Source organism: Tropicibacter alexandrii, assembly GCF_003667315.2.
GTDB classification, from domain to species: domain Bacteria; phylum Pseudomonadota; class Alphaproteobacteria; order Rhodobacterales; family Rhodobacteraceae; genus Tropicibacter; species Tropicibacter alexandrii.
Genome location: NZ_RCTZ02000001.1, coordinates 334,631 through 390,701 on the forward strand (window position 1 = coordinate 334,631; position 56,071 = coordinate 390,701).

The 56,071-nt window shown below is 65.4% G+C and carries 53 protein-coding genes (2 of these 53 cut by a window edge); 24 read left to right on the plus strand and 29 right to left on the minus strand.

Annotated elements, in window-relative coordinates:
* Positions 1 to 1,915: the 5' portion of a YhdP family protein gene (locus D8Z78_RS01695; RefSeq protein WP_240671963.1), read on the minus strand. The gene continues 1,337 nt to the left of window position 1, outside the view; 1,915 of the gene's 3,252 nt are visible here — the first part of the coding sequence; its start codon is at positions 1,913 to 1,915; the stop codon falls past the left edge of the window.
* Between the two features lie 111 nt (positions 1,916 to 2,026).
* On the opposite strand from D8Z78_RS01695, the gene D8Z78_RS01700 reads away from it, so the two are divergent.
* The 4 genes from D8Z78_RS01700 to D8Z78_RS01715 all read left to right on the plus strand — a co-directional run bounded on the left by D8Z78_RS01700 (position 2,027) and on the right by D8Z78_RS01715 (position 5,417).
* On the plus strand, positions 2,027 to 2,476 hold the full coding sequence (locus D8Z78_RS01700; RefSeq protein WP_121631465.1) for a peroxiredoxin: 450 nt from the start codon (positions 2,027 to 2,029) through the stop codon (positions 2,474 to 2,476).
* 147 nt (positions 2,477 to 2,623) lie between these two features.
* The gene (locus D8Z78_RS01705) at positions 2,624 to 3,448 is read left to right on the plus strand and encodes a ferritin-like domain-containing protein (protein WP_121631464.1); all 825 of its coding nucleotides are present in this window, start codon (positions 2,624 to 2,626) and stop codon (positions 3,446 to 3,448) included.
* A gap of 156 nt (positions 3,449 to 3,604) precedes the next feature.
* On the plus strand, positions 3,605 to 4,915 hold the full coding sequence (locus D8Z78_RS01710; protein ID WP_121631463.1) for a M23 family metallopeptidase: 1,311 nt from the start codon (positions 3,605 to 3,607) through the stop codon (positions 4,913 to 4,915).
* Entirely contained in the window at positions 4,905 to 5,417 is a 513-nt protein-coding gene (locus D8Z78_RS01715) for a bactofilin family protein (RefSeq protein WP_121631462.1), read from the plus strand. Before D8Z78_RS01710 ends, D8Z78_RS01715 begins: the two co-directional genes overlap by 11 nt.
* Positions 5,418 to 5,505: 88 nt before the next feature.
* Here the strand turns inward: D8Z78_RS01715 and D8Z78_RS01720 are convergent, their stop codons facing one another.
* Complete coding sequence (locus D8Z78_RS01720; protein WP_121631461.1) at positions 5,506 to 6,399, minus strand: LysR family transcriptional regulator; 894 nt, start codon at positions 6,397 to 6,399, stop codon at positions 5,506 to 5,508.
* Positions 6,400 to 6,498: 99 nt separating this feature from the next.
* Between D8Z78_RS01720 and D8Z78_RS01725 the strand changes: the two genes are divergently transcribed.
* Positions 6,499 to 8,058, plus strand: a complete 1,560-nt coding sequence (locus D8Z78_RS01725) for a proton-conducting transporter transmembrane domain-containing protein (protein WP_121631460.1) — start codon at positions 6,499 to 6,501, stop codon at positions 8,056 to 8,058.
* Positions 8,055 to 10,421, plus strand: a complete 2,367-nt coding sequence (locus D8Z78_RS01730; RefSeq protein ID WP_121631459.1) for a YbcC family protein — start codon at positions 8,055 to 8,057, stop codon at positions 10,419 to 10,421. The genes D8Z78_RS01725 and D8Z78_RS01730 overlap by 4 nt, the downstream gene beginning before the upstream one ends.
* Before the next feature lie 78 nt (positions 10,422 to 10,499).
* Here D8Z78_RS01730 and D8Z78_RS01735 read toward each other — a convergent pair whose 3' ends face one another.
* From D8Z78_RS01735 to D8Z78_RS01745, 3 genes are all read right to left on the minus strand, one after another.
* Positions 10,500 to 11,084, minus strand: coding sequence for an HNH endonuclease (locus D8Z78_RS01735; protein WP_121631458.1), 585 nt, complete (start codon positions 11,082 to 11,084; stop codon positions 10,500 to 10,502).
* A 238-nt stretch (positions 11,085 to 11,322) separates the two neighbouring features.
* Positions 11,323 to 11,988: an alpha/beta hydrolase gene (locus D8Z78_RS01740; RefSeq protein ID WP_121631457.1), complete on the minus strand. Its 666-nt coding sequence runs from the start codon at positions 11,986 to 11,988 to the stop codon at positions 11,323 to 11,325.
* Positions 11,985 to 12,614: a DNA-3-methyladenine glycosylase family protein gene (locus D8Z78_RS01745; RefSeq protein ID WP_121631456.1), complete on the minus strand. Its 630-nt coding sequence runs from the start codon at positions 12,612 to 12,614 to the stop codon at positions 11,985 to 11,987. The genes D8Z78_RS01740 and D8Z78_RS01745 overlap by 4 nt, the downstream gene beginning before the upstream one ends.
* 184 nt (positions 12,615 to 12,798) lie before the next feature.
* On the opposite strand from D8Z78_RS01745, the gene D8Z78_RS01750 reads away from it, so the two are divergent.
* Positions 12,799 to 14,031 (plus strand): MFS transporter, encoded by a 1,233-nt coding sequence (locus tag D8Z78_RS01750; protein ID WP_121631455.1) that lies wholly within the window; start codon positions 12,799 to 12,801, stop codon positions 14,029 to 14,031.
* 9 nt (positions 14,032 to 14,040) lie between these two features.
* Here D8Z78_RS01750 and D8Z78_RS01755 read toward each other — a convergent pair whose 3' ends face one another.
* The 3 genes from D8Z78_RS01755 to cysS form a co-directional block, all read right to left on the minus strand.
* Positions 14,041 to 14,814, minus strand: a complete 774-nt coding sequence (locus tag D8Z78_RS01755) for a squalene/phytoene synthase family protein (protein ID WP_121631454.1) — start codon at positions 14,812 to 14,814, stop codon at positions 14,041 to 14,043.
* Positions 14,811 to 16,424 (minus strand): citramalate synthase, encoded by a 1,614-nt coding sequence (gene cimA, locus D8Z78_RS01760; RefSeq protein ID WP_121631453.1) that lies wholly within the window; start codon positions 16,422 to 16,424, stop codon positions 14,811 to 14,813. The genes D8Z78_RS01755 and cimA overlap by 4 nt, the downstream gene beginning before the upstream one ends.
* A gap of 94 nt (positions 16,425 to 16,518) precedes the next feature.
* Entirely contained in the window at positions 16,519 to 17,901 is a 1,383-nt protein-coding gene (cysS, locus tag D8Z78_RS01765) for a cysteine--tRNA ligase (RefSeq protein WP_121631452.1), read from the minus strand.
* 196 nt (positions 17,902 to 18,097) lie between these two features.
* Between cysS and D8Z78_RS01770 the strand changes: the two genes are divergently transcribed.
* Complete coding sequence (locus D8Z78_RS01770; protein ID WP_121631451.1) at positions 18,098 to 18,439, plus strand: MmcQ/YjbR family DNA-binding protein; 342 nt, start codon at positions 18,098 to 18,100, stop codon at positions 18,437 to 18,439.
* A complete protein-coding gene (locus D8Z78_RS01775) occupies positions 18,436 to 19,161 on the plus strand; it encodes an alpha/beta fold hydrolase (RefSeq protein WP_121631450.1) in 726 nt (241 codons plus the stop codon). Before D8Z78_RS01770 ends, D8Z78_RS01775 begins: the two co-directional genes overlap by 4 nt.
* Positions 19,162 to 19,243: 82 nt before the next feature.
* Here D8Z78_RS01775 and mltG read toward each other — a convergent pair whose 3' ends face one another.
* The 3 genes from mltG to D8Z78_RS01790 all read right to left on the minus strand — a co-directional run bounded on the left by mltG (position 19,244) and on the right by D8Z78_RS01790 (position 22,698).
* A complete protein-coding gene (gene mltG, locus D8Z78_RS01780) occupies positions 19,244 to 20,398 on the minus strand; it encodes an endolytic transglycosylase MltG (RefSeq protein WP_121631449.1) in 1,155 nt (384 codons plus the stop codon).
* A gap of 61 nt (positions 20,399 to 20,459) precedes the next feature.
* Positions 20,460 to 21,722 carry a beta-ketoacyl-ACP synthase II gene (gene fabF, locus D8Z78_RS01785; RefSeq protein WP_121631448.1) on the minus strand — a complete coding sequence of 421 codons (1,263 nt, stop codon included), beginning with the start codon at positions 21,720 to 21,722 and terminating at the stop codon, positions 20,460 to 20,462.
* 178 nt (positions 21,723 to 21,900) lie between these two features.
* Positions 21,901 to 22,698 (minus strand): glycosyl transferase, encoded by a 798-nt coding sequence (locus D8Z78_RS01790; protein WP_121631447.1) that lies wholly within the window; start codon positions 22,696 to 22,698, stop codon positions 21,901 to 21,903.
* A gap of 227 nt (positions 22,699 to 22,925) precedes the next feature.
* On the opposite strand from D8Z78_RS01790, the gene rsgA reads away from it, so the two are divergent.
* Entirely contained in the window at positions 22,926 to 23,960 is a 1,035-nt protein-coding gene (gene rsgA / locus D8Z78_RS01795) for a ribosome small subunit-dependent GTPase A (protein ID WP_121631446.1), read from the plus strand.
* Between the two features lie 45 nt (positions 23,961 to 24,005).
* Here rsgA and D8Z78_RS01800 read toward each other — a convergent pair whose 3' ends face one another.
* The 4 genes from D8Z78_RS01800 to D8Z78_RS01815 form a co-directional block, all read right to left on the minus strand.
* The gene (locus tag D8Z78_RS01800; RefSeq protein ID WP_121631445.1) at positions 24,006 to 25,172 is read right to left on the minus strand and encodes a M20 aminoacylase family protein; all 1,167 of its coding nucleotides are present in this window, start codon (positions 25,170 to 25,172) and stop codon (positions 24,006 to 24,008) included.
* Positions 25,173 to 25,302: 130 nt separating this feature from the next.
* Positions 25,303 to 26,646: an NAD(P)/FAD-dependent oxidoreductase gene (locus D8Z78_RS01805; protein WP_121631444.1), complete on the minus strand. Its 1,344-nt coding sequence runs from the start codon at positions 26,644 to 26,646 to the stop codon at positions 25,303 to 25,305.
* A gap of 31 nt (positions 26,647 to 26,677) precedes the next feature.
* Positions 26,678 to 27,850 carry an acetylornithine deacetylase gene (argE, locus tag D8Z78_RS01810; RefSeq protein ID WP_121631443.1) on the minus strand — a complete coding sequence of 391 codons (1,173 nt, stop codon included), beginning with the start codon at positions 27,848 to 27,850 and terminating at the stop codon, positions 26,678 to 26,680.
* 86 nt (positions 27,851 to 27,936) lie between these two features.
* Positions 27,937 to 29,769, minus strand: a complete 1,833-nt coding sequence (locus D8Z78_RS01815) for an ABC transporter ATP-binding protein (protein WP_121631442.1) — start codon at positions 29,767 to 29,769, stop codon at positions 27,937 to 27,939.
* Between the two features lie 259 nt (positions 29,770 to 30,028).
* On the opposite strand from D8Z78_RS01815, the gene D8Z78_RS01820 reads away from it, so the two are divergent.
* The 4 genes from D8Z78_RS01820 to D8Z78_RS01835 all read left to right on the plus strand — a co-directional run bounded on the left by D8Z78_RS01820 (position 30,029) and on the right by D8Z78_RS01835 (position 35,115).
* Positions 30,029 to 31,732, plus strand: a complete 1,704-nt coding sequence (locus D8Z78_RS01820; RefSeq protein ID WP_121631441.1) for a peptide ABC transporter substrate-binding protein — start codon at positions 30,029 to 30,031, stop codon at positions 31,730 to 31,732.
* A gap of 112 nt (positions 31,733 to 31,844) precedes the next feature.
* Positions 31,845 to 32,852, plus strand: coding sequence for an ABC transporter permease (locus tag D8Z78_RS01825; protein WP_128910550.1), 1,008 nt, complete (start codon positions 31,845 to 31,847; stop codon positions 32,850 to 32,852).
* Positions 32,845 to 33,828, plus strand: a complete 984-nt coding sequence (locus D8Z78_RS01830) for an ABC transporter permease (protein ID WP_128910551.1) — start codon at positions 32,845 to 32,847, stop codon at positions 33,826 to 33,828. The genes D8Z78_RS01825 and D8Z78_RS01830 overlap by 8 nt, the downstream gene beginning before the upstream one ends.
* Before the next feature lie 249 nt (positions 33,829 to 34,077).
* Positions 34,078 to 35,115, plus strand: coding sequence for a YeeE/YedE family protein (locus D8Z78_RS01835; RefSeq protein ID WP_128910552.1), 1,038 nt, complete (start codon positions 34,078 to 34,080; stop codon positions 35,113 to 35,115).
* 102 nt (positions 35,116 to 35,217) lie between these two features.
* On the opposite strand, the gene D8Z78_RS01840 is transcribed toward D8Z78_RS01835, so the two are convergent.
* Together D8Z78_RS01840 and D8Z78_RS01845 are read right to left on the minus strand one after the other, a co-directional pair.
* Positions 35,218 to 36,510 (minus strand): DUF3422 family protein, encoded by a 1,293-nt coding sequence (locus tag D8Z78_RS01840; protein ID WP_128910553.1) that lies wholly within the window; start codon positions 36,508 to 36,510, stop codon positions 35,218 to 35,220.
* Between the two features lie 117 nt (positions 36,511 to 36,627).
* Complete coding sequence (locus D8Z78_RS01845) at positions 36,628 to 37,020, minus strand: DUF6314 family protein (protein WP_128910554.1); 393 nt, start codon at positions 37,018 to 37,020, stop codon at positions 36,628 to 36,630.
* 107 nt (positions 37,021 to 37,127) lie between these two features.
* Here D8Z78_RS01845 and purB point away from each other — a divergent pair, with 107 nt between their 5' ends.
* From purB to D8Z78_RS01865, 4 genes are all read left to right on the plus strand, one after another.
* Positions 37,128 to 38,435: an adenylosuccinate lyase gene (gene purB / locus D8Z78_RS01850; protein WP_128910555.1), complete on the plus strand. Its 1,308-nt coding sequence runs from the start codon at positions 37,128 to 37,130 to the stop codon at positions 38,433 to 38,435.
* Positions 38,436 to 38,671: 236 nt separating this feature from the next.
* Entirely contained in the window at positions 38,672 to 38,827 is a 156-nt protein-coding gene (locus D8Z78_RS01855) for a chitin-binding domain-containing protein (RefSeq protein WP_128910556.1), read from the plus strand.
* A 166-nt stretch (positions 38,828 to 38,993) separates the two neighbouring features.
* Complete coding sequence (locus tag D8Z78_RS01860) at positions 38,994 to 40,049, plus strand: flagellar motor switch protein FliG (protein ID WP_128910557.1); 1,056 nt, start codon at positions 38,994 to 38,996, stop codon at positions 40,047 to 40,049.
* 59 nt (positions 40,050 to 40,108) lie between these two features.
* Positions 40,109 to 41,047, plus strand: a complete 939-nt coding sequence (locus tag D8Z78_RS01865; protein ID WP_128910558.1) for a lysophospholipid acyltransferase family protein — start codon at positions 40,109 to 40,111, stop codon at positions 41,045 to 41,047.
* On the opposite strand, the gene D8Z78_RS01870 is transcribed toward D8Z78_RS01865, so the two are convergent.
* Positions 41,011 to 41,706, minus strand: coding sequence for a DUF1223 domain-containing protein (locus D8Z78_RS01870; protein ID WP_128910559.1), 696 nt, complete (start codon positions 41,704 to 41,706; stop codon positions 41,011 to 41,013). The genes D8Z78_RS01865 and D8Z78_RS01870 overlap by 37 nt on opposite strands.
* A gap of 237 nt (positions 41,707 to 41,943) precedes the next feature.
* Here D8Z78_RS01870 and acnA point away from each other — a divergent pair, with 237 nt between their 5' ends.
* The 4 genes from acnA (at position 41,944) to D8Z78_RS24480 (ending at position 46,014) form a co-directional block, all read left to right on the plus strand.
* Complete coding sequence (gene acnA, locus D8Z78_RS01875) at positions 41,944 to 44,715, plus strand: aconitate hydratase AcnA (protein WP_128910560.1); 2,772 nt, start codon at positions 41,944 to 41,946, stop codon at positions 44,713 to 44,715.
* Positions 44,716 to 44,834: 119 nt separating this feature from the next.
* Positions 44,835 to 44,993, plus strand: a complete 159-nt coding sequence (locus tag D8Z78_RS24475; protein ID WP_164932860.1) for a hypothetical protein — start codon at positions 44,835 to 44,837, stop codon at positions 44,991 to 44,993.
* 9 nt (positions 44,994 to 45,002) lie between these two features.
* Positions 45,003 to 45,623: a YdeI/OmpD-associated family protein gene (locus tag D8Z78_RS01880; RefSeq protein WP_128910561.1), complete on the plus strand. Its 621-nt coding sequence runs from the start codon at positions 45,003 to 45,005 to the stop codon at positions 45,621 to 45,623.
* A 250-nt stretch (positions 45,624 to 45,873) separates the two neighbouring features.
* Positions 45,874 to 46,014 carry a hypothetical protein gene (locus D8Z78_RS24480; RefSeq protein ID WP_164932861.1) on the plus strand — a complete coding sequence of 47 codons (141 nt, stop codon included), beginning with the start codon at positions 45,874 to 45,876 and terminating at the stop codon, positions 46,012 to 46,014.
* A 16-nt stretch (positions 46,015 to 46,030) separates the two neighbouring features.
* On the opposite strand, the gene D8Z78_RS01885 is transcribed toward D8Z78_RS24480, so the two are convergent.
* The 10 genes from D8Z78_RS01885 to yajC all read right to left on the minus strand — a co-directional run bounded on the left by D8Z78_RS01885 (position 46,031) and on the right by yajC (position 52,874).
* The gene (locus D8Z78_RS01885) at positions 46,031 to 46,573 is read right to left on the minus strand and encodes a DsbE family thiol:disulfide interchange protein (RefSeq protein ID WP_128910562.1); all 543 of its coding nucleotides are present in this window, start codon (positions 46,571 to 46,573) and stop codon (positions 46,031 to 46,033) included.
* Positions 46,560 to 46,721 (minus strand): heme exporter protein CcmD, encoded by a 162-nt coding sequence (gene ccmD, locus D8Z78_RS01890; RefSeq protein ID WP_128910563.1) that lies wholly within the window; start codon positions 46,719 to 46,721, stop codon positions 46,560 to 46,562. The genes D8Z78_RS01885 and ccmD overlap by 14 nt, the downstream gene beginning before the upstream one ends.
* Positions 46,718 to 47,446 (minus strand): heme ABC transporter permease, encoded by a 729-nt coding sequence (locus D8Z78_RS01895; protein ID WP_128910564.1) that lies wholly within the window; start codon positions 47,444 to 47,446, stop codon positions 46,718 to 46,720. The genes ccmD and D8Z78_RS01895 overlap by 4 nt, the downstream gene beginning before the upstream one ends.
* A gap of 128 nt (positions 47,447 to 47,574) precedes the next feature.
* Complete coding sequence (gene ccmB, locus D8Z78_RS01900; protein WP_128910565.1) at positions 47,575 to 48,231, minus strand: heme exporter protein CcmB; 657 nt, start codon at positions 48,229 to 48,231, stop codon at positions 47,575 to 47,577.
* Complete coding sequence (gene ccmA, locus D8Z78_RS01905; RefSeq protein ID WP_240671964.1) at positions 48,228 to 48,839, minus strand: heme ABC exporter ATP-binding protein CcmA; 612 nt, start codon at positions 48,837 to 48,839, stop codon at positions 48,228 to 48,230. The genes ccmB and ccmA overlap by 4 nt, the downstream gene beginning before the upstream one ends.
* A gap of 1 nt (position 48,840) precedes the next feature.
* Positions 48,841 to 49,194 (minus strand): Mth938-like domain-containing protein, encoded by a 354-nt coding sequence (locus D8Z78_RS01910; RefSeq protein WP_128910566.1) that lies wholly within the window; start codon positions 49,192 to 49,194, stop codon positions 48,841 to 48,843.
* 9 nt (positions 49,195 to 49,203) lie between these two features.
* Positions 49,204 to 49,956, minus strand: a complete 753-nt coding sequence (locus tag D8Z78_RS01915) for a sulfite exporter TauE/SafE family protein (protein ID WP_128910567.1) — start codon at positions 49,954 to 49,956, stop codon at positions 49,204 to 49,206.
* A complete protein-coding gene (secF, locus tag D8Z78_RS01920; RefSeq protein ID WP_128910568.1) occupies positions 49,949 to 50,917 on the minus strand; it encodes a protein translocase subunit SecF in 969 nt (322 codons plus the stop codon). The genes D8Z78_RS01915 and secF overlap by 8 nt, the downstream gene beginning before the upstream one ends.
* A 1-nt stretch (position 50,918) precedes the next feature.
* Positions 50,919 to 52,580: a protein translocase subunit SecD gene (secD, locus tag D8Z78_RS01925; protein WP_128910569.1), complete on the minus strand. Its 1,662-nt coding sequence runs from the start codon at positions 52,578 to 52,580 to the stop codon at positions 50,919 to 50,921.
* A 6-nt stretch (positions 52,581 to 52,586) separates the two neighbouring features.
* On the minus strand, positions 52,587 to 52,874 hold the full coding sequence (gene yajC / locus D8Z78_RS01930) for a preprotein translocase subunit YajC (protein WP_128910570.1): 288 nt from the start codon (positions 52,872 to 52,874) through the stop codon (positions 52,587 to 52,589).
* Between the two features lie 424 nt (positions 52,875 to 53,298).
* On the opposite strand from yajC, the gene D8Z78_RS01935 reads away from it, so the two are divergent.
* Complete coding sequence (locus D8Z78_RS01935; protein ID WP_128910571.1) at positions 53,299 to 53,922, plus strand: trypsin-like serine peptidase; 624 nt, start codon at positions 53,299 to 53,301, stop codon at positions 53,920 to 53,922.
* Here D8Z78_RS01935 and D8Z78_RS01940 read toward each other — a convergent pair.
* Positions 53,903 to 54,676 (minus strand): calcium-binding protein, encoded by a 774-nt coding sequence (locus tag D8Z78_RS01940; RefSeq protein WP_128910572.1) that lies wholly within the window; start codon positions 54,674 to 54,676, stop codon positions 53,903 to 53,905. The genes D8Z78_RS01935 and D8Z78_RS01940 overlap by 20 nt on opposite strands.
* A 180-nt stretch (positions 54,677 to 54,856) precedes the next feature.
* On the opposite strand from D8Z78_RS01940, the gene serS reads away from it, so the two are divergent.
* Positions 54,857 to 56,071 carry the 5' portion of a serine--tRNA ligase gene (gene serS, locus D8Z78_RS01945; protein WP_128910573.1) on the plus strand. It continues 75 nt past the right edge of the window, so 1,215 of the gene's 1,290 nt are visible here — the first part of the coding sequence; the start codon lies at positions 54,857 to 54,859; the stop codon falls past the right edge of the window.

The window sequence follows — 56,071 nt, forward strand, 5'->3', positions numbered from 1 at the left end:
ACAGGGACAGGCGATCCGCCGCAAGGCGGCGTCCGGGCACCAGCGTGTCGCTGGCCACGTCGCGCAGATCCCCCGTCAGGTCGATGAAGATATCGTCCAGCGTCAGACCCTCGCGCAGGTCCATCGCCAACCGCCCCGTGACCTCGGCCTGCCCGGTGGCCAGATCAGGGCCGCGCCCGGCGCGCTCCAGCACGCGCCACGCCTCGTTGTCGATATAGGACAGCGCGGCGGTGGCCGAGCCACGCGCCTTCAGGCGGACCTCGCCCGGTGCAGGGCGGGTCATCAGGTCGGGGATGACGAATTCGCTGCCGGAGATGTCGATGCCGCCGCCCTGCCCCGGTTCGATCATGCCGGCATCGACACGCACGCCCAGCCGCCCGTCATACATGGTCAGCCGTCCGGCCCCCTCGCGGATGTCGGGCAGGTTGCGGTTGTAGGTCACGCGCCCACCGTCGAATCCGAGATCGAGATAGGTTTCCGGGCGCGTCCCGGGGGCAAGGCGCAAGGCAAAGACGATGTCATGCAGACGGCCTTCGAGGATGTTCTCGGTGACCCAGTTGCGGGTCTGCGCGCGAAAGCCATGCGGCCAGTAGGACATGACCTGCGCCACATCCGTGGCTTCGGCGGTGGCGTCCAACGCAAGATGCCAGCCGTCCCGCGCCGCGCGCAGCGCCCCGCTGGCGCGCAACGGGAATTTCGGATCGGTCACGCGCAGCCGCCCGACCTGAAGGGTGAAGGGCGCCAGCGACAGTTTGAATTCCACCCGCGCGCCGGACACTTCGAGGTCGCGGTCCAGCATCACCCCTTCGGCAAGGCGGAGACCGGACAGGGCGAACTGGCCGGTCAAGCCCTCGGGCCAGCCGGTCTCCAGCCCTTGCAACTGCGCCTGCCCGCTGGCGGTCACCTCGGCCTGCGCCGAGCGCACGCGGATTTCGTCGAAGGTCAGCAGGGCCTCGGCGGGATCGTAGCTGAAATAGGTCCGCGCCCCGTCAAAGGGCAGTGCCTTGGTGGCGCTGTTGGGTTGCAGCACGCCCGCGCCGATCTGGAGCGTGGCACTGAGCTTGTGCAGCAGGCCCTCATTGTTCAGCCCGGACCGCAACGCGCCGGAAATCGGCGCGTCCAACCCGTCGAGCCATGCCAGCGCCGGGCTTTGCGTGGCAATGTCGGCGGCGGGCAGGTCCTTGAGCACCAGCCCGAATTCCATCGCAGTCTCGCCCAGACGGCTTTGCGCGTTGACCTCGACGGTCGAGACATCGGCGCCCCCGGACAGCAGCGCCACGTCGCCCGAAAGCCGCAGGCTTTCACCCTCGCGCTCCAGCCGCAGGCGGCCGCCATCCGCCGTCCAGCCGCGATGCGCGCGCTGGTCCTCGTAGCGCACGGTCAGCGCATCGGCCTCGAAAAGGGTAAACCGCGCCAGCCGGGGATCGGCAAAGGCACGGTCGACCTGAGCGATGATGGCGTTGAGATCGGGCGCCCGCGTGCCCTCGGAAAATGCGTCGCCCAAGGCCAGCCCGAAGCGCCCGTCCTTGTCCCGCTGCAAGGTGACGAAGGCACCCGAGACCTCGGCCTCGCGCAGTTCGAGCCGACCGCGCAGCAGGGCGCCGGGTGACAGGCCCGCTTCGATGTCCGACAGTTCGGCCACCATCTCGCCGCGCGCATTGGCGATGCTGACATCCCACAGAATGAAGCGCGCCAGCCCGGTGCGCTGGATCAGCAGGCTCATCCGGCCAAAGCGCACGTCGAGACCCGGGACCGCCTGCGCAATGCGGCTCTCGATGCGGTCGCGCAGCCAGTCCGGCGCGTCGACCGGCCGCCCGACCATGACAAGCGCGGCGATCGCCGCCGCGGCGATCACCGTGACCAGCGTGACAAGCGCCGCAACGCCGCCTTTGCGGCGGCGTCGGGAACTTTTCACGACCGTATCCTGTTCTTCGCGCCCGCTCACTGGAAGCCACGCCCTGCCGGTTTATTCTTGGGTTGCATCTGGCTCATGAAGGCCACAGTAACCCAAGTAAAGGAGATACGCATGTCCGAGAAGGCCCCCGATATCACGTTGCCCGGCACCTCCGGCGATGTTTCGCTGAGCGCGCTGAAGGGCGCGCCGTTCGTCCTGTTCTTCTACCCGCGCGACGACACGTCGGGCTGCACCAAGGAAAACGAGGCGTTCACGGCGCTGCAGCCGGAGTTCGAGGCGCTCGGCGTGAAGGTCTATGGTGTCTCGAAGGACAGCATTGCCAGCCATGAGAAATTCATGGCGAAGAAATCGCTGACCGTGCCGCTGTTGTCGGACGAGGCCACGGACCTGTGCGAACAGATGGGCGTGTGGAAGGAAAAGAGCATGTACGGCAAGACGTTCATGGGCATCGAGCGCTCGACCTTCCTGTTCGACGCGGAGGGCACGGTCGTGAAGGCATGGCGCAAAGTCAAGGTCCCCGGACATGCCGAAGAGGTTCTGGAAGCCGCGAAAGGGCTGTGAGGGGGCAAGGCGCTTCGAAGCGCCTTGATCAAGCGCCTTGCAAGGCGCTTTAGCCGCAAATTCGAATTTGCGGAGGAAGGCTTTTGGAAAAGCCTTGCAAGGTCCTTCGAAGGACCTTGCCACCGCAGGTGGAAAGGACGCGGAGCAATGATGAGCCTGAGCGAAATGGCGGTGGACGTGCTGACCACCTCCGATGGCCGCGAGAAGACGGAGAAGTCGAGGAACCATGCGCGCGCATGGTTCGCGGCCCGCGCGGCGGGGCACCCGCTGCCGGTCGGATCGGCAACGCCCCCGTTGCGCCCGGCCCGGCCCGCGCAGCCCGAGCTGCGCGACCCGCGCGACGTCCCGAAACGCAAGCCCGGCAGCCCGCAAGGCCGCATCGCCCTGCTGCACGCCGTTGCCCATATCGAACTGAACGCCGTCGATCTGCATTGGGACATCATCCCGCGGTTCACATCCACCTCCATGCCGCTGGGCTTCTACGATGACTGGGTCAAATCCGCCGAGGAAGAGGCCAAGCATTTCAACCTCGTCTGTGACTGCCTCGAAGAGATGGGCAGTTTCTACGGCGCCCTGCCCGCCCATGCGGGCATGTGGCGCGCCGCAGAGGACACGGTCGATGACCTCATGGGGCGCCTCGCCGTGGTGCCCATGGTGCTCGAGGCCCGCGGCCTCGATGTCACCCCCGGCATGATCGAGATCTTCCGCAAGGCCAAGGCAGACAGCGCCGTCGCGGCGCTGGAAACCATCTACGGCGAGGAGGTCGGCCATGTCGCCTACGGCTCGAAATGGTTCCATTTCCTGTGCGGGCGCCATGATCTGGACCCCAAGGACGTGTTTCACACACTCGTCCGGAAATATTTCCACGGGGCCTTGAAACCGCCCTTCAACGAGGAAAAGCGCGCCGAGGCCGGGCTTGCGCCCGACTTTTACTGGCCGCTCGCCGACACACCCAAAAGCGGAAGGTCTTGAATCGGCGGATTTTTGCCATTTAGGCCACATCCCGCCACCTGCGGCGAATCATCCGCCCAAAATTGTTGCGCCGGACGCAACCTGCCTTTAAGCCCGACTGGGGTGCAGGTTGGGGAGCCGAGCACCAGACATTGGGACGGGACAAGGGACAGTCAGGTGAGAACACGTCTGGCCATCAAGACACACGCGCTCCTTGAGCGCTTCTTTCCGGAACGCCGCCTGTTTCTGCGGTCTGACAGCGATACGCGCTTCATCCGCCTGAAATCCGAAACGCAGGCAATCGCCTTCGTCGGCGGGGTTCTGGTGATCGGCTGGACCACCATCGCCACCGCGATCCTGCTGATGGACTCCATCGGCGCCGGGAATTTCCGCGAACAAGCCAAACGCGAACAGATCACCTACCAGCAGCGCCTCAACGCCCTCTCGTCCGAGCGTGACAGCCGCGCCGCCGAGGCGGTCGCAGCGCAGGAACGCTTCAACGCCGCCCTCCGGCAGATCTCCCTGATGCAATCCGAACTGCTCGATTCCGAGGCCCGCCGCCGCGAGCTGGAAACCGGGATCGACGTCATCCAGACCACCCTGCGCGACACCATGAAGACGCGCGAGCAGATCGGCGACCGGCTGGCCGCGCTCGAAACGCAGCTGAATGGCGGCACCGCCGTCGCTGGCCTCGCGCAGGATGACAGCACCGTCGACTTCCTGAACGAGGCGCTGGCACGCACCGCCGCCGAGCGCGACAAGGTCATCGCCGACGCCCAGCAGGCGCTGATCCGCGCCTCTGAGATGGAAGCCGAGATCGAGATGATGCAGGATCAGAACGACCGCATCTTCCGCCAGCTCGAAGAGGCGATGACCGTCTCGGTCAAGCCGCTCGACAAGATGTTCGAAAAGGCCGGCATGGACCCGGACCGCATTCTGGGTCAGGTCCGCAAGGGCTATTCCGGTCAGGGCGGCCCGCTGACGCCGCTGTCCTTCTCGACCAAGGGGGCGGATATTTCCCCCGAGGATACCAACCGCGCCAACAAGATCCTTGGCGAGATGGACCGCCTGAACCTTTACCGGATCGCCGCGCAGAAGGCGCCGTTCGCCTCGCCGCTCAAGGATCCGTTCCGCTTCACCTCGGGCTTTGGGTATCGCTGGGGCCGCCTGCATGCGGGCACCGATTTTGCCGCGCCGCACGGCACGCCGATCTACTCCACCGCGGATGGCGTCGTGACCCATGCCGACTGGTCCTCGGGCTATGGCCGTCTGGTCAAGATCCAGCACGAGTTCGGCATCGAGACGCGCTATGCCCACATGTCGAAAATTCGCGTGAAGACCGGCCAAAGGGTCTCGCGCGGGGAGCGTATCGGTGATATGGGAAACACCGGACGGTCGACTGGGACACATCTTCATTACGAAGTCCGCGTCGGCGGAGAACCCGTCAACCCAATGATATATATCAAGGCTGCGAACGATGTTTTCTAAGAGCAAAATCAACGAGCCGGGCCCCAAGGCAGACGATTCCGCCAAGCCCGCCGCCCCCGAGATGCCGAAGGCATCGACTAACGAATTCAAGCCCGCTGCGCCCAAGGCAAAGCCGCCCGCGTCTGTCCTGTCCGCGGACCTGCACGTCACCGGCAACATCAAGACCACCGGCGATATTCAGGTCGAAGGCACCGTCGAGGGGGACATTCGCGCTCACCTGCTGACCATTGGCGAAAGCGCCACGATCAAGGGCGAAGTCATCGCCGATGACGTCGTCGTCAACGGCCGAATCGTCGGTCGCGTCCGTGGTCTGAAGGTCCGCCTGACCGCCACCGCGCGCGTCGAGGGTGACATCATCCACAAGACCATCGCGATCGAATCCGGCGCTCATTTCGAGGGCTCGGTGCAGCGTCAGGACGACCCGCTGAACGGCGGCAAGACGCGCGCACAAGCCGCCGCCCCCGGGGCCCCCGCAGCCGCTCCGGCGCCGCAAGACGGCTGAGCCGACAGGCAATCGCGACACGCAAGACCGCCCCTCGGGGCGGTTTTTTTGTGGGCGCCGGGCGGGCACAGGCCGGATTGCAAGCTGATCAGCTTGCCGGACTGGACAGGTCGCCCCGGTCCGTCATCCGCTCGGACAGCCGGTTGAGCAGCGGATGCGGAAAGGTCCTTGGCACCGTCACCGCATAGATGCTCTCGACGACGTCGAGTTCGAAGGGCGCGGTGACAAGAATGCCCTGCGCCAACTCGTCCGCCAAAACGACCGCAGGCGCCACGGCCAGACCCAGATCCTCGCGGGCGAGAAGGCGGATCATCGCCATGTCGTCGACCGTCGCCGCGATCCTTGGCGTCACACCCAGCCGCGCCACGAGACTGTCAAACCCCGTCCGGATCGAGCTTTCGGTCGGCAAAAGCACCGGCTCCGCGCGCAGCAGCTCCGTCAACGAGCCATGCGCCAGCCGATGCGGCCGTCCGTGCAACCCGACTGACTGCTCGGCAATGCGGTGGGCGATGAGATCGGGGAACTGGTCGCGGGGCGGCGGGTCGGTCAACAGAACCACGTCCAGCGCGAGGCTTTCGAGCGCGCGCAACAGGGTCTGGCTGTTGCCCGAGGACAGCACCAGTTCGGCCCCCTCGGCAAGCGCCGGACGCAGGAAGCGCAACTGAAAGTTCCGCGACAGGGTCGACAGCGCCCCGACCCGAAGCGGCGCCTGAGCCGCGCCCGCCCCGGTCAGTGTCGCCACGAGGTCATCCCCCGTTTCAAAGATCCGTTCGGCGTGATCCAAGGCGATCCGCCCTGCTTCGGTCAGGGTCATGGCGCGGCCGCTGCGGTCGAACAAGGCATGGCCCAGCCGCTCTTCCAGTTGACGAATCTGGGTCGACAGCGCCGATTGCGACAGGTTCAGCCGCGACGCAGCCCGGGTCAGGTTGCCCTCGTGGGCGACCTCCTGAAAATAGCGAAGGTGATGGTAGTTCAGCCTCATATCATTCTCTTTTCTAGAACAATACGATCCATACAATGTATTTCTCTTTATGAATAGACCTCTCTAAGTCCACCGGAGATCAACATCCGGAGGTTTTCCATGTCCCTGCTGCTCCTGCTCGGTCCGCTCGTGATGGCCGTCTCGGCGCTTGCGATGCACCTGCATCCCCCTGCCCGTGCGCATTGGCACCTGCGCCTGCCCGAGCTTGCGTCCCTCGTGGCGCTGGCCGCCGGCGCGCTGGCCGCGCTCGATCTTGTCGTGTCGGGGCCGTCGACCGGCGCGCTGCTCGGGGTGGGCCCGATCGGGGTCTCGGCGCGGATCGACCTCGTCAGCGTTGCCATGACGCTGACCGTGGCCTTTGTCGGCTGGGTGGTGCTGCGCTTCTCGCGGGTGGCGCTGGATGGCGAGACGCGCCAGCCCGCCTTCATGGGCTGGATGGCGGCGACGATTGCCGGTGTTCTGCTGCTGGTCGGCGCGGGCAATGCCGTGCAACTGGCGGTGGGCTGGGTGGCCACCGGCGCGACCCTACATCGTCTGTTGCTGTTCTATCCCGACCGTCCCCGCGCGCGTCGCGCGGCCCGGAAAAAGGCGCTCAGCGGCCTCGTGGCAAGCGCCGCGCTGCTGATCGCGGTCGGCCTGCTGGTCGGCGGCATGGGCACCTCGGACATCGCGACGATCAACGCCATGGCGCAGGCGGGTGATGGGCCCGGTCTGCTCTGGCTGGTGGCACTGATGCTGGCGCTGGCCGCGATCTTCAAGTCGGCGCTGGTCCCGACGCATGGCTGGCTGACCGAAGTGATGGAGGCCCCGACCCCGGTTTCCGCCTTGCTGCATGCGGGCGTGGTGAATGCGGGCGGCTTCCTGCTGATCCGCTTTGCCGATGTTCTGGTCGCCGCGCCGGGCGTGCTGGCGGTGTTGGCGCTGGTCGGCGGCTTCAGCGCGCTGCTCGGAGCCGCCGTGGCGCTGACCCAACCGGCGGTCAAGACGGCATTGGCATGGTCCACCTGCGCGCAGATGGGCTTCATGGTGCTGCAATGCGGGCTGGCGCTATTCCCGCTGGCGCTGCTGCATATCGTGGCGCATTCGCTGTACAAGGCACATGCCTTCCTCGCCTCGGGCGACGCGGTGCGCGAAGTGGCCAAGATCCGGCGGCCCGGCCCCGTGGCGGTGCCGAACCTGCTGGCGGTGGCGCGGTCCTTCGGTCTGGCCCTTGCGCTGTATTTCGTCGTCGGGCTGGCCTTCGGGATCACCTCGAAACCGCCGCAGACGATCGCGCTTGGCGCGATCCTGATCTTCGGCGTGGTCTACCTGATCGCGCAGGGCCTCGCCGATCTTGCGCCCCGCGCGCTGACATGGCGCACGGTCGGCCTGTCGATCATGGCCACCATCGCCTATTTCGCCCTGCAGCAGGGCGCCACGCTGGCCGCCGCAGGCACCTTGCCCGCTCCGCCGCCACCGGACGGGTTGATCTGGGCCACGATCGTTCTTGCGCTTGGCAGCTTTGCCCTTGCGGCGGTGGCGCAGACCACCTTCCCGCTCTGGGCCGGGCATCCGGCGACGGCCGGACTGCGCGTCCACCTGATGAACGGCCTCTACATCAACGCGGTCTCGGATCGGCTCATGGGCCGCTGGACCCCCAAAACCGGAGCAGAGCAATGAACGGGCATATCTCTTGGAACGGTCAGGTCCTCGAACTTTTCGCGGCGGCGGAACAGGCCATGCGGCAGGTGCCGCCTGCCTTCCCGCTGGAGGCAACCGTCGCCGTGAACCCTTGGCTCGGACAGGTCGAAGAAGACCGCGTCATCGCCGCCGCGCGCATGGCGCGGGCGGGCGGCGGACGGATGGTCCTGCCGCGCGACACAGTCGCCGCGATGATCGAAACCGGCGAGGTGACCCAAGCCGACCTGTCCGACGCCGCAGCCGCGCACGGCCTGTCGGCTGCCGATCTGCGGCGCGCCGCGACGCAGCCCGCATCGCCGCGGCCCGCGCTTTGGACCGTCGCGGAGCTTGCGCAGGACGAGACAGGCGTGGATTGGCCAGCCTTTGTCGAGGAACGGATCAGCCATTGGGCGGCTGCGCAATTCGACCGGGGGCAGGCCTTTTGGCCCGCACCCGCCACCGGCGCGTGGGTCTCGTGGCGGGCCTATGCCAGCCGGGACCTGACATCGGGGCTGGCGGGCCTGTCTGGCTTTGCCGAACGTGTGCAAGCCCTGCCCACCGATGCGCGCGCCGCCTTTGCCGAGGCCTGCGCCGCGCTCGACCTGTCCGACCGGGCCGCGCCGCTGTATTTTCACCGGCTGCTGGTGACCCTGTCGGGCTGGGCGCAATATGCCCGCCACCTGTCTTGGACCGCCGAACGTGACGGCGGGCGCGACACGACCCTGTTCGAACTGCTGACCATCCGCTTGCAATGGGAGGCCGCGCTGATGGATCAGGGCGGCGCGGCCCGGCGGCGGGCTTGGGCCGCATTGATGGACGACTATGCGCGCCCGGTCGAGCCCGACGCCGATCTGCTGCTCGACCTCGCCTTGCAAGAGGCGGTCGACCGCAGCGGCGAACGGCGCCTCGCCGACACCCTGTCGGACGGCACCGCGCCCGCTCCGGCGGAGCAACCCGCGATACAGGCGGCCCTCTGCATCGATGTGCGGTCCGAGCGGCTGCGCCGGTCGCTGGAAACCGTCGACCCCGCGATCGCCACCATCGGCTTTGCGGGCTTCTTCGGCCTGCCGATCCGGCACCGCGCCCATGCCTCCGACACCGTCGAGGCGCGCGCGCCCGTGCTGCTGTCGCCGGGCATCGACACCCGGTCGAGCACCTCCGTCCGGGAGGACACCAGCGCGCGCGTCCGCCTGCGGACGATCCGCGCCTGGGGCCGGTTCAAGCGGGCGGCGGTCTCGGCCTTTGCCTTCGTCGAGGCGGCGGGTCCGGTCTACGTCGGCAAGCTGCTGCGTGACGCCCTCGGGTTCGCAGGGGCTAGCGGCGACGAAGCGGCCCCGTCGCTGGACATGCCGTTGGCGCAGCGCATCGGTTCAGCCGAAGGCATCTTGCGGGCGATGTCCCTCACCGACGGGTTTTCCCGGCTGGTGCTGGTGTGCGGGCACGGGGCCTCGGTCACGAACGCCCCCCATGCCAGTGCCCTGCAATGCGGGGCCTGTGGCGGCTTTGCTGGCGACGTGAATGCGCGGCTGCTGGCGGCGCTGCTGAACGAGGACGCAGTGCGCGCGGGCCTTGGCGACAAGGGCATCACCATCCCCACCGACACGCGGTTCGTGGCGGGGCTGCACGACACGGTCTCGGACGAGGTGCGGTTGTTCGACGACGCCCTGCCCGACAGCCACCGGCCAGAGCTGGTCCGGCTGCGCACCGCCCTTGCGCAGGCCGCCGCCCTGACCCGCACCGAGCGCGCCCGCGCGCTGCCGCGCGGGGCGGCGGACAGTCTGGCGCAGCGGGGCCGGGACTGGTCCGAACTCAGGCCGGAATGGGGGCTTGCCGGGTGCAGTGGCTTCATCGCCGCGCCCCGCGCGCGCACGACGGGGCGCGACCTTGGGGGGCGTGTTTTCCTACATGACTACGACTGGCGGCAGGATCGCGACGCCGCGACGCTGGAACTGATCCTGACCGCCCCGGTCGTGGTCGCCAGCTGGATCGCGCTGCAATATCACGGGTCCGCCGTCGCACCTGACAGCTTTGGCGCAGGCAACAAGCTGTTGCACAACGTCGTCGGCGGGATCGGCGTGCTCGAAGGCAATGGCGGCACGCTGCGGCCCGGCCTGCCATGGCAATCCGTGCATGACGGCGAGCAGCTGGGCCACGTGCCAAGCCGGCTGGTCGTGGCGGTCGACGCGCCCGAAGAGATGATCCTGCGGGTTCTGGACAAACATCCCAAGGTCAGGGCGCTGTTCGACAATGGCTGGCTGACGCTCGTGGCCTTGGATGACGCCGGGACCATCGGACGCCGCTACCGCGACGGCGCGTGGGAGGATCGCAACCTGCCCGCCGCGCGCGTGTCAGTGGCCGCCTGACCCGAGGCAGGCGCGCGGCCCCGGCCCCGCGCCTGCATTCGGCAAATCAGGCCCAGCGAACCAAACACCGGCCAGCGGTCAGGCCTGCAGTTCGGCATCCCAGTAGAGAAAGTCCATCCAGCTGTCATGCAGATGGTTGGGCGGGAATTTGCGGCCCATGTTCATCAACTCACCGGCTGTCGGGCGGCGCGGCGGCTTGCGCAGGGTCAAGCCGGAGGTGCGCAGGCTCTTCGACCCCTTGCGCAAATTGCACGGAGCGCAAGCGGCAACGACGTTTTCCCAACTGGTGATCCCGCCCGCAGCCCGTGGCACCACGTGGTCGAAGGTCAGTTCGGACTTGGTCCCGCAATATTGGCAGCGAAATTCGTCCCGCAGAAAAAGATTGAAGCGCGTGAAGGCCACGCGCTTCCTAGGTTTGACGAAATCCTTGAGGACCACCACCGAGGGGATCTTCAGCTCCATACTGGGACTGCGCACCACCTCGTCATATTCGGCGATGATGTCGACCCTGTCGAGAAACGCCGCCTTGATCGCCTCTTGCCACGGCCACAGCGACAAGGGGTAGTAGGAAAGCGGCCTGTAATCCGCGTTCAGCACAAGCGCCGGGAACTGCTTCAACGCGCCCGGAGATCGCACGAAATTGGTTCTGAAATCGCCATCCATTGCGGGACTCGTCCTTCGCCCTGTCTGCTCGTCCTAAAGCACCAGAGCGGGACACCCCGCCCCAGCTAAGTTCGACTATATCTCGTGTTGCCTTTCTGGCAAGCCCCACGACATAGAGTACGCGCCCAAGGCTGTAGCGCGGGGGCGTAACGCCTATGTGACGGGCAAAGCTGATCCCCCCGATTTCACGACCGGCTGTCGTGACGAGGCGATCAAGGGGCAAACGTGGCTTGCGTCTTCAGAACTTGCACTTGTCCCGCAGGAAGGCCAGCGCGACGGATAGGCCATCGGGCGCGATGCCATGGGCGGTGCCCTTCATGATATGGGCATAGACCTCTTTCCATCCGGCCTTTTGCAGGGCCTCGGCGGCCTCGGGCAGCGATTGCACCGGTACCACGTCATCCTGATCGCCATGGATCAGCAGGACGGGCGGCTTGCTGACCACCTCGTCCTCCAGCAGTTCCGGCGCCAGCAAACGGCCCGAGAAACCGACGATGCCGGCCAGTTCATCCTCGCGCCGGGGGCCGACATGCAGGCTCATCATCGTGCCTTGGCTGAACCCGACCAGCGCCACCTGTTCCGGCATCAGGTCCTCGTCCACCATCAGGGCATCCAGAAACGCGTTCAGATCGTCGACCGCACGCGCCATGCCCGCCTGCGCCTCTTCTTCGGAGGAATTGTCGATCCACGGGATCGGGAACCACTGGAACCCAAAGGGCGCACCCGCGCAGCTTTCGGGCGCGTCAGGCGCCACGAACAACGTGTCCGGCAGATGCTCGCCCAAAGGATCGGCCAGCCCCAACAGGTCGGCGCCATTCGCGCCATAGCCGTGCAGGAAGACGACGCAAGACCGCGTCTCTCCGGATCGAGGCGCCTTGCGGCCAGTGGTCAGAACCCGTGTCATGCGATGCCCTCTCGCTGTTTGCACACATGGTAGTACGCCCACAGGATGCGCGCCGCAACCGATCTCCACGGCGACCACGCCTCTGCCATGGTGCGAAGCGGGCGCTCCTTCGGGCGCTCGGGCAGGTCGAACAGCAACCGCGCCCCTTCCTGCAAGGCCAGATCGCCGGGGGCAAAGACATCGGCCCGACCAAGGCTGAACATGGCATAGATCTCGGCCGTCCAGACGCCGATCCCCTTGACCGCCACCAGCGTCTTGACCACCTCCGCAGTCGGCATGTCCCGCAAGGCGGCATAGTCGATGCGCGCCTGCGCCAGCGCCAAGGCATAGGACGCCTTCTGACGGCTTAGCCCAAGCGCGCGCAGGCTGTCCTCGTCCGACGCCCGGATCGCCGTCTCAGACGTCATGCCTGCCGCAACCATCCGCGCCATGATCGCCCGCGCCGAGGCCACGCTGACCTGCTGGCTCAGGATCGCCGACAAGAGCTGGTCGAACCCGTCGGGGCGCAACCGCAGCGGCAAAGGCCCGGTGACCTCCAGCGCCCGCCCCCAGCGCGCATCCTGCGCTGCCAGCCACGTCGCGCCCTCGGCCACGCATGCGTCGGAAAGGATCACACGTTCTTCCATGCCCCTGCCCTGCCTCCGGTCCGCGCGCAGGTCAACCCGAACCTTGCGCATCCCCTGTCTTCTTCTCTTTCCAAATACCCGAATTCCGCCGCCGCCACGGGCGAACCGGCCCGAGTGGAAAAACATGCCCGGAACACACATTCCCCTCTTGCGATACCTTGCGCGCGCGCCTAGGCATTTCGCCATGACCCAGACTTCCGACGCCCGCGCAAAGCGCAACGTGACCGTGCTGGTGATGGCCCAGGCCATCCTCGGCGCGCAAATGCCGATGATCTTCACAATCGGCGGCCTCGCCGGGCAGAGCCTTGCGGCCAATGCCTGCTTTGCCACCTTGCCGATCTCGCTGATCGTGCTGGGTTCGATGCTGTCGGCCACGCCGCTTTCGGCGATCATGCAGCGCTTTGGCCGCCGCGCCGGGTTCTGGGTGGGTGCCATGGGCGGTGCCATCGGCGGGCTGATCTGCATCGCCGGGCTCTACATGGCCTCCTTCCCGGTCTTCCTGCTGGGCTCGCTCTGTACCGGCGTCTACATGTCGGCGCAGGGGTTCTATCGCTTCGCCGCCGCCGACACCGCCTCTGACGATTTCCGCCCCAAGGCGATTTCCTATGTCATGGCGGGCGGGCTGGCCTCGGCGCTGCTGGGGCCGCAACTGGTCAAGGTTGCGGGCGGCATGATCGACAGCCCCTCGGCCATCGTTTCGTCCTTTGCCGGGATCTACGTGTTCGTCGTGGTGCTGAACGTGATCGGCTCGGCCCTGTTCCTGTTCCTCGACATCCCCAAGCCCCCGATCCCCGCCGAGGACGCGCCCGTCGGACGCTCGCGCATGGGTTTGCTCAAGACCCCGCGCATCGCGGTGGCGGTGATCTGCGCCATGGTCTCGTACGCGCTGATGAACCTCGTGATGACCTCGACACCGCTGGCGGTGGTCGGCTGCGGATTCGAGCAGAACAACGCCGCCGATGTGGTCTCGGCCCATGTGGTGGCGATGTTCCTGCCGTCGTTCTTCACCGGCCACCTGATCGCGCGCTTCGGTGTCGAAAAGATCATGGCCACGGGCCTGCTGATCCTTGCCGGTGCCGGTGCCGTCGCCCTGTCCGGGGTCGAGCTGGAGCATTTCTTCGTCGCGCTGATCCTGCTGGGGCTGGGCTGGAATTTCGGTTTCATCGGCGCCACCACGATGCTGGCCGGTGCCCATGAACCGCATGAGCGCGGCCGTATGCAGGGCCTCAACGACCTCTTGGTCTTTGGCGGCGTGACCTTTGCCTCGCTGGCCTCGGGCGGGTTGATGAACTGTTCGGGCGGGACACCGCAGGATGGCTGGATGGCGGTGAACATCGCCATGGTGCCCTTCCTCGCGCTGGCGGGCGGCGCGCTGATCTGGCTGATGCTGCGCCCCGAAACCCGCGCGGCGGAATAGCGACCGGGCTTACCAGCGCCCGGTCAGGCTGGTCCAGACCCGGCGCAGGCGCAGCACCGCCTCGGGCGGTTCCAACTCGCCCGCCGCGACCCGGCCCGGATCTGCCGCCACCCGGTTCAGGACCCACCGCGTCGCAGGCGCCGCCGCAAAGGCAGGACGCGCGCGCCGATCCGCAAGTCGGCGGGCCGTGTCCAAATCCTTAAGCCCCGCGCGCGCCAGCCTGCGCAACGTCTCGGGCCGGCCATCCGGCAAAGGATGCCTGCCACGTGACACCAGTTCCGGGACCGCGCGCAGATAGGCCGCCAGCCCCGCTGCGCGCCCAAAGTGCCGCGCCGCCGCATCGCAGCGTCCGCCAAGGCCGCGTGCCGCGACCTGCACCAGACCGCCCGAGGTCTGCTCCAGATAGGTCCACAGCGCCGCCTCGTCGTCGAAGGGCGCGGGTTCGACATCCAGACGGCGCGCATCGACAAGCTCCTGCAGGATGGCCGCGTCTGCCGCATCCAGCAACGCCGCCAGCGGTGTCACCACCTCGTGGCGCCGGACCACCTCGCCCGCGCGGATTTCCTCCAGCGAGTCCCACCACCATTGCAGGCGCATCTGCGCAATCATCGGCTCGGACGTCACCCAAGGCGCGCGGCTGACCTCGATGTTGAAGGCATAAAGCGGAAACAGAACCTCACGCGCGGGCACCGGCGCCGCCATGACACTGGCAAAGCGTTCCGGGTCGCCGCGCTCGACGTTCTGCGCACATTGGAACAGGTCGGTGCCGGGCGCGATGCTCATGCCGCGCCGTCGCGGATCAACTTCCAGCGCACCGCATCCAGCAGCGCCTCGAAGGACGCATCGACGATATTCGCGCTGACGCCCACGGTCGCCCAGCGGCGCCCCTGCCCGTCCTCGCTGTCGATGATGACACGGGTCACGGCCTCGGTGCCGCCTTGGGTGATGCGCACCTTGAAATCCACCAGCCGCATGTCGTCGATCACCGCCTGATACGGGCCCAGATCCTTGGCCAGCGCCTTGGCCAGCGCGTTCACCGGACCGCGATCATTGCCGATCTCATCCATGGACTCGGAGACCGACAGCTTCTTTTCGCCATCGACCTTCACCACGACCACCGCCTCGGACAGGCTGACCATGCGGTTATACTTGTTCTTGCGGCGCTCGACCGTGACCCGATAGCGTTTGACCTCGAAGAAGTCCGGCATCTGCCCCAACTCGTCCCGCGCCAGCAATTCAAAGGACGCCTGCGCGGTGTCATAGCTATAGCCCTCGGCCTCGCGCGCCTTCACCCGATCGAGGATGCGCGCCAGCGCCGGGTCGCCCTTGTCGACCACCAGCCCGGCGGCGGTCAGACGCTCGCGCAGGTTCGACTGCCCCGCCTGGTTCGACATCGGCACGACGCGGCGATTGCCGACCAGACCGGGATCGACATGTTCATAGGTGGACGGGTCCTTGAGGATAGCGCTGGCATGCAGCCCCGCCTTGTGAGCAAAGGCCGAGGCCCCCACATAGGCCACCTGTTTCGCAGGCACCCGGTTCAGGATGTCGTCCAGCATCCGAGAGGTATAGGTCAGCCCCTCCAGCGCCGCATCCGACACGCCGATTTCGAAGCGGCTGGCATAGGGTTCCTTCAGCTTCAGGGTCGGGATCAGCGCCGTCAGATTGGCATTGCCACAGCGCTCGCCAAGCCCGTTCAGCGTGCCCTGGATTTGTCGCGCCCCCGCATCCACGGCGGCCAGCGACCCGGCCACGGCCATTTCCGTGTCGTTATGCGTGTGGATGCCCAGATGATCGCCGGGGATGCCCGCCGCGATCACATCGCGCACGATCTGCCCGATTTCATGCGGCAAAGTCCCACCATTGGTGTCGCACAGCACGATCCAACGCGCGCCCGCGTCTTGCGCGGCTTTCAGACACTCCAACGCATAGTCCGGGTTCGCCTTGTACCCGTCAAAGAAATGCTCCGCATCGAACAACGCCTCGCGCTTCTGCGCGCGGATATGCGCCACCGAAGCCCGAATGCTCTCGACATTCTCCTCCAGCGTGATCCCCAGCGCCTTGGTGACGTGGAAATCATGCGTCTTGCCCACGAGGCACACCGCCGATGTGCCCGCGTTCAGCACCGCCGCCAGCACGTCATCATTCTCGGCCGACCGCCCCGCGCGCTTGGTCATGCCAAAGGCGGTCATGGTCGCGCGGGTATGCGGCACCTCCTCGAAAAAGGCGCTGTCCGTCGGGTTCGCCCCCGGCCAGCCGCCTTCGATATGATCGACGCCCAGCGTGTCGAGCGCCTCGACGATGCGCAGCTTTTCAGCGGTGGAAAACTGCACGCCCTGCGTCTGCTGCCCGTCACGCAAGGTGGTGTCATAGAGATACAGCTTCTCTTTCATGCCACCGCCCCGTGCTTCTTCTTGGTCAAAATACCCCGGGGGTGTGGGGGCTGGCCCCCACTCCTGCGGGCAACAAAAGCACAAAGGTCAAAGGTCACAGCAATCCCTCCAACTTGCTCGCGTCGAACTCCGGCCCCGGCACCAGTTCGACGCCCGCCTTTGACATGCGCACCTCGACTCCCGCTGCGACCAATGCCGATTTCAGCCGGTCCACCTCGGAGAAGTCCTTCGTCTGCATTGCGTTCGCACGGGTCTGTGCCAACAGGTCGGCCAGCGGTCGCAGCGCATCGCCCCGAGCATCCAGCCCTTTCAAAGCCGCTTCCATACCATCCCATGTCCACAGGCCGAGAAACACGAGGTTCGCTGCCAAGACGCCCGCATCCTCGATCTGATCCAACCGTGCCAGTGCGGCATGGCTGTTCAAATCGTCGGCCAGCGCCGACAGGATCTGTTCGTCCGGGGCCTGTGCCTTTGCGGCCTCCATATCCGTTCCGGCTATGCGGCCCAGATACCCCTGCAACTTACGCTCCGCTGCGCCCGCCTTCTCCGCCGTCCAGTCCATCGGCTTGCGGTAATGGGTGGACAGCATAACGAAGCGGATCACCTCGCCCGGAACGCCCTGATCCAACAGGTCGCGCACCGTGAAGAAGTTGCCAAGCGACTTGGACATCTTCTTACCCTCGACCTGCAACATCTCGTTGTGCAGCCAGACATTGGCAAACCCACCCTCGGGATGGGCGCAGCAGCTTTGCGCCACCTCGTTTTCGTGGTGCGGGAACAGCAGGTCATTGCCGCCCCCGTGGATGTCAAAGCTCTCGCCCAGCAGGTCATAGCTCATGGCCGAGCATTCGATATGCCAGCCCGGGCGACCCCGGCCCCACGGGCTGTCCCAGCCGGGCAGATCGTCCGACGAGGGCTTCCACAGCACGAAATCCATCGGGTTGCGTTTATACGGTGCCACTTCGACCCGCGCGCCGGCGATCATGTCATCGACCGACCGCCCCGATAGCGCGCCATAGCCCGTATAGCTTTCGACTGCGAACAGCACATGGCCCTCGGCCGCGTAGGCGTGGCCCTTGGCGATCAGGTCCGCGATCATCGCCACCATCTGCGGGATGAATTGCGTCGCGCGCGGCATGTGCGACGGCTCCAGCGCGCCCACGGCGGCCATGTCGTCGAGATACCAGCGGGTGGTCTCTTCGGTGATCTCGGCAATCGTGCGCCCAGACTCTGCTGCGCGCGCGTTGATCTTGTCATCCACGTCAGTGAAGTTGCGCACATAGGTCACGTGATCCGGCCCATAGACCGCGCGCAGCAGGCGGAACAGCGTGTCGAACACGATCACGGGCCGCGCATTGCCCAGATGCGCGCGATCATAGACCGTCGGCCCGCAGACATACATGCGCACGTTCTTGGGGTCGATCGGGACAAAGGTTTCCTTTGTCCGCGTGCGGGAATTGGTAAAGCGCAGTTCCATGGCCCGTTCCTTCGCGAATGCTCGCGGCGGGCTTATCAAGTCATGTCACAAGATGGAATAGAAGACCGGCCCGCCAACGATGTCAGCGGATAATGCAAATGATGGTGAGGGTTGCGTTGGTCTTCATGGGCCAGCGCATAGCATGGCGCGGCGGATCTGCCTAGCGTTTTTCCCGCCAAGCGGCTAGCCTCGGCGCATGAGCCGCGATCTGGTCGATACGATATGCGCGCCATTGCCGGGTGCCGAATGCAGCGACCCCTGGGGCGGGGGCCACGACGCGTGGAAAGTCGGTGGCAAGATGTTCGCCTGCATCGGCGCGGCCCAAGCCGGCGTCAGCGTCAAGACCGAGAGCATCGAACAGGCGCAGTTCCTGATCGAGATGGGCCGCGGCGAGAAAGCCCCCTACTTCCACCGCTCATGGCTGTTCATCCCGTGGGGCTTGGTGCCCGAGGATGAGTTGCGGGACCGGATCGAAACGTCCTACCGGATCATCTTTTCCGGCCTGACACGGAAGGCGCAGCGCGAGATCGCCGGGTGACCGCGCTGTACCTGCACGGGCTGCCCGGCAGCGGGGCCGAACTGGCCTTGGCCGGGCGTGCCATGGCGGTGCTGGACCGCGATGCGCCCAGCTTCGCGCAACTGGCGCTGCGACTGCCCGAGGGGCCGTTGCATCTGGTGGGGTTTTCACTGGGTGCGGCCTGCGCGCTTCGGCTGGCGGCACTGGCACCGGAAAAGGTCGCGCGGTTGACGCTGATCTCGGCGGCGGCGCCGTTGGAGATGGGGGATTTCCTGCCACGCATGGCTGGCGCGCCGGTGTTCCGCATGGCGCAGGGGGCCGCGCGCATGGCGGCGCTGACCAGCGTGCAGTCGGCGCTGGCGCGGGTTTCGCCCGGCCTGTTCCTGAAGCTGCTGATGCGCGGCACGGACGCGTCGGATGCCGCCCTGTTCCGGCGAGAGACGGCGCTGCTGCGGCAGATCATGCAATACGGGCTGGGACCGGGTCAGGCGGCCTATCTGCGCGAGATCACGGCCTATGTGAGGCCTTGGGCCCGTCATGTCGCCCATGTGGGCTGTCCGGTGACGCTGCATCACGGCTCCGAAGATCGGTGGACGCCGCCCGCCATGGCCGAGGCGCTGGCGGCGGCCCTGCCCCATGCGGAGCTGATCCGGCATGCGGGACTTGGCCATTATGCAACCCTGCATCGGGTTCTGTCGCGCGGGATGGATTCGAAGCCTGCAAGGCCCTTCGAAGGGCCTTGATCCAACCGCTTTCGAAAGCGGTTAATGACGCGTCTTCGAAGACGCGTGCCCAAGGCGCTTCGAAGCGCCTTGCCCCCAAGCCTCAATTGTCGCGCGCCGCCTCCAGCGCCCGATAAGCGGCCACGTTGCGGTTATGCTCGTCCAGCGTCTCGGCGAACAGATGGCCATCGGCGGGGTCCAAAGTCTTGGCCACGAAGTAGATGTAATTCGTCTCGGAAGGATTCAGCGCCGCCTCGATCGCGGCACGGCCCGGATTGGCAATCGGGGTCGGCGGCAAACCATTGATGCGATAGGTGTTCCACGGAGTCTCGCGGTCCAGTTCGGACCGGCGCAGGCCGCGGCCCAACACGCCTTCACCCTTGGTGATGCCGTAGATCACCGTCGGGTCCGTCTGCAGGCGGATGCCCTCGTTCAGGCGGTTGACGAAAACCGACGCCACATCGAACCGTTCCTGCGCGTTCCCGGTTTCCTTCTCGACGATCGAGGCGAGGATCAGCGCCTCTTCCGGCGAGCGCAGCGGCAGCCCCTCGACACGGTTGGCCCAGGCCTCCGCCAGGATACGCTCCTGCGCAGCCTGCATCCGTTCGATCACCGAGGCCAGCGTATCGCCGGGCACGATCTCGTAGCTGTCGGGCGCGAGGCTGCCCTCGGCGGGCACCTCGGCCTCCCCCTCAAGCGCATCGATCTGCTTCAGCTCTTCGACCACCTGCCAAGAGGTCACGCCCTCGGCCAGCGCCACGCGATAGCGCGTGTCGGACGCGGCGCGCACGCGGGTGTAATCCTCTGGCTCTTCTTCATCGAGGTTGAACTGCACGCGTTCCACATAGCGCCCAGTAGCCGGGTCCAGCTCGCGCACCTCGGCGGTGGCGCGGGTGATGCCGATGCGATAGACCACCTCGGTGCCGCAGGTCGACGCCCCGCCCTTGGTCACGATATCGGTGATCTCGGCCATCGAGGCGCGCTCGGGAACCAGATAGCTGCCCGCCTTCAGGGCCTGCGTCTTGTCGGCATAATCCGCGCCCGCGCGGAACATCCATCCGGCGGAAATCGCGCCCTGCTGTTCCAGATCCTGACTGACGGCGCGCATATTGGTGCCGCGCGGCACCTGCAGGCAGATCGCCTGATCCAGCGGCCCTTCGGCGCTGTATTCGTTCTGCGCCCACAGCAGAACGCCCCCCAGAAGGAAGAAGATCACGACAAGGAAAGTCAGCGCATTGGATGCGATATTGCGCCACATGGGCCGTCTCCGTCCGTCAAAACCCGTGTCAGGTCCGGGCCTTATGGCCCGGCCGTCCCGGTCAGTCCAGCTTGCCGAAGATCACGGATGCGTTGGTGCCGCCAAAACCAAAGCTGTTCGACAGCGCATAGGCAATTTCGCGCTCACGCTTGGCATTCGGGGCGAGGTCGATGGGGGTGTCGACCGCCGGATTGTCGAGGTTGATCGTCGGCGGGGCGACCTGATCGCGGATCGCAAGGATCGAAAAGATCGCCTCGATCGCGCCCGCAGCCCCCAGCAGGTGGCCGGTGGCGGATTTGGTCGAGGACATGGTCGCCTTCGTCGCCGCATCGCCCAACAGGCGTTCCACCGCACCCAGTTCGATCGTATCCGCCATGGTCGAGGTGCCATGCGCGTTGATATAGTCGATGGCCGACGGTTCCAGCCCGGCATCGCGCAGCGCCGCGCGCATGGACCGCTCGCCGCCCTCGCCCGTCTCGGAGGGCGCGGTGATGTGATAGGCGTCGCCCGACAGGCCGTAGCCGCAAACCTCGGCATAGATCTTGGCGCCGCGCGCCTTGGCGTGCTCGTATTCCTCCAGCACGACGACGCCCGCGCCCTCGCCCATGACGAACCCGTCGCGGTCGGCATCATAGGGACGCGACGCCTTGGTCGGGTCATCGGCGCGCTTTGTGGACAGCGCCTTGCAGGCGTTAAAGCCCGCGATGCCGATCTCGCAGATCGCCATTTCCGCACCGCCCGCAACCATCACGTCCGCATCGCCATACTTGATCAGACGCGCCGCATCGCCAATCGCATGCGCGCCGGTCGAACAGGCGGTCACGACCGAATGGTTCGGCCCCTTGAAGCCATGACGGATCGACACGTTCCCGGAAATCAGGTTGATCAGCGCACCCGGAATAAAGAAGGGCGACACGCGCCGCGGCCCCTTGTCCCGGATCAGGTAAGCGGTCTGCGCAATCGCGTCCAAACCGCCGATGCCAGAGCCGATCATCACACCAGTGCGCTCGAGGCTTTCGGTATCGGTCGGCGCCCAGCCCGCGTCCCGCACAGCCTGATCGGCGGCGGCGATGCCGAAGCGGATGAACTCATCCACTTTGCGCTGCTCTTTCTTGTCCATGTAGTCGTCGGGATTGAACGTCCCGTCGGTGCCGTCGCCGTAGGGAACCTCGCAGGCATAGGTCGTCGCCAAGCCCGAGGCATCGAACTTGGTGATCGGCCCCGCCCCCGACTGGCCGTCCAGCAGACGCGACCATGTTTCCTCGACCCCGCTTGCCAGCGGCGTCACCAGTCCAAGCCCTGTGACCACAACGCGACGTGCCATGGCTCTGCCCTCTCATAATATCTGTTGAATCCGCTCTTACCGCGCCTGCCCCCCGATGGGCAAGCACATGCCCGGCGAAATCACGCCCGGCCCCTGCTTCTTTGGTCCGCAAATACCTTCGGGAGAGCGCGAGAGGGCAGACAGCCCTCTCGCATCCGCCTTTGCAAAACGTGCGGACCTATGCCCAGTCCGCCCCCAGATCCGCCCGCGCCCGGTCGATCCAGTGATCGCGCAACCAGTCGCAGGGTTTGGAATGCCGGATGAAGGACCCGTTCCAGCCCTCCAGCGCATCGGTCATTTTCGGACGACCATGGAAGCACACCACCTTCGCCGCCTCTGGCAGGCGCGGCGCGTGCAGCCAGTTGCCGGGAAACGGGTTGCAGTCATACTTGAAGGACACGACCCAATCGCCCGGAATATAGGTGAAAACACCGTTATCCATCGCCTTGTGCGAGGTATAGCGCTGCTCGGAGCCGCGCGCCTTCTCGACCTCTGCATAGGGGTTGGCGGCAAGGTTTTCGTACAGGAACCCATGCAGCGCCGGATCGAACCGAAAGACCGAGCCATGCCCGGTGGGGCGGCCCTTGCGCGCCTCGGTCCAGTCATGCCGCATGGCGATGGTGCCCGGCGCAAGGTCGTGGATCTCGTCCAGCGATCCGGTGATCACCACGTCCAGATCGAAGCCCAGCACCGGCCCCTGCAAGTCGGGCACAAGCCCGGGGCGGAACAGCGACACCTTGCGCATCGCGCCCTGCCGGTTCGCCACGGCCAAGGCCTGCGCCATCGGCTCGGCAAAGGGTTCCACCGGCAGATCGAGCACCTCGATATCCGGGTGTAGCCCTTCGCTATGTTCGGTCATGCACAGGAACCGCACCGGGCACGACATGTTGCGTCGCACCCCCGAATACAGCCGGTTAACATATTCGGGGCCAAAGAGGGTGCCCCACTTGATGCACATGATGTTGACCGGGGTCATTCGCCGCTCCGTCTGCCTTTTGCAGCCCTTATCAAGGCACGCGCCGCAAGGCCAGCGCTTGCGCGCGCCCTCTCGGACGGCTAGGTTGGTGCCACAAATCCGATGGAGGTTGTTTGGAGCTTGTGCGCCCCTGACCGGGACTTGGGGTTACCCCCACCCGTGACACCTGACCGCCGCCTTGCCAAGCAAGGCGGGCCTAAACGAATGCTCTATCGGAGTTTCCCGCATTGACGGATTTCACATTGGCCGACCTTGGATGGTCGGATTTCTTCGCACGCGCCGCCGCCGACGTTGACCCGACCCTGCCGCCTGCGCGGGTCAGCGCCGTGCATCGCGACCGGATCGAGGTGCTTTTTCCGGATGGCAGCCAATCGCTTGTTCCGGTCCAACGGACCTCGGTCTACGCGGTCGGCGACTGGGTGCTCAGGGATGGCGACATCGCCCGCCACCTGCTGCCCGCACAGACCGACCTGTCGCGCCGCGCGGCTGGCGAGACGGTGGCGAAACAACGCATCGCCGCCAACATGCAGACGATCGCCATCGTCACCAGCTGCAATGCCGATTTCAACCCGGCCCGGCTGGAACGCTATTTGGCGCTGGTGCTGGCCTCGGGCGCGCTGCCGCTGATCGTTTTGACCCGCGCCGATCAGGTCGACGACCCGCGCCTGTTCGAGAAACAGGCCGAACGGCTTTCGCCGCTGGTCACGGCGCTGGCGCTGAACGCCAAGGACCCGGAGGATGCGCAGAGGCTCGAAGCCTGGTGCAGGGACGGCCAGACCTTGGCCTTGGTGGGCTCGTCCGGGGTTGGTAAGACGACCCTGCGCAACGCCCTGTCTCTGAGCCAAGCCGCCACGGCGGCCATCCGCGAGGACGATGCCAAGGGGCGGCACACCACGACCTTCCGCGAACTGCTGCCCACCCGGGCCGGCGGCTGGCTGATCGACACGCCGGGGATGCGCGAACTTGCCATCACCGGCGCGGACGAGGGCCTGTCGCAATTGTTCGACGATCTAGAAGATCTGGCTGAGCACTGCCGTTTTCGCGATTGCGCGCATGAGACGGAGCCGGGCTGTGCCGTGCGCGCCGCCATCGAGGCCGGGACGATGGACGCTGAGCGGCTGGCGCGCTGGCAGGCGCTGCGGGCCGAGGATGCGCGCAATTCCGAAACCCTCTCCGAGACGCGCGCCAAGGCGAAGCGGTTCGGCAAGGTCGTGAAGGAAGCCAAGCGGATCAAGGGGCGGTCCGGCAAACCGATCCGCTAGGCCAGTTCAAGGTAGGATGGGTGATCACCCATCCTACTTTCTGTTTCACGCCGATATCGGCATCCGCTTTTCGACCACTTCGGCCCACCAGGAACAACCCGCCGGGATCGCGTCATCGTTGAAGTTGTATTCCGGGTGGTGCACCATCGCCGTGTCGCCATTGCCGACAAGGATATAGGCCCCCGGACGCTCCTCCAGCATGAAGGCAAAGTCCTCGCCGCCCATGACGATTGGCGCCTCGTCGCAGCCGCCCGAGATGCTGGTCGCGATCTCGCGGGCGAAATCGGTCTGCTCACCATGGTTCACCATGACCGGGTAGCCGTGGTGATAGACCACCTCGATCTGCCCGCCAAACGTCGCCGCGACACCGGCGCTGATGTCGCGGATGCGCTTTTCGGCCAAGGCGCGCATGTCATTGGTCTGGGTCCGCACGGTACCCTTGATATGGACACGCTGCGGGATGACGTTGAACGCCTTGGACGAGGTTTCGAACGATGTCACTGACACGACAACCGGGTCCACCGGATCGGCGCTGCGCGACGAGATCGTCTGCAACGCCAGTACCAGTTGCGCCGCCATCACCGTCGTATCCACCGTCTCATGCGGCTTGGCCGCGTGGCCGCCCAGCCCTTCGAGCTTCAGCTCGAACTGGTCGGTCGCCGCAAAGAAGGCGCCCTCGCGGATTGCGAAACTGCCCACGGGGCGGCCCGGCCAGTTGTGCATGCCATAGACCTCCTGAATACCCCAGCGGTCCATCATGCCGTCATCGCACATCTCCTTGCCGCCACCGCCGCCTTCCTCTGCCGGTTGGAAGATCACCACCACCGTGCCATCGAAATTGCGCGTCTCGGACAGGTATTTGGCCGCGCCCAGCAGCATCGCCGTATGGCCGTCATGGCCACAGGCATGCATGGCGCCATCGGTCTTCGACGCATAGTCGAGGCCCGTCTGTTCGTGGATCGGCAGCGCGTCCATATCGGCGCGCAGGCCGATCACCTTGCCGGACCCGTTCGCGCGCCCCTTGATGACGCCCACGACGCCGGTGCGGCCAATTCCGGTCACGACCTCGTCACAGCCGAATTCCGTGAGCTTTTCGGCCACGATGGCAGCGGTGCGGTGCGTGTCGAACAGGATTTCCGGATTTTCATGCAGATCCCGGCGCCAGGCGGTGATCTCGTCCTGCAACTCGGCAAAGCGATTCTTGACGGGCATTTTGGTCTCCTGTGTCAGGTCGGCGCGCCCCGCAGGCGCGGGCCGTGTGCGTGTCTCTAGCCGAGAGCCTAGTCAGATACATGACCGACGCAAGTATCCCGGGCGGAAAATTTGACCCCGCGGTCAGCTTTCAGAGGTTCGGCCCGGGCACCAGCGTGGACCCGTCAAAGAAGCGCTGCACCCGAAAGCGCGACATGTCGATGCCGGGATCGCGCCCCAGCGCCAGATCGGCGGTGATCCTGCCAAATCCCGGCCCTGCGCCAAAGCCGTGCCCGCACATGCCGGTACAGATCGTCAGACCGGGAATCTGGTCGGCCCGATCCACCACCGGCACCACGTCCGGCAAGACATCGATCATGCCGGCCCATGTCGCCTGAACCGCGATCTCGCCCATCTCGGGGAACAGCTCGGCAAAGCGTTTCGGCAATTGCGCGGCGCGGGCATGGTTGGGCTTGGGCGACAGGATTCGCATCCGCTCGAACGGGGTTTCCTGATCGTCGGCCCATTTGCGCGCCGTGCCGAAGGCATCCGGGTAGCCCTTGGGCGCGGGGCTGCGCAGCTTGACCTCGAATTCGCCGGACAAGGCGAGTTTCAGATAGCGCGGCAGGTGACGGATGGCGTCGGGGCCGATCATCAGCTCGGCAAAGGCGGCGGGCGCCAGCGTGTAGCCACCATCGGCGCGGGGCCGAAACGCGATGGAGCCGTCCACCCCCGCCCCGCTGACGCGTTGCGGCAAGGGGCCGGTGGCCAGCACCGTCGAGCGCACGGACAGCTGCGGGATGTCGATCCCGTGGCGGCGCAGGAACAGCCCCGACCACGCGCCGCCCGCCAAAACGGCGCTGTCACAGGCAATGCGCCCTTGTTCAGTGACGACCCCCGAGACGCGCCCCGCGCTCAGGTCCAGACCGCGCACCGCGCATTGCTCGACGATGGTCACGCCGCTTTCGCGCGCCAGCCGCGCCAGTTCGGGCACCGCGACCCACGGCTCGGCTTTCATGTCCGAGGGCGTGTGCAACGCCCCGACCCAGCCGCTGGCCTGCGCGCCATGCATCTGGTCAACCTCGGTCCGGGACAACAGCCGCGCCCCGGCGCCAAGCGCGTTGGCCTGATTGGCCCATGCCTCGTACCCGGCCATCTCGGGCTCGGAGGTGGCGAGGTACGAGATGCCCACGGTCTTCAACCCAAGGCGCCCCTGACACTCGGCGTCGAGATCCGCCCAAAGACGCTGCGACTCCAACGCCACGGGAATCTCGGCCATGTCGCGTCCCTGCACGCGAATCCAGCCCCAGTTGCGGCTGGATTGTTCGGCGGCGATGCGGCCCTTTTCCAGAAGGACGACGCGCGCCCCGGCCCGCGCCGCGTAGAGCGCGGTGCAGGTGCCAATGACGCCGCCACCAATGACCACGAGGTCGGCCTTTGAGGGAAGCGGCGCGGCGTGTTCCGGCTGCTGTGGGAGCGTGAAAGGAAAGGTCATGGCGCGTGGAACCGTGGGATTTTGGGTATTTTTACCAAGAAGAAACCTGAAGCGTATCCAGCAGCCGTTCCATGAAGCGCTGGCCATCTGCAAATTGCGCGAGCGTCAGGTATTCGTCGGGCTGGTGCGCGACGGTGATCGAGCCCGGGCCGCAGACGGCGGCTTTGTAGCCTGCGCGCTGGAAATGGCTGGCCTCGGTGCCGTAGCTGACGAAGTTTTCGCTGTTGTCGCCGGTGATCTGACGCACCAGTTCCTCGGCGGTGTTGGCCTCTTCCGGCGCCAGCGGCGGCAGCGAGAATTTCTCGGTCACCTCGATCCACGCCTCGGGGCGGATTTTCTGCATCTCGGTGGTGAGTTTGTCGACCTGCTCCCGGAAGAGCGCGCGCCACTCATCAAGGCTTTCGCCCGGAACGACGCGAAAGCCGAAGCCGAATTCGCAATCCTTGGCCGCGATGTTATGCGCGGTGCCGCCCGAGATCTGGCCGACATGTGCATTGGTATAGGGCGGGTCGAAAAGCGCGGCCATGCCAGCGGGCGCGGCCGCTTGCAGCGAGGCGTTGAGGTGGTTGGCCCAGTCGATCAGTTTTGCCCCCCACATGATCGCGGACACGCCGGTGTGCAGAAGCGAGGAATGCACCTCGAACCCGTGCACATGCACCCACCACGTGACGCCACCCTTGTGGCCGGTGACGGCTTTCATCATCGTGGGTTCGCCGATGATGGCGTCGCGGGCGCGCGGCAGGCCGGACATCGCCTCGATCAAGGGCGGTGCCCCGGCGCAGCCGATTTCCTCGTCATAGGACAGCGCGATCTGCAAGGGGCGTTTGATGCCCCGATGCCGCGCTTCGACCAGCGCCCAGATGGCGAGCGCATCGAACCCCTTCATGTCGCAGGTGCCGCGCCCGAACAGCTTGCCGTCCTTCTCGGTCACGACCCAAGGGTCGGTGGACCAGTCCTGCCCATCCACCGGCACCACATCCGTATGACCGGACAGCACCACCCCGCCCGCGTCCCAAGGACCGACATGCGCAAACAGCGCCGCCTTGTGCGGCTGGTCCGGTTTGACATGCCGCTCGGCCTCGATCCCATGCGACGCGAGATAATCCTGCACCCAGTCGATCAACGGCAGGTTGGTGTCACGGCTGACGGTGGGAAACCCCACCAGCGTTTCTAGGATCTGTCTCGGGGTCAGCCGGTCGGCCATACGATACCTTTTCATGGCTTCTTTGGTCTCAAAATACCTCGGGGTGAGGCCCGAAGGGCCGAGGGGCAGCGCCCCTCCCGACCCGCTCAGTATCCGCTATCGGTCGTCAGAACATGATGCCCCGGCGACACTTCGCGATATTCCGAGGGCGCGGGTTCATGCCCCACCGGATGAATCGGCGACGGGATCGGCTTGAAATTCAGGTCCTTTTCCGACTTGCGCCGACGCGGGTCCGCCACGGGAACCGCCTTCATCAGGGCCTGCGTATAGGGGTGCTGCGGGTCCTCGAAGACCGCGCGGCGCGGGCCGATTTCGACGATGCGGCCCAGATACATCACGCCCACATGGTGGCTGACGCGCTCGACCACCGCCATGTCGTGGCTGATGAACAGGTAGCCGAGGCCCAGTTCCGCCTGCAATTCCATCATCAGGTTCAAGACCTGCGCCTGCACCGACACGTCCAGCGCCGACACCGCCTCGTCGGCGACGATCAGCTTGGGGTTCAGGGCCAACGCGCGGGCGATGGCGATGCGCTGACGCTGGCCGCCCGACAATTCGTGCGGAAAGCGGCGCATGAAGCTGCGCGGCAGTTCGACCCGGTCGAACAGGTTGGCGACCTTGTCCATCACCGCGCTGCCGCGTTCGGTGCGGTAGTTGTGGATCGGTTCGGCCACCTGATCGGCCAGCGGCAGTTGCGGGTTCAGCGAGGCGAACGGATCCTGAAAGATCATCTGCATCTCGCGCCGCGCGTCGCGCAATTGGTTGGGCGACAGGCCGATCACGTCGACGCCGTCCAGCATGACCTTGCCCTTCATCGGCTCGACCAGACGCAGCACAGAGCGCCCCGCCGAGGACTTGCCGCAGCCCGATTCCCCCACAAGGCTCAGCGTCTGCCCCTTGTTGAGGGTAAAGCTCAGATCCTCGACCGCGTGGACATTGGCCACCGTGCGGCGAAAGAATCCGCCCTTGACCGGAAAGCGCGTGGTCAGCCCCTCGACGGTCAAGAGCGGCTCGTTGGTGCCGGGAATCGGGTCGGTCTTGTGGTCGGTCTGGCCCACCAGCTTCATCGGCTCGGGCAGGTCCTTGCCGGTCATCTCGCCCAGCTTGGGCACAGCGGCCAAGAGCGCACGGGTATAGGGGTGTTGCGGGCGTTCGAAGATTTCCTCGGCGGTGCCTTCCTCGACCTTGTTGCCCCGGAACATCACCACCACGCGGTCGGCCATCTGCGCGACCACGGCCATGTCATGGGTGATGAACATCACCGCCGTGCCGGTCTCGCGCTTGAGGCGGTCCATCAGGGCGAGGATTTCCGCCTGAATGGTCACGTCCAGCGCCGTTGTGGGCTCATCCGCGATCAGCAGGCGCGGTTTGCAGGCCAGTGCCATGGCGATGACCACGCGCTGCCGCATGCCGCCCGACAATTCGTGCGGGTATTGCGTCAGGCGCCGCTCCGGCTCGGGAATACGCACCTCTTTCAACAGCTTGAGCGCCTCGGCGGTGGCCTCCTTCTTGGACAGGCCACGGTGGACGCGCAATCCCTCGGTCAGCTGCCGCCCGACGGTGAAGACCGGGTTCAGGGCGGTCATCGGCTCTTGGAAGATCATGCCGATCTCGTTGCCGCGAATGGTGCGCATCAGCGACTGTTCGGCGGTGGCAAGGTCGATCTCGCCGCCCTCCTTGCGGTCGAACAGAAGCCGCCCGCCGGCGATCTTGCCGCCGCCATATTCCACCAGCCGCATCAGCGACAGCGAAGAGACCGACTTGCCCGAACCCGATTCGCCCACCACGCAGACGGTTTCGCCCGCCGCGATCTCGAACGAGACATCTTCGACCCCCACGACCGTGCCGCCCTTGGTTTCGAACTCGACCCGCAGCTTTTCGATACGGGCAATCGGTGCGGCCGGTGAGGCATCCAGCATATTGGCGTTCCCTGTCTTGTCTTGTGGCGAAAGGCTAGGCTCAGCCCATCAGCGGTGTAAAGGGTTGGACTGCCCTGACCTTAGGCAATGCTTGCATTTTGATCATCTTCCGTTTTCGATGGGGTCAGGGTGGGTAAATTTCGTGTCAGATGCGTTTGACGGTTGCATACCGAAGGCGCTTTGGTCGATGAATTTCCTACCAAGAAGTCAAAAAACAGGGAAGGTCCATGAGGCCCTCCCGACCAACAAGGAGAGACGAATGAGACTCAAGTCGCTGATGCTTGGGGCCGTGGCCACCGCTGCGCTTGCCCCCGCCGCCTTTGCCGAGCGCGCCTCGGATGGCGAAGTCAGAATCATCTACTGGCAGGCGCCTTCGATCCTGAACCCGTTCCTGTCGGGCGGCACGAAAGACGTGGAATCGGCGTCGATGATCATCGAGCCGCTGGCGCGCTACAACTCTGCCGGTGAACTGGTGCCGTGGCTGGTCGAAGACGTGCCCACCGTGAACAATGGCGGCGTTTCCGAAGACCTGAAGTCGATCACGTGGAAGATCACCCCGGGCCTGAAGTGGTCCGATGGCAGCGATTTCACCTCGGAAGACGTGAAATTCACCTATGAATACTGCACCCATCCCGAAGGCGGCTGCGCGCAGCTGACCAAGTTCGGCGGCGTGACCAGCGTCGAAACTCCCGATCCGCTGACCGTGATCGTGAACTTCGAGGAAGCGACGCCCAACCCCTATGGCCCGTTCGTGGGTGGCGAAAGCCCGATCCTGCAAAAGGCCCAGTTCGAGAACTGCATGGGTGCCGCGGCCTCGACCTGCACCGAAGAGAACTTCAATCCGATCGGCACCGGCCCGTTCGTCGTCACCGAGTTCAAGCCGAACGACGTGATCACCATGAAGGCGAACGAGAACTACCGTGACCCGGCCAAGCCCGCCTTTGCCACCGTGACCTTCAAGGGCGGCGGCGATGCGGCGGCGGCGGGCACCGCCGTCATGGAAACCGGCGAGTTCGACTATGCGTGGAACCTGCAGCTGGCCCCCGACGTGATCTCCGAGATGGAAGCGGGCGGCAAGGGCGTGCCGGTCGCGGGCTTTGGCCCGCTGATGGAACGCATCATGCTGAACAACACCAACCCCGATCCGAACCTCGGCCCGGATGAGCGCTCGGTCGTGCGCCCGCATCCGTTCCTGGGTGATCCGGCGGTCTACAAGGCGATGTCGATGGCCATCGACCGCCCGCTGCTGGTCGAGGTCGGCTATGGTCAGGCGGGCAAGCCCACCTGTTCCTGGGTCCCCGCGCCCGAGGCCTTCGCCTATTCCGACGTGCCGGGCTGCGACGTGCAGGACATCGAAGGCGCCAAGAAGATGCTGGACGATGCGGGCATCGTCGACACCGATGGCGACGGCATCCGCGAGAAGGACGGCGTGCCGCTGTCGATCGTCTACCAGACCTCGACCAACGCCGTGCGTCAGGACTTCCAGGCGCTGATCAAGGAATGGTGGAGCGAGATCGGCATCGAATCCGAACTGCGCAACGTCGATTCGTCGGTCTTCTTCGGCGGTGACCCGGGCTCGCCCGACACCTTCCAGAAGTTCTATGCCGATGTGGAAATGTACGCCAACACCTTCAACGGCACCGATCCGCAGGCCTATCTGGGCAACGGTCTGTGCGACAAGGCCCCGCGTCCGGAAACCCAGTGGCAGGGCGAGAACATCAGCCGCTTCTGCGACGAGGAATACGACGCGCTGCACCTGGAGCTGACCCAGACCGCCGACATGGCCGAGCGTCAGCGCATCGGGCGTGAACTGTCCAAGATGGCGTTCGAGCGTGGCATGATGATCCCGCTGGTGCACCGTGGCCGTCTGTCGGCCCATGCCAACAGCCTTGGCGGTGTCGACCTGAACGTCTGGGACAGCGAGCTGTGGAACGTCGCTGACTGGTACCGCATCGACGAGTGATCGTTGAGGTAGGATGGGTGATCACCCATCCTACTTTGCCAGCCCTTGGGTAGGATGGGTGATCACCCATCCTACTTTCACATAAGAACAAGACCGCGAACCGAGGCGCCAGATGCTCACATATGCCGTGCGACGGTTGATCCTTTCGATCCCGACGCTTCTGTTCATCAGTTTCGTCATCTTCATGCTGCTTCAGCTCGCCCCCGGCGACCCGATGGCACAGGTCCCGCTGACCGTGCCGCCGGAAGTGAAACAGAAGATGCGCGAAGCCCTCGGCCTCGGCCAGCCCCCGCTCGTGCAGTATTGGAAATGGCTGGTTCAGGTCTTCTGGATCGAACCCCAAGTCCTGATCGACCACATCTTCGGCACCGCCTTCTCCGCCGGTGATCTGCGCGTGATCTCATGGCAGACCCGCTCGCCGGTGATGGACATCATCATCCAGCGCATCCCGCAGACCCTCTGGGTCGTCGGTGTTGCCTACGTGGTCGCGATCCTCATTGCCCTGCCGATCGGCGTCTATTCCGCCTATCGGCAGTATTCCGTCTTCGATCAGGCGGGCACCTTCGTGTCGATGGTGGGCTTTTCCATCCCGCCCTTCTTCACCGGCCCCCTGCTGATCGTGATCTTTTCCGTGCAGCTTGGGTGGTTCCCCTCGATCTATGACACCACCCATGTCGTCAACGACTGGGCCAGCTTCAAGATCCAGCTGCAGCAGATGATCATGCCGGTCATGGTGCTGGCGCTGCAGATCACCGCGCAGCTCAGCCGCTACATGCGCGCCTCGATGCTCGACAACCTGCGGCAGGACTATGTCCGCACCGCCCGCGCAAAGGGCCTGTCCGAGGCGGTGGTCGTCAATGTCCACGTGCTGCGCAACTCGATGATCCCGGTGGTCACGGTGATCGCCCTCGGCATCCCCGCCATCTTCGGTGGCGCCATCATCACCGAGAACGTCTTCAAGGTGAACGGAATCGGCCAGCTGCTGCTGACCGCGCTCTTCGCCAACGACCTGCCGATGGTGATGACGCTGACCTTCATCTTTGCGGTGCTCATCGTGCTCTTCAATCTCGTCGCCGATATCCTTTACGGCGTCCTCGACCCGCGGATCCGCTATGACTGACAGCCCCCAGGACGACCTGATCGCCATCGGCGCGCTCACCGACACGGTTCCGCAATCGCCGCCCACCTCGCGGGCGCGCGACATCTGGGACCAGTTTCGCAAACACAAGGGCGCCATGCTGGGCCTTGGCTTTCTGGTCTTCATCACGCTCGCCGTGGTGATCGGGCCGTGGCTCTGGACGGTCGACCCGCAAAAGCTCGACATCCGCAACAAGGACATGCGCCCGATCTACACCGCCATCTGGGACAGCAGCGCCAAGACCAGCTGGGCCAAGCCGCTGGGCTCGGACCAGTTGGGGCGCGACAACCTCGCCCAGATGATCGCAGGCGGCCGCGTGTCGCTGGCCGTGGGCTGGGCGGCGATGCTTCTGTCGCTGTTCATCGGCACGTCGATCGGGGTTCTGGCGGGCTATTTCAAACGGGTCGACGGGCTGCTGATGCGCACCACCGACCTGTTCCTCGCCCTGCCGATCCTGCCGCTGCTGCTGCTGGCCGTGACCCTGTTCCGCCAGCCCTTGCGGGAATTCGCAGGCAGCCCCGAAGGCGGCATGTTCATCCTGATCGTGACGATCATCGCGATCACCTCGTGGATGCCCACGGCGCGCATCGTGCGCGGCGATATCCTTGCCATCAAGGAGCGTGAATTCGTCCTCGCGGCGCGGTCAATCGGCACGACCAATGGCAAGATCATCCGTCGCCACCTGCTGCCCAATGTGCTGTCACCGATCATGGTGTCCGCCGCCTTGGGCCTCGCCACGGCGATCATCACGGAATCCGCCCTGTCCTTCCTCGGTGTCGGCTTCCCGTCCGATTACCCGACATGGGGCAAGATGCTGGCCGATGCGGTCGTACGGATGGAACGCTTTCCGGAGCGCGTCATGCTGCCCGGCATCGCGATCTCGCTGACGGTTCTGTCGGTGAACTATCTCGGCGACGGTCTGCGCGACGCCCTTGACCCGCGCACGCGCGGGCGCTGACCGGCACAGGGCCGCCTCACCACGTGGGGCGGCCCGCTTGCGCAAATAAGGACAGGCTTCAAGCCTGCCCGCCCGGCGGCAAAACATCCCTGCATCGCGATCCGTCCAGCATGGAACAGGCGTTCCATGACCCTTGGTGGAAATCGGAACAGTGTTCCGATTTGTGATCCGCTCCCCGGTGCAAGCGGTCTTGTCAGGCGACACAAAGGGCTCCATCTGGGACAGAATTCCAGAACCCCGGAGACAGACATGTTCGAGACATTCGGCTTCGAGACCCTCACCGCGCCGCAGGCTGCGGTGTTCTTTGCCCTCGCACTGGGCGCGCTGTTCGGCATCCTTGCCGAACGGACCAAATTCTGTTTCCGCCGCGCTCTGGTCGGCGAGGATCGCCGCCAAGCGATGGGGATCTGGCTGACGGCGCTGGCCGTGGCGGTGCTGGGGACCCAAGGGGCCGTTGCAATGGAATGGATCAGCTTCGAGGATCACCGCTACCTCGCCACCGACCTGCCGGTTGCGGCACTGGTGATCGGCGGAGCCTTGTTCGGCGCGGGCATGGTGCTGACGCGCGGCTGCGCGTCGCGCCTGACCGTGCTGGCGGCAACCGGCAACCTGCGCGCCTGGACCGTGCTGGCGGTGTTCGCAATCGCCGCACATGCGATGCTCAAGGGCGTTCTGGCGCCGGTTCGTACCGGCTTGGGCAGCTGGACCGTGTCGCTGGACAGCGCCGCGCTGCCGGGCAGCGCGATGGTCTGGACGGCGGCGATTGCTGTGCTGGCACTGGCCTATGCGGCGCGGTCCGGCAACCGCCCCCTGCCCCTGCTGGGGGCAGCCCTGCTGGGCGCGCTGGTGCCGCTGGGCTGGGTTGCTACGGGGTTCGTGCTGTATGATGACTTCGATCCGGTCGCGATGGAGAGCCTCGCCTTCACCTCGACCTGGTCCGATACGCTGTTCTACCTGATCGCCTCGACCTCGATCCCGGCGGGCTTCGGCGCGGGACTGATCGGCGGCGTGCTGGTCGGCAGCTTCGTCTCGGCGCTCGCTGCGCGGCGGCTGGCATGGACCAGCTTCACCTCGCCGCGCGAGACCGGGCGCTATATGACCGGCGCCGTGTTGATGGGCGTGGGTGGTGTGCTGGCGGGGGGCTGCACCGTGGGTGCGGGCCTGTCAGGCGTGCCGACGCTGGCCATTGCACCGGTTCTCGCGATCCTTTCCATCGCGGCGGGCGCCCTTGCCACCCAAGCCGCGCTGAAAGGCGCCCTTCAGGGCGCCCTGCACCCGGCCGAATGACGCGCAAGGCTTTTCGAAAAGCCTTGAACCACGCAAATTGCAATTTGCGTCCAAGCGCCTTCGAAGGCGCTTGATCCAAGGCGCTTCGAAGCGCCTTGCCCCCTACAGATCTGGCCCCTTGTGCTGGGTCTTGATGCGGCGGATCATCCACCAGACCAACGCCACCACCGGCACCACCGTCAGCGCGGTCAGCGTGCCCTTGGACAGGCCGAATGCCTCGGCCAGCGGATACAGAAGGTAGCCGGCCAGCGACACCGCGTAGTAACTGATCGCCACCACCGACAGCCCCTCGACGGTCTCTTGCAGCCGCAGCTGCAACTCTGCCCGCCGGTCCATGCTTTCCAGCAATTGCTGGTTCTGCGCCGACCGACCAACCTCGACCCGCGTGCGCAACAGATCCGCCGCGCGCGCAGCCCGCGCGATCATGCTGTCCAGCCGCGCCGCCGAGCTGTTGACCGTCCGCATGGCCGGATCATAGCGGCGCATCATGAATTCCGAAAACGTCTGCCGCCCCAGAAACCGCTCCTCGCGCAGGACCGAAATCCGTTGCGTAACAATCGCCTCGTAGGCCCCGGTCGCGCCCAGCCGGAACGAGCTTTCCGCCGAGAGCCGTTCCAGCTCTGCCGAGACGCTCAGCAGCGCCTTCAGGCGCGCCTCTTCGTCGCCATCCGAGACGGTCATGCGCTGCATCAGCCCGGTCAGTTCCGTGTCGATCCGGTTCAGGTCCGGCCCGATCTGCCGCATCCGGGTGAAGCCCAGCATCGACATGGCCTTGTAGGTCTCGATCTCGCACAGGCGCTGGACGATCCGGCCCACACGCCGCTCCCCCACCCCGTCCTTGACGAAGACGGCAAAGCGCTGATGCCCGGCGGGATCGATGCGGAAATCGCCCGCGACGATGGCATCGCCGTCCAGCACCTCGGACACGGCGACGCTTTCGGCCACCAGCCAGTCATCGACCTGATCGGTGATCTCCGTGTCGTCGGGGCGCACGGCCACCCGCAGCAGCGCCGAGGTGACCCGAACGCCCGGGGCCGCGTCCAGCCAGTCCTCGGGGAAGACCTCGAAATCGTTCGGGTCGAAGGGCCGCACGCCCAGCCCGTCGAGAAAGACCGTATAGGTCACGAATTCCGTATGCTGCTCCCATTTGAGCATGTGCCGCCCGATCTGCCCGGAAAAATGCGTGGCACCCGGCTGCGGATGCTGGGTGCCGTAGCGGTCGAGCAGATCGATCAGATGCGCCAGATCCTGCCCCCGGTCGCGCGAGGCCGCATCGACCGGCTGCTTGATCGCAAGGTAGACCGCCCGCACCGGCGGCGTCAGCGCCGGAAAAGGGCGCGCATGCAGCTCGTTGGCGAGGCGGTAGCGCAAGGGATGATCGGGAATGGGGGGCATGGCGCGGCTCCGGTCGGGTTCGCGCACCATGCCGCGACGTCAGATCAAAGTAAACAGGAAAAATGTTGATTTTCAACATGTTAGAGGGATGCAACGGTATACCGTCGTAAAATCCCCTCAACCGCGCCGATAAACGCTTGTCATCGTGTAGTTTTTCCTTGGCCCGACGACATGCCACCGACACGACCATTCGGGCCATGCGCCGAACGCGTAGGTCACATCGTACTGGTCAGGGTCACACCAATGCCCGGTTTCCCCGCCCTGCGCCGGAACCGAATGGAAAAACCTGCCATCCTCGAAAAACACGTGCAGCGTCTCGGTCCAGCGATAGCGCCGCTCCGCGGCAAAGCGCCCTTGCGGCAAGATCAGGTGCCCGGTCTCGTGATACTCTGCGCCCTCGTCGGTCGCCTCCCACCGGGCGCGCCCTTCGAAACGCCCCTCGGTCCCATCCGATTGAAGGATGGTCCGGGTCAGGGTCCAGTCGCCAAGGAAGTCGGTCAAGCTGCGCATGGCCCTCGCATGCCGCAAAACCGCACAGGGCGCAACGTATGCTTGAGGCCGACGCCGCAGGGCGCTAAACGGCGCGCAACCGTTACGCTTTGCCAAGGACGCTGCCCATGATCCCCCGTTATTCCCGCCCCGACATGGTCGCCATCTGGTCGCCCGAGACCAAGTTCAGGATCTGGTACGAGATCGAGGCGCATGCCTGCGACGCCATGGCAGAGCTGGGTGTGATCCCCAAGGAAAACGCCGAGGCCGTATGGAAGGCCAAGGACGTGGAATTCGACGTCGCCCGCATCGATGAAATCGAGGCCGTGACCAAGCATGACGTCATCGCCTTCCTGACGCATCTGGCCGAGCATGTGGGCTCGGAAGAGGCGCGCTTCGTGCATCAGGGCATGACCTCGTCGGACGTGCTCGACACCTGTTTCAACGTGCAGCTGGTGCGCGCCTCCGATATCCTGATCAAGGATATCGAAGGGCTGCTGGCGGCGCTGAAAAAGCGCGCCTATGAACACAAGGACACGATCCGCATCGGTCGCTCGCACGGCATCCACGCCGAGCCCACCACGATGGGCCTGACCTTTGCGCGCTTCTACGCGGAAATGGACCGCAACCTCAGCCGTATGCGCGACGCCCGTGCCGAGATCGCCACCGGGGCAATTTCCGGCGCGGTGGGCACCTTCGCCAATATCGATCCGCATGTGGAGGAGCATGTCTGCGATAAGCTGGGCCTCGTCCCCGAGCCGATCAGCACGCAGGTCATTCCGCGCGACCGCCATGCGGCGTTCTTTGCGACACTGGGCGTGATCGCCTCCAGTATCGAGAACATCGCCATCGAAATCCGCCACATGCAGCGCACCGAGGTTCTGGAAGCGGCGGAGTTCTTCTCGATGGGGCAAAAGGGCTCTTCGGCGATGCCGCACAAGAAGAACCCGGTGCTGACCGAGAACCTGACCGGCCTTGCCCGCCTCGTGCGCATGGCCGTGATCCCGGCGATGGAGAACGTGGCGCTGTGGCACGAGCGCGACATTTCGCATTCGTCGGTCGAACGCAACATCGGACCCGACACCACGATTACGCTGGACTTTGCCCTGTCGCGCCTGACCGGGGTGATCGACAAGCTGCTGGTCTACCCGCAGAACATGCTCGACAACATGAACAAGTTCCCCGGTCTGGTCATGTCGCAGCGCGTGCTGCTGGCGCTGACGCAGGCGGGCGTGTCGCGTGAGGATGCGTACCGGCTGGTGCAGCGCAACGCGATGAAGGTCTGGGACCACCGCACCGACTTCCGCGAAGAACTGCTGGCGGATGACGAGGTGCGTGCGGCCCTGTCCGAGGAGGAGATCAACGAGAAGTTCGACCTTGGCTACCACACCAAGCATGTCGACACGATCTTTGCCCGGGTTTTTGGCGAAGACTGAGATCGTCGACCGGCGCGGGCAAGGCTTTTCGAAAAGCCTTGGACCCCGCGCCGTCCGGCACGCGGGACAAGCGCCTTCGAAGGCGCTTGGTTCAAGGCGCTTCGAAGCGCCTTGCGCGCTGACCGTCCTGTCCGTGCCAAAGGCTCACGCGGTCGTGTAGCCTGACCGCTGCGCGTTTTGACGGAATCGCCTTCCGTGTTACCGTTGTCGCGTTCAAGCACGAAAAGGACGTTCCAATGACGCTCAAGACCTTGATTGTCGGCACGGTACTCGCCTTTGCTCCGGCCTTGGCCTTTGCCTCCTGTGCCGGGCACGAAAAGCAGGTGATGTCCTGCACGGACGGCTCCGTATATGACGCCGAAACCAACACCTGCACCGTGGTATCCGGCTGACCGATCCCCGTGTCGGTCCTGACGGGCGGTCCCCGCCGGGGCCGCCCGTCGGCACGCAAAGGCACCGAAAAAACCGACAATTGTCGCTTGCGCCTTAACGGCCCGGAAACCTCGACGCGCTACCCCTGACCGGGACAAGTCCGATCCGTCCCCAAAGGTGCGCGCCATGCCCGATCTTCCCGCTCTTGCACATTTGCCCGGTCCGGTCGCCCGTGCCGGCATGGGCCCCCTCTCGCGCAAGGCCAAGGCTGCGATCATCGTGCAGTTCCTGCTCAACGAGGGCTCCGATGTGCCGCTGTCGTCCCTGTCCGAGGACACGCAGGCCGAACTGACCCTGCTCATGGGAAACATGCGGTATGTCGACCGCGAGACGTTGAACCTTGTGGTCAACGAATTCGCCGACGAGTTGGAATCGGTCGGCCTGTCCTTCCCCGGCGACATCGCCGGTGCGCTCAACGCGCTGGATGGCAAGATCAGTGCCCGCACCGCCATGCGCCTGCGCAAGGAGGCCGGGGTGCGCCAGACCGGCAACCCATGGGACCGCATCAACGCGCTGGACCCGGACCGGATCGAGCAGCTTGTTCAGGGCGAATCGATCGAGGTCGCCGCCGTCATGATGTCCAAGATCGACGTGACCAAGGCCGCGCTCGTGCTGGCCAAGCTGCCCGGCGACAAGGCCCGGCGGATCTCCTACGCCGTCTCGATGACCTCCGGCGTGACGCCGGATGCGGTCGACCGCATCGGGCTCAGCCTTGCCGCGCAGATCGATGCAGAACCGCCCAAGGCCTTCAAGGCCCGCCCGGACGAACGCCTTGGCGCGATCCTCAACTATTCCAATTCCGCCGTGCGCGACGAGCTGCTCTCGCAGCTCGAAGAGGATGACAAGGACTTCGCCGAGGCCGTCCGCCGCTCGATCTTCACCTTCGCCAACATCCCCGAACGGCTCAATGCCATCGACGTGCCCAAGATCACCCGCGACATCGAGGCGGACGTTCTTGCCACCGCCATCGCCGCCGCCGACACCGAGGCCGAGCGCGCCACCGCCGACTTCCTGCTGGCCAACATGTCGAAACGTCTGGCCGAGGCCATCCGCGAGGAGTCCGACGCCAAGGGCACCGTCAAACCCAAGGTCGGGGAAAAGGCCATGGGCGCCGTGGTCGCCGCGATCCGCGACCTCGTCAACGTGGGCGAGATCGAACTGCTCAACCCGGACGAGGAGTGAGGCTGGACGCCCCCCGCCCCGCTGCGTAAACAGGGGCCAAAGACAGGGGGCCTCCCGGCTTGGCGACATCGAAGAAAAAGCAGCGCGACCATGGCGGTTGGCAGGACCGTTGGGCAGACCGCATCCTGCGCGGCCTGATCTGGCTGGCCCTGCGCCTGCCGGTGCGCACGCGCCTGACGCTGGTCGGCGGGCTGGTGCGCCGGGTGATCGGGCCGCTGGTGGGCTGGGACAAGCGGGTGCGCGCCAACCTGAACCATGTCTGGCCCGACACGTCAGAGGCGCAGGTGAACCAGATCACCGCGCAGGTGCTCGACAATGTCGGGCGTGCCTTCATCGAGAATTACGACGTCCCCGAAATGCTCGCGCGCGGCGCGCGCTACGAGGTCGGCGGCCCGGGCCTGCCCATCGTCGAACAGGCGAAACGCGACGGCACGCCCGTGCTGTTCGTCTCGGGGCATTATGGCAGCGCCGAATGCGCGCGCTGCGCCATGGTCGCGCGCGGCTACCAGATCGGCGGGCTGATCCGGCCCATGTCGAACCCGTTCTTCAACGCACATTACGTGCAGAACATGCACGACATCTGCGAGCCGGTCTTTGAACAGGGTCGCCGTGGCACGATGGGCCTGATCAAGCATATCAAGTCCGGCGGCATGGCGGTGCTGCTGTTCGACATTTATGACAGCGGCGGCGTGCGCATCGACTTCCTCGGCCAGCCCGCGCCCACCGTCACCTCGATTGCCGATATCGCGCTGAAGACCGGGGCGCTGGTCGTGCCCTTCTTCGGCATCCGCCACCCCGACCGCTATGGCTTTGACGCCATCTTCGAAGAGCCGATCCCGCACGGCGATCCGGTCGAGATGATGCGCGAGGCCACCCGTCGGCTGGAGGCGCGGATCAAGGACGATCCCGGTCAATGGATGTGGATTCACCGCCGGTGGAAACCGAAACGGCAGGCCAAGCTTCAGCGCAAGCGCGCCGCCGCGACGATGGACCCGTAGCGTTTGCCCTGCACCAGAACGACGATGGGATCGCTGCCTGTCACAGGCACCGTGGCCTCATAGGTCCCCTGCCCGTCCCATTGGCCCACCACGTCCCAGCCGCGCACGATATGGGTATAGGTCAGGGACCGGCCCGCGTTTTCACCGCGCAGGATGTCGACCTCGGCACCGTCGACATAGCGGACAAGGTGAATATCGCAGGGTTTGACGGGCGCCATGGGGGTCACGGCGATATGCAGCGCATCGCCCTCGCGCCGAATGTCCAGCGAGACCTGCGCCTGCTCCTGCGCCTCGTGCAGGATGCCGTCGGCCACCTTCATCGGGCGATTGCCGACCACGTCATGCTCGCCGTTGATGATGATCTGCGGAGTGTAGATCATCTTCCACCCCCCGGCGCGGGCATAGCCCTTTTGCCGTTTGGTGAAGCGCGGATCGGCAAAGGCATCCTCCCAGCCGATATAATCCCAGTAATCCACATGCAGCGCCAAGGGGATCACATCCTCGCGCCCGCCCAGCTCTGCCAGCAGCGCGTCGGCGGCAGGACAGGAGGAGCAGCCCTGCGAGGTGAACAGCTCAACCACGACGGGATTGGTCTGGGACTGGGCCCAACCGGCCATTGCGGTCAAACAGAAAGCTGTTCCAAGGAGAAGCGTGCGCATGCGGTCCATCATTTTCAAAGGCTACCTTGCCGAGATAAAGAATGGCTTTGCAACATGCCAATCAATCATTTGAGACCCACCCGTGACAGGGATGCCGCAGGACCCGGCCCCGAAACGGCAAATTTTTCGCATACAATGGTATACTAAAACGCCGCACCCCCCTTGAACGACTCTGGGCGTTGGGGCATGTAACGCGCGAGGCATTCCATTTTCCGTAACCCCATCCGGAGGTTTTCCATGACCATCACAGTCGGCCATGACAGCGCGGGCACGCGCAAGACGCTTTCCGTCGGCGGCCAGTCCGTCTCTTATTACTCGATTGCCGCCGCAGAGGCCGCAGGGCTTGGCGATTTCTCCAAGCTGCCCGCCGCGCTGAAGGTCGTGCTGGAGAACATGCTGCGTTTCGAGGACGGCAAGACCGTCACCCAAGACGACATCAAGGCGTTCTCGGACTGGGCCACCAATGGCGGCAAGGGCGATCGTGAACTGGCCTACCGCCCCGCGCGCGTGCTGATGCAGGACTTCACCGGCGTTCCCGCCGTGGTCGACCTTGCCGCGATGCGCGACGGCATCAAGGCGCTGGGTGGCGACGTGCAAAAGATCAACCCGCTGAACCCGGTCGATCTGGTCATCGACCACTCGGTCATGATCGACGAATTCGGCAACCCGCGCGCGTTCCAGATGAACGTCGACCGCGAGTATGAGCGCAACATGGAGCGCTACGAGTTCCTGAAATGGGGTCAGACCGCGTTCCAGAACTTCCGCGTCGTGCCCCCGGGCACCGGCATCTGCCATCAGGTGAACCTCGAATATCTCGCCCAGACCGTCTGGACCGACACCGATCAGAACGGCGAGACCGTGGCCTACCCGGATACGCTGGTCGGCACCGACAGCCACACCACCATGGTCAACGGCGCGGCCGTTCTGGGCTGGGGCGTCGGCGGGATCGAGGCCGAGGCCGCGATGCTGGGTCAGCCGATTTCGATGCTGATCCCCGAGGTCGTCGGCTTCAAGCTGACCGGCGAGATGATCGAAGGCACCACCGGCACCGACCTTGTCCTGAAGGTCGTGGAAATGCTGCGCGCCCATGGCGTCGTCGGCAAATTCGTCGAATTCTATGGCTCGGGTCTGGACAATCTGCCGCTGGCACAGCGCGCGACCATCGCCAACATGGCGCCGGAATACGGCGCGACCTGTGGCTTCTTCCCGATCGACGACGAGACCCTGCGCTACCTGCGCGTCTCGGGCCGCGAAGAGGACCGCATCGCGCTGGTCGAAGCCTATGCCAAGGAAAACGGCTTTTGGCGTGGCACGGATTACGATCCGGTCTATTCCTCGACGCTGGAACTGGACATGGGCACCATCGTGCCTGCGATCTCCGGCCCCAAGCGCCCGCAGGATTACATCGCGCTGGACAAGGCCGCCCCGGCCTTTGCCGACTACATCAAGGGCGTGCGCAACGGTCAGGACGTCCCGGCCAAGGACGAGGTCCGCTGGGAAGGCGAAGGCGGCAAGCCCGAGCCCCGCGACATCCCCGGCGATACCGGCAGCCACAAGCGCGGCTATGTCGAGACCGCCGATGGCAACTACCAGCTGCATGACGGCTCGATCGTGATCGCCTCGATCACGTCGTGCACCAACACCTCGAACCCCTACGTGATGATCGGCGCGGGTCTGGTGGCGAAAAAGGCGCATGAGCTGGGCCTGACCCGCAAGCCTTGGGTGAAAACCTCGCTGGCGCCGGGCTCGCAGGTCGTGTCCGAATACCTTGAGGCCGCGGGCCTGCAGGAACATCTGGATGCCATCGGCTTCAACCTTGTGGGCTATGGCTGCACCACCTGTATCGGCAACTCCGGCCCGCTGGACGCCCCGATCTCGGCTGCCATCAACAAGTACGATCTGGTCGCGACCTCGGTCCTGTCCGGCAACCGCAACTTCGAAGGCCGCATTTCGCCCGACGTCCGCGCCAACTACCTCGCCTCGCCGCCGCTTGTCGTGGCCTATGCGCTGGTCGGTGACATGAACGTCAACATCGCGACGGATGTGATCGGTCAGGACAAGGACGGCAACGACGTCTACCTGAAGGACATCTGGCCGTCGAATGCCGAGATCGCCGAGCTGGTCGAAAAGACCGTGACGCGCGAAAGCTTCCAGTCCAAATATGCCGACGTCTTCAAGGGCGACGAAAAGTGGCAGGGCGTCGAGGTGAATGGCGGCGAGACCTATGATTGGCCGGCCGCGTCGACCTACGTGCAGAACCCGCCCTATTTCCAAGGCATGTCCAAGGAGCCGGGCACCATCTCGAACATCGAGGGCGCGCGCGTTCTGGCGGTTCTGGGCGACATGGTCACCACCGACCACATCTCTCCGGCTGGCTCGTTCAAAGACACGACGCCCGCGGGCAAGTACCTGATCGAGCGTCAGGTGCCGGTGCGCGAGTTCAACTCCTACGGGTCGCGTCGCGGCAACCACGAAGTCATGATGCGCGGCACCTTCGCCAATATCCGCATCAAGAACGAGATGCTGGACGGCGTCGAGGGTGGCTATACCAAGGGCCCGAACGGCGAACAGATGGCGATCTACGACGCAGCCATGGCCTATCAGGACCAAGGCACCCCGCTGGTGATCTTTGGCGGTGAACAGTATGGCGCGGGCTCCTCGCGCGACTGGGCCGCCAAGGGCACGGCGCTGTTGGGCGTCAAGGCTGTTATCGCCGAGAACTTCGAGCGTATCCACCGCTCGAACCTTGTCGGCATGGGCGTCATCCCGTTCGAGTTCACCGGCGGTGACACCCGCAAGTCGCTGGGCCTGAAGGGCGACGAGAGCGTCGACATCAAGGGTCTGGACACCATCAAGCCGCTTCAGGAAGTGCCCTGCACCATCACCTATGGCGATGGCTCGGTGAAGGAAATCACCCTCAAGTGCCGCATCGATACGGCGATCGAGGTGGAATACATCGAGCATGGCGGCGTGCTGCACTACGTGCTGCGCAATCTGGCCGCTGCTTGAATGGACCTAAAGTAGGTCGGGGTTAATCCCGACCTACGTCATGGTGGACAAGACCGAGACCCCCGCCTTCGCAGGCGGGGTCTTCTTTTGCCCTCCGGTCGGAAGGGTGCGGACAGGCCTTGTGCCGCGCTCCCGTCAACCTCGGCGTGCTCGGCTTCGCCACAGGGGCGCTGCACCTGACCGGCCTTTGCGCACCGGACCGGTGTCTGGCCACGGAGGCGCTGCCCCGGTTCCCAGATGAGCCGGGCCCGCTGGATTTCCTGTCCGCCACGCAATAGCCTCCGGGCATGATCTCGGACGCCGACCACTATTTCACCAAGGGCTGCGGGCGGTGCGACCGCTTTGACACGCCCGCCTGCTCGGCCCTGCAGTGGGCCGAGGGGCTGGCCGCGCTGCGCGCGCTCTGCCTGAGCGAAGGGCTGACAGAGACCGTGAAATGGGGACACCCTTGCTTCATGCACGAGGGGCGCAACACCGCGTTGATCGGCGCCTTTCGCGGCGATTTCCGCCTGACCCTGATGAATTGCGCGGACCTTGACGACCCAGAGGGCCTGTTGACACGCGCCGGACCGAACAGCCGGATCGCCAACGTGATCCGCTTTGCCGACAGCGCACAGGTCGCGGGTCGTCTGCCTGCCCTGCGCGCCCTGCTGGCGCAGGCCAAGGCGCAGGCCGCCACGGGCAAGCCACCGAAACGATCCGCGCCGGATGTCGCATGGCCCGACGAACTGGTCGAGGCCCTGTCCGACGAACCGGAGCTGTCCGCAGCCTTCGACGCTCTGACCCCCGGCCGCCAGCGCAGCTACGTGATCCTGCTGTCCTCGGCCAAGACCAGCGCCACGCGTCACGCCCGAATCGCGCGCAGCCGCGACAGGATCCTCGCGGGCAAGGGCGCGAACGAGCGCTGAGGCGCCAACGCGCGCCAGAGGCAGGTATTCCCCACCTGACGACGCCGGGAAGACCGGCTAGCTTTTCCCCATCGACATGACGCTCGCCGCCGATTTGCGGCAACAACTTGCGCAAATGCGCGCCACTCGGCGCAAAGCTGCGCAAGTCTTGAACATTCACGGAAAGTCCCGGCTTCGCCAGAGGCGCGTCAGGGGTTTAAAAATCAGTTTGGGGCCACAGGTTATGCCTGACACAAGAAAGCAGACGACGATGAAATTGATTACCGTGATCCAGGCTGGCGCGCTTCTTCTTCTGGCGATGTTCGGGGCCTATGCCAGCGCCCATGAAAACCCGACCACGCCGCCCAAGCTGTGCGTGCCAGCCCTGTCACAGGACGATTGCGCGCTGTGACGGGCGGGCGCGGCGCTTATTTCAGCGCCGCTTCCAAGGCCGGGACAAAGCGCAGTTCGTAATCGGTGCCGACCAGCGGGCCGACGAACTTGAACAGCACCACGCCGTTGCCATCCAGAATGAAAGTCTCGGGCGGGCCGGTCACCCCCCATTCGATCGCCGTCCGCCCCGCCGGATCGAAGGCAACCGCCGCGAACGGGTTGCCGTCATCCTCCAGATAGGACAGCGCTTGCGCCTCCTGATCCTTGAAGTTCACGCCGACGATCTTGATGCCCTGTTCGGCCATCTCCAGCAGCTTGGGGTGTTCCAACCGGCAGGGCGGGCACCAGCTGGCCCAGAAATTGACCAGCGTCACCTGCCCGTCCGCCAGCATGTCCGGCGTGATCGGATCGTAGCCGCGCAGGGCCACCTCGGTCATGACCGGATGCGGCTTGCCCTCGAAGACGCTTTCCAGCCGGTCCGCGCCCTCGCGCCCCAGCCCGAAAAAGAACAGCGCGCCGAAGATCGCAAAGACCACCGGCGGCACGAACATCAGGGGCGAGATCCTACCTTTTGCCATGGCGCTGCCTTTCCTCGATCCGCTCCAGCTCGGCCCGCACCTTGCGCGCGCGCAGGACGGACGACGCGACGAGGATGACGATCAGCGCGATGGACACCGCGTAGGATGACAAAACCGCGCCCGCGTATTTCCCAAGGTCCGGCATCATGTCGAACGCTCCCGTGCCAAAAGGGCGCGCGCCCGGCGCGCCCGGATTTCCGTCTGCGTGCGCAAGAAGACCAGCGCGATGAACAGCAAAACGAAGCCCGCGATGCAGACCAGAAGCGGGAACCAGAACACATCGGCCACGTTTTCCTCGGCATCGAGCGACAGGGACGCGCCCTGATGCAGCCCTTGGTTCCAGAAGTTCACAGCATAGCGGCTGAGCAAGGCAAAGACCGAGCCGACGAGGCAGAGGATCGAGGTCAGGTCGGCGGCGGTGTCGTCATTCTCGATGGCCGACCACAGCGCCATGTAGCCCAGATAGAACAGGAACAGGATCAGGAACGAGGTCAGGCGCGGGTCCCAGGCCCACCATGTGCCCCACATGGGCTGGCCCCAGATCGCGCCGGTGGCCAAGGCGATCACCGTCATCGTCGCGCCCACCGGCGCGGCGGCGCGCGCGGCCAAGGCGCTGACATGGTGGCGCCGGACGATCCAGATCAGCGAGGCCAGAAGCATCATCAGCCACGCATTGATCGCCATCAGCGCCGAAGGCACATGCAGGTAGATGATCTTGACGGTCGAGCCTTGGCGGTAATCGTCAGGGGTGAAGAAAAAGCCCCAGATCAAGCCGCCCACCAGACAGACGATGGCCGCGACGGACAACCACGGCATCAACTTGTCCGTGGTGCGGATGAATTTCACCGGATTGGCGTATTCCCAGATCGACATAAGCGCCTTGGTCCTCTTCCCTGCGTCAGGTTGGGTTACACCCGAAATATGCGGTCTTGGCAATGCGACCGTCGTTCACGTTCCCTGAAGTAGGATGGGTGATCACCCATCCTGCTTTAAAGTGCTCTCTACCTCAGGTTCACTCGCAACACGGCGGCGCTGGCAAACGGCAACAGGGCCACCGCCCCGAAACTGATCCCCGCCAGCATCAACAGCGGCGTCTGCACCGCCAACCCCTCGGCCCCGCGCCGCGCCACCTCTGCCCCGAAAATCAGCGTCGGCACGTAGAGCGGCAGAACCAGCAGCGACAGCAGCAGCCCGCCGCGTTTCAATCCCACCGTCAGCGCCGCGCCGAATGTCCCGATCACCGACAGCGCAGGCGTGCCGACGGCCAGACTGACGACCACCCACAGGTAACCCTCGACCGGCAGGCTCAGCAGCACGCCCAAGGCGGGCGCGGCCAGCACCAGCGGCAGACCCGTCGTGATCCAATGCGCCAGCGCCTTGACGCTGACGATGCCTTCCATCGGCAGGGGCGCGGTGGCCAGCAGGTCGAGCGAGCCATCCTCCCAATCCAGCGCCAAAATCCGGTCCAGCGACAAAAGGCAGGCCAGCAAGGCCCCGATCCACAACACCCCCGGCGCGATCCGCGACAGCAAGCCCGTCTCCGGCCCCACGCCGAACGGCACCAGCACCGTCACGATCAGGAAAAACGCCAGCCCAAGGCCAAACCCGCCTCCTGCGCGCACCGCCAGTTGCAAATCCCGCATCAACAACGCGATCATAGAAAGGCCTCGTCCTGCCGCGACACACCCGGCTTTGCGCGAAACGGCGTCACGTCGAACACCTCCGCCTCGGCCAGCCCAAGGTCGATATGCGTCGCCATCAGCGCCGATCCCCCTTGCGCCAGATGCGCCCGCACCGCCTCGGCGAACAACGCGACAGAGGCCGCGTCCAGCGACACCGTCGGCTCGTCCAGCACCCAGACCGGGCGGCCCGTCACCATCAGCCGTGCCAATCCCAGCCGCCGTTTTTGCCCCGCCGAGAGCGTCCCGGCCAGCCGGTCCTCCAACGCGACCAGATCGAAGGCGGTCATCGCGCGCATGATGTCGGCCTGCCCGAACACGCTGGCCCAGAACGACAAATTCTCGGCCACCGACAGCATCGATTTCAGCCCGTCGGAATGCGCCGCATAGGCGATGCGCTCTCCCGCGCCGTCCACCGTGCCGTCGAGCGCGGGCTGCAAGCCCGCCACCGTGCGCAGAAGCGTCGTCTTGCCCGATCCGTTCGGCCCGCGCAGCACCAGCGCGCGACCATCGGCCACCGAAAATGAAACGCCCTCCAGCACCGGCACGCCGCCCCGTGCGACGGTCAGGTCGGAGACGCGCAGCACGTCAGACCGGCAAAACGGCGATGGCCACGCGGCGGCCCTCGCTCAAAAGCACGTTATAGGTGCGGCATGCGGCGGGCGAGGCCATGACCTCGACACCCAGACCCGCCTCTTCCAGCTCGGCCCGCAGCGCGGCGGGCAAATGCGCGATCTCGGCCCCCATGCCGACAAACAGCACGTCGACCTGACCGACCAGCGCGCGCAGCGCGTCCACATCCGACAGGCCGCCCCAAGCCATGGGCTTGCCGCCCGCGACGATCATCGCGCCCTCGAAGGGCTGGCCGCCGACCCGGAAAAACCCCGGCCCGTAGCCATCGACCGGCACCGCATCGGGAAATTGCATCTCGTTCAGTCTCATGTCGCTTTCCTATCCCCAAATGGGCAGGCCGGACAAGGCCGACGCCGCGATGATGACATAGGCCACGCCGCGATAGGATCGCGCGTGGCCGGGGCGAAACAGCGCAGCCCCGAAGATATTGCCAAGCGCATTGGGCACCACGATCAGCGCGCCGACCAGCACCGCCTCCAGCGTCAGGGACCCGCGCAGCGCCAGCATGCCAAGAAACAGCCAGTCGAAGGCAAACAGGAACAGCATGTTGTTGGCGCGGATCGCCGCTGCGGGCAACGGGCTGGCCATGTAGAACAGGATCACCGGCGGGCCGGGAATGCCCGACACGCCGCCAAGGATGCCCGACACGCCGCCGATGCCATAGACCATGGGCGGGCGCACCTGCCCCTGATAGCGCAAGCCCAGCACAAGGCAGGCCAGCAGCGCCAGCGCCACGCAGGACACGATGTAGCGGAAGGCCTGCGGGTCGAGCAGGCCCAGAAGGTACACCCCCACCGGCAGTGTCACCACCAGCCCGGCGATCAGCCGCGCCACGTCGTGTGGCTGGCCATCGCGCCAAGCGCGCGGCAGGTTCGGGATCGGCCCGAACCCGTCCATGATCGCCAGCGCCACCAGCGCCGCGACCGGCCCCAGATGCTGGCCGGCGATGGGCAGGAAAACCATCGCCGTGCCAAAGCCCGCAAAGCCCCGCACACAGCCCGACAGGGCTGCGGCAAAGACCACCCAGATCAGCCCCGGCGTTGCAAACGCCGCGGCCAGGACCTCAGGCATCGACGTTGCCGAACTGGTTGCCCGTGGTGTCGGTGGGCTTGGTCCAGTCGCGCTTCACGCCCAGCCGCAGCAGGATCGCCGAGGCCACGAAGATCGAGGAATAGGTCCCCACGATCACGCCCCAGATCATCGCAAAGACAAAGCCCCGGATCACGTCGCCGCCCAGCACGAACAGCGCGATCAGCGCCAGAAGCGTGGTGAACGAGGTCATGAAGGTCCGGCTCAGCGTCTCGTTGATCGAGATGTTGAGCACCTCCTTGAGGTCCTTGGACTTGTACTTGATCAGGTTCTCGCGGACGCGGTCGAAGACCACCACCGTGTCGTTCAGCGAATAGCCGACGATGGTCAAAAGCGCCGCGATGGTGGTCAGGTCAAAGCGGATGCCGACCTCGGAAAACACCCCGATGGTCAGCACCACGTCATGCACCAGCGCGATCACCGCCCCCAGCGCGAACTGCCATTCGAAGCGCAGCCAGATATAGATCAGCACCGCCCCGATGGCCAAGACCACCGCAATCGCCGCCGTCTGGATCAGCTCGCCCGAGACCTTCGGCCCCACCGATTCGACCGAGACGAACTTGATGTCGGGGCTGACCCCTTGCAGCGCGGTGCGGGTCTGTTCGATCACCTCGGGGGTCACGGATTCCTGCCCCTCTTGCGCCTCGATCCGGATCATCGCCACGTTCTGGTCGTCGCGGAAATTCGGGTCGAAGACCTCGGTGATCACCACGTCGCCCAGCCCCAAGGTGACCATCGCATCGCGATATGCGCCGACATCGACCGCCTGCGCCGACTCGGTCCGGATCGTCGTGCCGCCCTTGAAGTCGATGCCGTAGTTCAGCCCGCGCACGCCGAAGCTGACCAACGCCAGCACGATCATGACCGCCGAAATGCCCAGCCACAGCGTCGGGCGCGAGAAGAAGTCCCAGTTGGTGTTTTGGGGAACCAGTCTCAGTCTCATCTCACACCTCCAGCGTTTTCGGGCGGCGACGCTCGAACCACATGACGATCAGCACGCGGGTCAGGAAAAGCGCCGTGAAGACGGATGTCAGGATGCCGATCCCCAGCGTCACGGCAAAGCCGCGCACCGGGCCAGAGCCCATGACATACAGGATCACCGCCGTGATGAAGGTGGTGATGTTGGCGTCGACGATGGCGCTCAGCGCCTTTTCATAGCCCAGTTCGATGGCCCGAGCCGGGCCGCGCGCGGTCTTGAGTTCCTCGCGGATGCGTTCGAAGACCAGCACGTTGGCGTCGACCGCCATGCCGACCGTCAGCACGATCCCGGCGATGCCCGGCAGGGTCAAGGTCGCCCCCAACATGCTGAGCACGGCAAAGAGCAGCACGATATTGACGACCAGCGCGATGTTGGCGAACACGCCAAACAGGCCGTAGGACGCAAACATGAAGATCAAAACGGCGGCAAAGGCGACGATGGTCGCGATTTTCCCGGCGTCGATGCTGTCCTGCCCCAGTTCCGGCCCGATGGTCCGTTCCTCAAGGAAATCCAGACCCGCAGGCAGCGCGCCCGCGCGCAGCAGCACGGCCAGTTGCGTCGATTCCTCGACGGTGAAGTTGCCGGTGATGATGCCCGACCCGCCGGGGATGTGGCTTTGGATGACCGGCGCGCTGATGACCTCGTCATCGAGCACGATGGCAAAGGGCGAGCCGATATTCTGCGCCGTGTAGTCGCCGAATTTCCGCGCGCCCGTGGCGTCGAAGGTAAAGCTGACGGCGGGCCGCCCGTTCTGGTCGAAGGACGGCTGCGCGTTGGTCAGTTCCTCGCCGGTGACGACGGGTGCTTGTTCGAGAATGTAGAACACGCCCTCATCGTCGAGCGAGGGCAGGATCTCATTGCCGACCCCGGCCGGGTCGTCGGCGCTGGCGGCGCGGCCCACGACCGGCTGGAATGTCAGCTGGGCGGTGGTGCCGATGATGTCCTTCAACTCCTGCGCCGATCCCAGACCGGGCACCTGAATCAGGATCCGGTCCGACCCCTGACGCTGGATCGTCGGTTCGCGCGTGCCGACCTCGTCGATGCGGCGGCGGATGATTTCCAGCGATTGCTGCATCGTGCGCTCATCCGTGGCCTGCATTTCGGCCTCGGACAGGGTGACGATGATGACGTTGTCCTCGGCGCGGACCTCAAGGTCGGTGGACCCGGCCCCGGTCAGCGACACGACAGGCCGCGCCAGACCGCGCACCAGTTCCAGCGCCCGGTCGATGCCCGACGGCTCGGATATGCGCACCCGCAATTCCCACGGCTCGGACGGGACGAGGCGGATGGTGCCGACCGTGTCCCGCTCGGGGCGCAGCACGTCGCGCACGTCCGGCCAGAGCGCCTCCATGCGCGAGGCATAGACATCGCCGGTCCGAACCTCGGCCAGCAGATGCGCCCCGCCGCGCAGGTCGAGGCCAAGATTGACCAGACCGGATGGCAGGTAGGACGGCCAGACACTGGCCGCCTCGCGGTTTTCCGACGTATCCGCCCCGGCCTCGATGGCTTTGACAGCGTCGTTATGTTGCTCGACACGGGTATAGAACCCGTTCGGCATCGCGAAGAGCAGACCGAGCGCAACGACGCCCCAGATCAGCACGCGTTTCCAGAGATCGATCTGCAACATGAAGGATTAGCCCTGCGCCGGCTCGGTCTTGGACAGCACCTGCGCGATGGTGGACTTGATCACCTTGACCTTGACGCCATCGGCGATTTCCACCTCGATTTCGGCGCCTTCGGGCACGCGGGCCACCTTGCCGACGATGCCGCCCTGAGTGACGATCTTGTCGCCTTTGCGGACGGCCTCGACCATGGCCTGATGTTCTTTCATCTTTTTCTGCTGGGGTCGGATCAGCATGAAATACATGATCGCAAAGATCAGGATGATCGGCAGAAAACCTGCAATACCGTTTGCGTCCATCGGGATGCTCCTTGTTTTTATGGCGCGCGGGGCATCCCCGCCTGTTCGCGCGGAACCTATGGTTTGCGCAGGCCAAGCGCAAGCGGGGCAGGTGTGGAATCGACGCGGCCCGTGGCGATAAGGCGCGCTTCGGGGGCATGACGGTCCGGATGGCGGGCGTTGGAGGCATTCGGGAAGCCGCGCATCGAACGGGCCGCGGTCTGTCGATCTGCCCGTCGAGCCTGTCGATTTATCCCGGCCACATCCGAAAGACTCCATCACATTGCACAAGCTTCACCAAATCGACGGGCCGTGGGGGCGGCCCGTCGATGCGCGGCGGCCTGCGGCCTTGCTCCCTTGGCGCACAAGCCAGACGGATTGCCTTGCCGCCGCTCCCCCGCTACCGTCCCGTTCGCGAACAGGCCCCAATCGAAAGGGCCCCTCCATGTGGCGCATCGTGCTGCTGCTTCTTCCCCTGCCGCTGATCGCCGAGGAGGCGGTCGGGCGGCTGAACCTCGCAGGCTACAAACACCGCGAGATGTGCTCAGGCACGCTCGTGGCCCCGGACAAGGTCCTGACCGCCGCGCATTGCGTGATTTCGGTGATCGACGGCTATGCCAAGCCCTTGGGCGACATGGTCTTCGTCGCCGACTGGAACGGCGAGAGCCACAAGGGCGCGGCCCGCATCGCCCATGTCGACATCCATCCCGGTGCCTTTTCCAATGCGCGTTTCATGATCGAGAACGATCTCGCGCTGGTCACGCTGGACCAGCCGCTGGACATTTCCCCGCTGCCCATCGGCACGGGCGCCCTGCCCGGCCCGCTGACCCTGATTGGCTATCAACGGTCGGCCCCGCACCGGCAGGCCATTACGCCCTATTGCTACGGCGCGCCCGATTACGGGCTGTGGCGCATCGCCTGCCGGGTCGAGCCGGGCCAGTCCGGCGGCCCGGTCCTGAACGAGGCGGGCGAAGTCGTCGCCATCATCAGCGCCGTGCAAGAGGAACAGGCGCTCGCCGTTCCGGTGGATGGTTGGCTGCGGGACGCGCTCAGCGCGTCAGGTCGATAAGCTCGAAGTCCAGCGCATCGATGCCCGGCCCGCTCACCGTCGCCAGCAGCGTGCCATTGGCCTTCAGCCGCACCTCGTCACCGTCGCGCGTTTGCCGGATGTCGGGATCATCGCCAAGGAAATCCGGGTCCTGATTGACCAGCACCACGGTCTCGCCTTCCTCGTAATCGGTGATCGTCACCGCTTGGTCGGTCTCCTGTCCGATCCACGACCGGAACATGTCCGGCCCGCCTCCGCCCGACAGGACATCCCCATCGTCGCCGTCCAGAAGATCCGCGCCGAACCCGCCGTTCAGCGTGTCGGGCGCATCGGTGCCGGGCGCGTCCAAGGCATAAAGGTAATCCGCCCCCAGCCCGCCAAAAAGCTGGTCGGACCCGTCATCCGACAGGACGTCATCATTGCCATCCCCGCCATAGAAGGTGTCATCGCCCGACGGCATTTCGCTCACATCGTCGATGTCGTAATCGTCCTGAATGGTGTCATTGCCATCGCCGCCGCGCACGAAGTCATCCCCGTCCTGCGCCACGATGAAATCGTCGCCGCCTTCGCCGCGAATGGTCTCGGCCCCGTCGGTGCCTTCCAGCCCATCGGCCCGGTCGGTGCCGATGATGTCCTCGAGCGGCGCGACACCGTCCTCGTCCTCGGCGGAGCCGCGCGCCGCGTCGACTTCGTCGCGGATTTCATCCTCGACCGCGCCCACCACCAACGACCCAATGCCGAAAGCCCCCAGCAAAACCAGCAATATGGCGGTCATGTTGCGTCCCCGAACCTTGAAAAATGCCTCGTCCGGTCCATTGATAACCAGTATTGGCGCAAATTGTGTCAGTCGCGTGGGGGACAAACCGTTGCGGCATCGTGAACAATTTCCCGCCCCTACCGTACCGGATCGGAATGGGGCATAACACACGCGACTCAAAGACCATTGGAGGATCCGATGCACGACATCCGCGCCATTCGCGAAAACCCCGCCGCCTTCGATGCGGCCCTGTCCCGCCGCGGGGTTGTGGATGCGTCGTCGAGCATCCTGAAGCTGGACGAGGAACGCCGCGCCGCGATCCACGCCGCCGAAACCGCGCAGGCCGAGCAGAACAAGGCCTCGAAATCCGTGGGCGCCGCCAAGGCGCAGGGTGACGAGGCCGAATTCGAACGCCTGCGCGCGCTGGTGGCCGAGAAGAAGGCCGAAGTGGCCGCGATGCAGGACAAGGCCAAGGAGTTGGACAAGGCGCTGGAGGCCGCTTTGGCCGGCATCCCCAACCTGCCGCTGGATGATGTGCCCGATGGCGCCGACGAGGATGACAATGTCGAGCTGCGCCGCTGGGGCACGCCGCCCACGCTCGATTTCCAGCCGGTCGAGCATTTCGATCTCGCGGGCGTCAAGCCCGGCATGGATTTCGAGACCGCCGCCAAACTGTCGGGCTCGCGCTTCGTCCTGCTGCGCGGCGCGGTCGCCCGCATCCACAGGGCGCTGGCGCAATTCATGCTGGACCTGCACACGACGGAACACGGCCTGACCGAGACCATGACCCCGGTTCTGGTCCGTGACGAGGCCATGTACGGCACAGGGCAATTGCCGAAATTCGCCGAGGACAGCTATCAGACCACCAATGGCTGGTGGCTGATCCCGACATCCGAGGTCACGCTGACCAACACCGTCGCGGGTGAAATCGTCGACGAGGCGGCGCTGCCGACCCGCATGACCTCGCACACGCTGTGCTTCCGCTCCGAGGCGGGCAGCGCGGGCAAGGACACCGCCGGAATGCTGCGCCAGCACCAGTTCGAGAAGGTCGAGATGGTCTCGATCACCACCCCCGACACCTCGCTGGCCGAACATGAGCGCATGACGGGTTGCGCCGAGGCGGTGCTGCAAAAGCTTGGCCTTGCCTATCGCACCATCGTGCTGTGCACCGGCGATATGGGCTTTGGCGCGCGCAAGACCCACGATATCGAGGTCTGGCTGCCCGGTCAGAACACCTATCGCGAGATCAGCTCGGTCTCGGTCTGCGGCGATTTTCAGGCGCGGCGCATGAACGCCCGCTTCAAGGCCCCGAATGGCAAGCCCGAATTCGTACACACGCTGAACGGATCGGGCGTGGCCGTGGGCCGCTGCCTGATCGCCGTGCTGGAAAATGGCCAGCAGGCGGATGGCTCG

Coding starts and splice junctions, on each gene's coding strand:
- secF (WP_128910568.1), bottom strand. CDS start 50,917: ATGAGACTGAGACTGGTTCCCCAAAACACCAACTGGGACTTCTTCTCG.
- D8Z78_RS01750 (WP_121631455.1), top strand. CDS start 12,799: ATGACCCAGACTTCCGACGCCCGCGCAAAGCGCAACGTGACCGTGCTG.
- D8Z78_RS01855 (WP_128910556.1), top strand. CDS start 38,672: ATGACGCTCAAGACCTTGATTGTCGGCACGGTACTCGCCTTTGCTCCG.
- D8Z78_RS01935 (WP_128910571.1), top strand. CDS start 53,299: ATGTGGCGCATCGTGCTGCTGCTTCTTCCCCTGCCGCTGATCGCCGAG.
- D8Z78_RS01790 (WP_121631447.1), bottom strand. CDS start 22,698: ATGACCCCGGTCAACATCATGTGCATCAAGTGGGGCACCCTCTTTGGC.
- fabF (WP_121631448.1), bottom strand. CDS start 21,722: ATGGCACGTCGCGTTGTGGTCACAGGGCTTGGACTGGTGACGCCGCTG.
- D8Z78_RS01735 (WP_121631458.1), bottom strand. CDS start 11,084: ATGGATGGCGATTTCAGAACCAATTTCGTGCGATCTCCGGGCGCGTTG.
- cimA (WP_121631453.1), bottom strand. CDS start 16,424: ATGAAAGAGAAGCTGTATCTCTATGACACCACCTTGCGTGACGGGCAG.
- D8Z78_RS01870 (WP_128910559.1), bottom strand. CDS start 41,706: ATGCGCACGCTTCTCCTTGGAACAGCTTTCTGTTTGACCGCAATGGCC.
- D8Z78_RS01910 (WP_128910566.1), bottom strand. CDS start 49,194: ATGAGACTGAACGAGATGCAATTTCCCGATGCGGTGCCGGTCGATGGC.
- ccmD (WP_128910563.1), bottom strand. CDS start 46,721: ATGATGCCGGACCTTGGGAAATACGCGGGCGCGGTTTTGTCATCCTAC.
- purB (WP_128910555.1), top strand. CDS start 37,128: ATGATCCCCCGTTATTCCCGCCCCGACATGGTCGCCATCTGGTCGCCC.
- cysS (WP_121631452.1), bottom strand. CDS start 17,901: ATGGAACTGCGCTTTACCAATTCCCGCACGCGGACAAAGGAAACCTTT.
- ccmB (WP_128910565.1), bottom strand. CDS start 48,231: ATGATCGCGTTGTTGATGCGGGATTTGCAACTGGCGGTGCGCGCAGGA.
- D8Z78_RS01860 (WP_128910557.1), top strand. CDS start 38,994: ATGCCCGATCTTCCCGCTCTTGCACATTTGCCCGGTCCGGTCGCCCGT.
- D8Z78_RS01745 (WP_121631456.1), bottom strand. CDS start 12,614: ATGGAAGAACGTGTGATCCTTTCCGACGCATGCGTGGCCGAGGGCGCG.
- D8Z78_RS01845 (WP_128910554.1), bottom strand. CDS start 37,020: ATGCGCAGCTTGACCGACTTCCTTGGCGACTGGACCCTGACCCGGACC.
- D8Z78_RS01820 (WP_121631441.1), top strand. CDS start 30,029: ATGAGACTCAAGTCGCTGATGCTTGGGGCCGTGGCCACCGCTGCGCTT.
- D8Z78_RS01725 (WP_121631460.1), top strand. CDS start 6,499: ATGTCCCTGCTGCTCCTGCTCGGTCCGCTCGTGATGGCCGTCTCGGCG.
- D8Z78_RS01885 (WP_128910562.1), bottom strand. CDS start 46,573: ATGGCAAAAGGTAGGATCTCGCCCCTGATGTTCGTGCCGCCGGTGGTC.
- D8Z78_RS01840 (WP_128910553.1), bottom strand. CDS start 36,510: ATGCCCCCCATTCCCGATCATCCCTTGCGCTACCGCCTCGCCAACGAG.
- D8Z78_RS01835 (WP_128910552.1), top strand. CDS start 34,078: ATGTTCGAGACATTCGGCTTCGAGACCCTCACCGCGCCGCAGGCTGCG.
- acnA (WP_128910560.1), top strand. CDS start 41,944: ATGACCATCACAGTCGGCCATGACAGCGCGGGCACGCGCAAGACGCTT.
- D8Z78_RS01700 (WP_121631465.1), top strand. CDS start 2,027: ATGTCCGAGAAGGCCCCCGATATCACGTTGCCCGGCACCTCCGGCGAT.
- D8Z78_RS01740 (WP_121631457.1), bottom strand. CDS start 11,988: ATGACACGGGTTCTGACCACTGGCCGCAAGGCGCCTCGATCCGGAGAG.
- mltG (WP_121631449.1), bottom strand. CDS start 20,398: ATGTGGCGCAATATCGCATCCAATGCGCTGACTTTCCTTGTCGTGATC.
- secD (WP_128910569.1), bottom strand. CDS start 52,580: ATGTTGCAGATCGATCTCTGGAAACGCGTGCTGATCTGGGGCGTCGTT.
- D8Z78_RS01915 (WP_128910567.1), bottom strand. CDS start 49,956: ATGCCTGAGGTCCTGGCCGCGGCGTTTGCAACGCCGGGGCTGATCTGG.
- D8Z78_RS01880 (WP_128910561.1), top strand. CDS start 45,003: ATGATCTCGGACGCCGACCACTATTTCACCAAGGGCTGCGGGCGGTGC.
- D8Z78_RS01755 (WP_121631454.1), bottom strand. CDS start 14,814: ATGAGCATCGCGCCCGGCACCGACCTGTTCCAATGTGCGCAGAACGTC.
- D8Z78_RS01720 (WP_121631461.1), bottom strand. CDS start 6,399: ATGAGGCTGAACTACCATCACCTTCGCTATTTTCAGGAGGTCGCCCAC.
- D8Z78_RS01715 (WP_121631462.1), top strand. CDS start 4,905: ATGTTTTCTAAGAGCAAAATCAACGAGCCGGGCCCCAAGGCAGACGAT.
- D8Z78_RS01805 (WP_121631444.1), bottom strand. CDS start 26,646: ATGACCTTTCCTTTCACGCTCCCACAGCAGCCGGAACACGCCGCGCCG.
- yajC (WP_128910570.1), bottom strand. CDS start 52,874: ATGGACGCAAACGGTATTGCAGGTTTTCTGCCGATCATCCTGATCTTT.
- D8Z78_RS01815 (WP_121631442.1), bottom strand. CDS start 29,769: ATGCTGGATGCCTCACCGGCCGCACCGATTGCCCGTATCGAAAAGCTG.
- D8Z78_RS01830 (WP_128910551.1), top strand. CDS start 32,845: ATGACTGACAGCCCCCAGGACGACCTGATCGCCATCGGCGCGCTCACC.
- D8Z78_RS01705 (WP_121631464.1), top strand. CDS start 2,624: ATGATGAGCCTGAGCGAAATGGCGGTGGACGTGCTGACCACCTCCGAT.
- D8Z78_RS01770 (WP_121631451.1), top strand. CDS start 18,098: ATGAGCCGCGATCTGGTCGATACGATATGCGCGCCATTGCCGGGTGCC.
- argE (WP_121631443.1), bottom strand. CDS start 27,850: ATGGCCGACCGGCTGACCCCGAGACAGATCCTAGAAACGCTGGTGGGG.
- D8Z78_RS01800 (WP_121631445.1), bottom strand. CDS start 25,172: ATGCCCGTCAAGAATCGCTTTGCCGAGTTGCAGGACGAGATCACCGCC.
- D8Z78_RS01730 (WP_121631459.1), top strand. CDS start 8,055: ATGAACGGGCATATCTCTTGGAACGGTCAGGTCCTCGAACTTTTCGCG.
- D8Z78_RS01825 (WP_128910550.1), top strand. CDS start 31,845: ATGCTCACATATGCCGTGCGACGGTTGATCCTTTCGATCCCGACGCTT.
- D8Z78_RS01895 (WP_128910564.1), bottom strand. CDS start 47,446: ATGTCGATCTGGGAATACGCCAATCCGGTGAAATTCATCCGCACCACG.
- D8Z78_RS01940 (WP_128910572.1), bottom strand. CDS start 54,676: ATGACCGCCATATTGCTGGTTTTGCTGGGGGCTTTCGGCATTGGGTCG.
- D8Z78_RS24480 (WP_164932861.1), top strand. CDS start 45,874: ATGAAATTGATTACCGTGATCCAGGCTGGCGCGCTTCTTCTTCTGGCG.